Here is a 57671-nt window from a genome sequence, read left to right as displayed (position 1 = left end):
TAAAGCGAGTTTAGCTGAAGGACCATGTTGGAATGAAAAAAAGCAACTTTTATATTGGGTTGATATTATGGAGAAAAAATTATGCATATATAATCCTACTACCAATACGAACCGAGTAATCGCTCTCAATCAACAAATTGGCTGTGTTGTTCCATATTTAGAGGACATATTACTCTTAGCTATGGAAAACGGCTTTTATTCTATTAATGTAAATACAGAAAAACTGACACATATTTTTGACCCCGAACCTCATTTAATAGAAAATCGTTTTAATGATGGAAAATGTGATCCCGCTGGTCGTTTCTGGGCAGGTACTACAGATACATACGGTATGAATGCTGCAGGTTCCTTATATTGTTTACATAATAATTTGAGTGTAGAGAAAAAAGTTTCACATGTAAATACTTCAAACGGAATCGCTTGGTCACCTGATCATACATACCTTTACTTTATAGATACACCTACTAAAAAAGTGGTTCGATATCAATATAATATACGTACTGGAGAAATTCATAATCCAAGTGATGTAATCATTTTCTCTGAAAATGATGGTCTACCTGATGGTATGACAATTGACGAAGAAGGTTGTTTATGGATTGCACATTGGGGAGGTTCAAAAATAACTAGATGGAATCCCTCTACTAGAGAACAAATATTAAGTATTCCAATTCCTGCGTTATATGTAACATCATGTACATTTGGTGGTTCTAACTTAACTGATTTATATGTTACAACAGCCAGAACAAGAATGACGGATGACGAATTAAAAGAGTATCCACATGCTGGTGGTATTTTTCGAATTCAAACAAATGTTAAAGGCTGCCCCACCTATTCATTTTGCAATAAAAATATTGAAGCTGAAACAATATGAATCGTATCAATTACATAAGACAAGAAGAAAAGAACTATCACGATCTTTGCTATGAACAATATAAACTGTTTGAAGCTGGCTCTTGGCTTTTCAAACCAGTTAAAACGGTTATGGACTTGATGAACCACTTTGACGGACAAAACAACTTGCAAGTACTTGACCTTGGCTCTGGCGTTGGGAGAAATAGCATTCCAATTGCAAAAAAAATAAAAAATACTAGCGGCACGGTTACATGTGTTGATTTACTTGATTCCGCTTTAACAAAGCTACAAATTTATAGCAAAGAACATGATGTATTCGAGGTTATAAAAACAGAACAAGCAGCAATTGAAAACTATCATATTGACTCTAACGCTTATGATTATATCGTTGCAGTATCAAGTTTAGAACATGTCAAATCAGAAAAAGATTTTAAAAATGTGCTTCATTCTATGAAAAAAGGGACAAAAAACGGCGGTATTAATTGTTTGATTATTAACTCTAACATACAAGAAATTGATTTAAAAACGAATGAAGAATTAGAAGCTTTAATTGAAATTAATCTCCCAACCGAAGAACTGATACGTCTATTAAAAAACATTTATAAAGGATGGAAAGAAGTAAAAGTTGAAATAAAAGAATTAGCTTATAATATAGTTCGTAATGAAAGACACATTCAATTAAAAACAAATGCCATTACATTTGTCATTCAGAAATAATACTATAAAAAGTAAGGATATTTCCTCATATATTCATAGGAATACCCTTACCTGTTATTTTCATAAAATTATTTTGTTATTAGTTTTCGCATCATCTAAAATATAATTTTCATTCGACATACTACTCAGCTATTAATTGAATTCATTAACTGGAAGAAATATTCTGCTTCATGAGTCTCATTCAATTTATACCATGAATGAAGTGTATCCGGCGCAAATACATCTAATTTTTTCAGTACTTCCATTGCAAATTCTAGCGGGGCTACACCCGATGCAGTAATAAGATTTCCACTGGATGCTACAGGTCCCATTTCATAAAATTTTTCTCCATTATAATTAGGACAAACCATTTTCATATAATCTAAACTATTACTTGTATGCTTTCTAGAATTTAAGTAACCGTAATTTGCAAGACCTATAGTTGCACCGCAAATTGCCGCTACAATTGTACCAAGTTTTAAAGCTTCACCAACTGTTTTCAAAATAGGTTTATGTATTTCTTCACTCCAAGTATTCCCTCCAGGTAAAATTAATAGATCGTTACTCTCAAGGATACATTCATCTAGGGAAATATCCGGCTTTATATTCAAGCCCCCCATTGAAATAATCGTTTCTTTATTTATTCCAACTGTTACTACTTTAAAAGGCGCTACATCTTTTTTGAAATATCTCCCTGTATTAAGTTCAGCAATTAAATGTCCGTACTCCCAATCAGACATCGTGTCAAATACATATAGATAGGCTTTTCTTGTTTGCATTCAATAACACTCCATTCATATACTACACTCTTAATTAAAACAAGTGCTCTTTTCAGTTTAACATTTTATTCAATATTTATGGTTTAAAATTCCAAATAAAAGAGCACTTGTTTCCGCAAGTGCTCTTTTGGGGATTTTGAGATACCCTATTAACGAAAGTTAAGGTTACTTAAAGTTAAAAGGTATTTCTATTATATGCTTGTCCTTTTTATTTGTGCATAATCAATATATAAACATCTTTAATCATTCTTAATAACTTTTAGTTATCGTTCTTTCTTACATTTTATCATTAAGAAATTGATTGAAGGTTTATTTGCCATGTTCTTATTTGGTTCATCAATTTCCGAAACTTGTACTAATCCATATTGATTAAAATCTTTTTTTATAGATTCAGAATCATAGAAGAACATTTTTACACCTTCCATTATCTCATAATAATGTTTATCCAACTGTTTTCCTTTTCCGTACATGGGAGCTTTTTTAGAAACAGTTGTAAAAACCATATATCCGCCTGGTTTTAACTGATTATAACAATCTTCAATAAATTTCTCTCTTTCCTGTTCATTCAACAAATGAAGAAGTGCATGACTAAATATCCCATCATACAGTTTATTATCAAAAGGCATTTCGTTTACTGAACCGTGATACATACTAACATCTTCTAGTCCGTTTTCTCTTGCTAAATCGATCGCTGTTTTCGAAATTTCAATACCTGTTACATTTATACTATTTTCGATAAATACCTTTGCGTTTCTACCATATCCAATACCGGGAACTAATATGTCCTTAATGTTCTTTTCTAGAAAAAAATCTTTTGTCAAAATTGCATATTCTGTAGGCTCAAATCCCCACATTGTTTGTTTCTCAATAAAACTTGATTCCCAAAATTCCATTATGTTTCTATCTCCTTGTTTTCATCTCATTTTTAGTATCACATTAAAAACTTATCAACTTTTACACTGCGGCTACCTATGCCAAATTAATTTTTTACCACATTCACTTTAGGTCCATTGAATATAGCATAATTATAAGTCTACATCTATTATAATGATTGGTTTAAAATCCACCCTATTTTATTAATCCCTACGTTTGTAAAAAAATAAAAAAGCCAATACTTCCGTTTTGTAGTATTGGCTTTTCTCGAAAGAAATTATCTTTTTGTATTGTACTGATTTATTACTTTTTCTAACACTTCTAAAGTTATTGGTTGAGCTTTCTCTATTAGTTGATAACCAATACGCCCATTCGGTTCAGCTGTAACTTTTTGTAAAATCTTCAAATCATGAATTCCTTTTTCTCTTAATTGCATATATAGTTGTTGTTCCGACATTTTTGCCTGCATCAAATTCTCTTTTACAATCTCTCCGTTTTCAACAATTATAATGCTACTTCCATTTAGAAATTGTTCCACCTTCCTTGATTTCAATTCAAAGAAATGAATGATAAGTAGTATGCTCGCAAATATGATAGCTACAAATACAGATGGGACTACTTTTCTACTTAATACAGGTTCTACAATAATGCGGCCAATTGATACAACTATAATTATCTCAGCTCTTGTCATTTGGCTGACAGATGTACTACCTGTCATTTTTAAAACAATTATTCCAGTAAGAGTTAATATAATACTTTCCCAAATTATGTTCATAATAGTCCAATCCTTTAATGGTGAATATTACTATCATTCCCATTAAAGGTCTATTTTACTTACCTATTAAGTTGTTAAACCCTTCACACCATGATGGAAATAAAGGTGTCCATCCATACTCTTTACGTGCCTTATTATTTGAAGCTCCTCTTTCCCAACTATTTTTCCCATCTTGAACTTTAGGCTTAGGTGCTCCTATCGCTGCTGCATATATTGGTAGCCATTCTTTACTAGTTGCTGGATCATTATCTACAATATTTACGATTCCTGAAGGCCAATTAAGAGCTAGCATAGTAGCTCTTGCAGCATCCTTGACATGTATAAACGAACTTATCCCATCTGTTGCAGTAATTTCATTATTAAGAACTTGATTTGCAATGAAGCCGTTTTCCGCATACCATGTTCCTGGTCCGTATAGCGTACCGTAACGAAGTATAACCGATTCAGGCAACTCATTAACAGCTTCTTCTAATTTCAATATGCCATTAACAGTAACTTGCCGGGGCATAGAAGCAGTAATATGTAGTGAATCTTTTTCGGTCGCAAATGTATCCCCTGGTTCATACGCCCATGAAATACTTTGAGCGATTATTTTCTTTACTCCTACATTTTTAGCGGCATCGACAAGGTTACGAGTGCCTTTTGTTCTAATTTTTGCATTATCCTCAAAATTCCATGATGACAATGACGTTAATTGATGAATAACTACATCGGGATTTGTTTCTTCTAATACAGAAAATACAGCCTCTCTATTAAATACATCAGCTATTACTGGTATGGCACCCACCCTTTTCATTGCTTCTACTTGCGAAGTATTACGAATCATCGCAAAAACCGTATGCCCATTTTTTATTAACATTGGCAATAAAGAACGTCCTATTACACCAGTTGCACCTGCTACAAATATTTTCATATATGTTCCTCCTCATTTAGTAATCATAAATGTGACGAAACATTTGTAAGGTATGTGACAAATATTTTCTCATTTTTTTCGTTATTCATATGAAACATATACTTTTAATGGTTTAATTATCCCTAAACTCAATTCATCAAAGCATTGTATGAGTGAAGTATAATGTATTTCATGTTGAAAGATCCCTTCTATAAATGGTGTTTGTCCTATTTCTTAAAAAAAACAATCTGCATGTTTTTGATAATCGTATCCGTCACTTGATCCAATGATTTGCAATTCTTTCTGATAAAAGTTGGCGGTTAATGTTAGTTCTTCTATATTACCATCAGACAGTATACATATTTCACTATTAGTTTTAAGAGCTTTTTGCAAAGTATGGAACCCACTATTTGTAGCAGAACATTCGAAACCATAATTATATGTTTCTATTATTTTCTCTTCTAAATCATATATGTTTTTCGCACCAAAATTCTTTGCAAAATCTCTTCTATTTTTATTAGGCTCAACAACATCCACGTGCTCAACGCCTACATAGTATTTTAAGAAATAACAAGCGAGTAAACCAATAACTCCCATTCCAGTTACAAGTACTTTTTCATCCTGTCGCGGGTTTAGTTTCAATACTCCTTTAGCGGCATCACACGAAAGAATACATAATAAAGCAACTTTAGGTTGTATAGAACTAGGCACTCGAATTACTTTATAACCCTTAACTATCCCTATCGTTTCATGTCCATAAAAAGAAACTACTTTATCGCCTACGTTTACATGTGTTACTTTATTACCAACTTGAATCACTTCACCATAACTTTCATATCCAGTTTTTCTTGGATAAAAAGGATTCGTATCTGTAACATCGGATCCATTATACTGTGGTAACTCGGCCCCAATGCTTATCGCTCCTGCGATTGTTTTAACGATAACTTCATCATCCTGTATGGACATAATTTCATTTGTTTCCCACTCAAGTTGTTTAGGCCCTTTTAAAATTAACTTATATTGTTCCATTTATATCCTCTCTTTTTATAAAGATGTTATAAGTAATATTGTTATCCGTCTAGATTTCGACTAAATTTATTTACCTAATAGATGATAAATTACCCTTGCCCACGTTTATACCTTTAATGCTCCTGTACATTTCTGTTCAGCGTCTAATACTTTAAGATTACTATTCTGATAACATTTTAAGAAAAGTCGTTGCCGCCCAAATGAAATACGCAAGTTGCGTCACGATATACATCGTAATTTCAAAACCTGTAAGCTTTCTTTCCCTTTTTATTTTCTTTAAATATCTATAAAAACAAAATGAACATAAGATCAGTAAAACAATAGACATTTGATATAGATTATCCACTAAAAGAACTGCCATTTATTTCATCACCTTTCCAATAAAGTGAAACTTTAATCAGTGGGGGTTTTGTTCATCCTCCACTGATTATCAGCCCTCACCAGTCGGGATTTAACGGGATAAAAAATATATAGTTCAAGCATATCATTTTAACGGAACGAATTACCACAATTTTCAAATTGAATAAACTTCCTAAGTAAAAGAAGTCACTTCTTGGAAATGTTTCAATACAATATTATGTAATTCAATACGCACTATATAATATTAGATTTGGTTTTCTTTTACTGTACATGCTTAGGAGGAAGTTTTACATGCAATTGATTCATAACATACAAAAAACGTTTAATAACCTATGTAACTACGATACGGTCAATTTAATACACGCTATTCAATCATTAAATATTTCACTTCATAAAATATCTCCTTTTATTACTTCACCAGTTAATCTTGAATACGGAAGGAACGTTATCTATCAGTCTGAATTTTTAGAGATTTTAGTATTAAATTTCCCCAGCAAAGCAAAGACTTTTGTGCACGATCACGGAATATCTGTAGGATGTATACTAATAGTCAATGGTACGCTACAAAATATAACGTACGAAAATAATAGCGAGCGGATTGAAGAGTTTACAGAGGGAGATATTTTCACAGTAAAAAAAGATACTGTGCATAAAATGTATAATGCTACAGATTCAGCAGTAATAACTTTCCACGTATATTCCCCACCATTAAAAGATGTACAAATATATGAGTAGTCTTTAAAAGGAGGAAATATGCAAAATTTGAAGAATCACTATATAAAGAGCTTACAAGATGGTCGTAACGTTTGGCTCTATGGACAAAAAATAGATGTAACTACAGACAAACATTTTGCAGGAACATTAAGTACCATTTCTAATTTATTTACATTGTTTGATGACCCCATACGAAGAAATTCTATTGGATATGTGAGCCCAAAAACGAAAGAATTTGTTCATACAGCATTTTTAGTTCCGAATTCCTATAATGAATTATTAATGAGAAGAACTGCATTTGAAACGTGGAGTTATGCTACAGACGGTGTAATGAGTAGATTATCTGATTATGCAAGATCGAGACTTACTGGCTGGTACGTATCAAGATATTTTTATAAAAAATTCGATGCACAGTTTCCAGATAAAATTACATCTTATTATGAAAAAGCAAGAGATAATCACTTGTTCTTAAGTGTAGTTCAACGTGACCCACAAATAAATCGTTCTACAGAATTAATATTGAATGAAAAAAATTTAGGGTTACTAAGAGTTACGAAGGAAACTTCTGATGGAATTTATTTAAATGGTGCAAAAATGATAGGTACTGCTTCTCCTTATTCAAATGATTTATTAATCTATCCATTAGCAAAACTTACTGATACTCAAAAAGATTTAGCTCACTTTCTCATTGTGGCAGCCAATTCCCCTGGATTACATATGGTTTGTAGAGAACCATTTGCGAATGCAAACTCAAGTACAGTTGATTCCCCTCTTAGCTCACAGTACGATGAAATGGATGCACTATTAATCTTTGATAATGTATTTGTACCATGGGAACGTGTCTTACTGTATAACAACCCTGAAGCATTATGGACATTAAAGTCAGATATAGCTTCTAGTAGTTTAGCTTATCATCAAGCAATTGTACGATTAGTAGTAAAATTAGAATTTATAACTGCAATTGCTTGTGAAATTGCTGAAGCAATCGGTGCTACTACTTATTTGCATGTTCAAGAGAAGCTTGGGGAATTAATTATGCAAATCGAAACAATTCGCGCACTTTTAATTGCTGCTGAAGTTGAAGGTACTACAAATGAAACGAAAACTTATTTGCCGAATTTTAAATATATCGAAACTGCAAGGAATCTTGGTTCCAAATATTATCCCCGTGCAATAGAAATTTTACAATTAATTGGAGCAGGTGGGTTCATTCAACTTCCTTCGAGCTCGAATGACTTCCAGAGTCCTATAGCTGATTTATTGAAAAAGTACTTTAAAGGAACGAATATAGATGCCGAACAACGCACAAAATTATTTAAGTTAGCCTGGGATATCATCGGAAGCCCCTTAGGATCTAGACACGAATTGTACGAAAGATTTTACGCAGGAGACCCAATACGAAATACAGTTATGCAATATGTAAATTATGATAAAAATCACTTTAAAAAGATGATAAGTAAATATTTACATTGATGAAAAAGAGCACTCTTTGAAGAGTGCTCTTAAAAAATATATAATTATCCAATTACATATATAATTGCTCCGGCCACAACTGCTACTTTTCTCCGTAATGTTTTCACCTTATTCACTTTTATTTTTATAATTCAGCTTTATTACTTCTGGTATTTACTTCCTATCATATTTTCTCGTATAGATTTCTCCATCAGGAGTAACGTATTGTAAAACAATCTCACCACAAACCCCATCTAGTATTTCAAATTCACCTTGTGCATTTGAAATACTGCGTTCCTTACTTTCAATTGAATCTTCATATATTTTCACATTAAATATAGGTTCGTTATTTTGATCTACGATAATACCTTTTGAATACTTAGCAACTGCTATACATTGATCCTCTTTTTTATAATATGTAATCACAACAAACCTCCTAATTCAAATTATTCTTTTCTAAACTGAAAATTCAACTGTCTTGATTGCTTGATTTCCTCAATTATTTTACGAATACCTTCTTCAATCTTATCTTCTTTTACATTCGAAATATTTAACTTTAACAGTTTTTCTTTAGGAAAATTCCTCATATAATTCTTATCAATAGTATCGACACTTATTTGAATGTCACCTAATTTTTGTATAAGTGTGTCTGTAACTGTGTTTTTCTGCATTTCTAAACAAGTGTGTATTCCAAATGTGTTTTGTCTATTATATGTAAATAATGATGGATTTTCATTTTGCACTTTTTCTAATGTTTTTGCTAGTTTTATTGATCTATTGTAGTAGGAAGAATTAATTTTACTTTTATGACGTTCAAACATACCGCTCTTTATATAAATTTCTAAAGCAGCTTGAGAAATCATCGGACTATCAATATCTAGTATCTTTTTGTATGTATAGAAAGCATTTGCAATGGATGGTGGGATGACTGCAACTCCAACCCGTAAACCTGGAAAAATAATCTTCGAATAACTTTTCAAATATATGACATGACTACAATTATCCAAGCTATATAACGGATCTGCTTTTGAATCAGTTTCTAAATCTGCTAAATAATCATCTTCCACTATAAATACATTGTATTTCTTAGCCAATAGTGCGATTTTTTCTTTCTCCTCTTTAGAATAAGAAGTTCCAAGCGGATGATGATATCTCGGTATCGTATAAAAGAATTTTATTTTTCCAGTTTGAAATATTTGCTCCAATTCATTCAAATCGATACCTTCATTCGAACGTTTAATACCGATTACAGGAACTTTATTTATTTCTAGATAATCAATATATAGATGATATGTTGGCTGTTCAATTAATATGGTTTCATTTCCATTCGGAAATGGTATAGAAGTTAATATAGCAAGTGCCTGCTGAACACCTGATGTTATAAAAATATTTTCTTCTTTTGTAAAGACTTGATAATTTGCTAGTTGTTTTTGAATAACTGGTATTAAAGATGGTAACCCTTTCGGCGTTCCATATACAAATAAATCATTTTTATACGTATCAATAGCCTTATTAATACAATGTTGAAAATCTAAATACGGAAAAACATCTGGATCTGGTGCTGAGGAAGCAAAATCAATTATCTCGTTATTTTCTATAGTATTCTCTGATTTTTTAACAACGTAGTATCCACTTTGAGGGACAGAATATATAATGTGACGCTTTTCTAATTCATGAAGCGCACGTATAACTGTTGCCTTATTACATTCATATTGCGTAACGAGTGACCGTATAGACGGTAATTTCTTTCCTTCTCTTATTTCTCCATTTTGAATCATATTTTCTATGTCGTTTAAAATATTTAAATACTTATACATCTTACACCTCCTTCAGTAATTCTATATTTAATTATATCGATTTTTCATTCATATAGCATTCATTCCTCAATTAGTTAATTTTCCGATCATCTATATCGTAAATCCCAATAGCATATGAATCATTTTCAATCCATTTCTTTACTGCTTCTGTTTTAAGTACACCTTCAACTTCTTTTTCTATTTTCTGTCCAAGTTCTCTCGCCCCTACTTCATCATCGCTAATCTTAGTTTTTATATCAATGGTAACAGGTTGATTCTTTTTATAATTTATTTGCTGAATACCAAACCCTTCATATCCATTTTTTCTGAATACGTCATCAAATATATGTCCAAAAACTTGATTCCATCTACTCTCTGCCTTTACAACTTCTCTATTTCTTTGAGTTATATTGATTTTATAAGACGTTACACCTTGTATCACCAATCTTTTATTAATATCATTTTTTATTTCGTTACTATCTTCGCTATCAGCAATCTCTAAATCTAATATTCTTTCTTTTTCATCTCTTATAGCAGCACTAAAAAAAGATTCCTCCTTTACCGCGGCTGTAGCAATACCCATAACTATAGAATCTTCACTTTTAGATTCTTCCATTTCAGGCTCACAAGCACACAATAAAGCAAGTGGAAATAAAAACACAAGTAACTTCTTTCTCTTTCTCATGTAGCACCCCTCCATATATTTTCATTTACGATAAACTTTTTACTTTGACATATAAATACCTTCTTTAATTATTAAATTTAACATTATTTCACATTTCCCCAACTTAACAAGGAAATTACAATTAATAAATAGAATATCTCTATGAATAAATAAAAAGTGAGGGATATATAATGCAACGTGTAAATACGATTGATATTAGTAATGTACTACAATTGGAAAAAACTCTTTCGACTTTATTAAATAAAATGATTTTTTCAAAACTAGACCTTGAAAATTGGTTAAAAGAGCAGTCAAAAGTAATTTGGGACATCGAAGAACAATTAAGATCACATTACATCGCCTTTCAATGTAATACGGATGATGAAGAAATAAAGGATACTTTTGAACATGATCAACAATTTGTAAAGCCACTTTTAAAGCGGTACCAAAATTTATTGGATAATAAATATTTAGAGTCACCTTTTCGAATGGAATTAGATTCTAACGTATATGGTTTATTAGATACAAGAATAAAAAATGCTCAAAAGTTATTTTGTGAGGAAAATATCGAATTAGAAATACAGGAAGACAAATTAGTCACAGAGTACTTTGAAATCACTGGAGGATTAAGTGGAATTTGGGACGGAGAAGAAAAAACGATAACAGAATTACAATCCTATTTACAAGATTCGAATCGTGACATCCGTAAAAAGGCAAAAACCATTATTTCTGAACAATTTTTATCTGTTGAAAAAGAACTACAAAACATATTAAATCAATTAATTGAAATTCGCCATCAAAAAGCAAAAAATATTCAACTAGAGAATTATCGCGATTATATGTTCAAAAAATACGAGCGTTTTGATTATTCAGCGATAGATTGCTATGAACTAGCTGAATCGATACGTAAGTATGTTGTGCCTCTTAAAGATAAATTATTGCTAGAGAAAAAAGATAAACTGCAAGTTGATACGCTTCGCCCGTGGGATGTATCAGCTGTAACTCCAGATCAAAAAGTACTTAAACCTATTGCAAATGAAAATGATTTAATTGAAAAGAGCACTCATATCTTTAATAAACTAGATGTTGAATTTTCAGCACTTTTAAACCGAATGTATAAACACAATTGTCTTGATTTAACAAGCCGCAAAGGAAAAGCAGCTGGTGGCTTTTGTGAGTACTTACCAGCTTCACAATTATCTTATATTTTTATGAACTTAAATTATACACAAGATGATATTGTCACTTTTATACATGAAATGGGTCATAGTATTCATAACGAACTCATAAAACCATTAAAATTACGACAGTATATAGAAATTCCAGCTGAAACAGCTGAGCTAGCCAGTATGACAATGGAGTTATTCTCGCTTCATTATTGGGATACCTTCTATACAGACAAAAAAGATTTAAAACAAGCAAAAATTAACTTCTTTAAAGATGTTATTTCATATTTACCTATTATGCTTATTGTCGATCAATTTCAACACTGGCTGTATGAAAATCCAAGTCATACTTCTGAAGAAAGAAATGAACAATACTTACAACTTCAAAAACATTATCAGTCTAGCGTCATACATATTGATGGCTACGAAAACTGGATAGCAACGAGTTGGCTACCTGTACTCCATATTTTTGAAGTACCATTTTATTATATTGAATATGCGATCGCCCAACTTGGTGCATTACAAATGTATAAACAATATAAAGAGGATCCTAAGCAAGCGCTAGAAAATTATAAAAAGGCATTATCACTAGGAAGCTCGCAATCTATAAAAGAAGTGTATGATGCAGCCGGTATTCGTTTTGATTTTTCTGGTGAAACAATTAAAGAACTAATGCTATTTGTAGAAAAAGAATTAGAATTACTTGAGCAATTATAAGAAGAAAGCTGCACCTATATTTTGGGTGTAGCTTTCTTCTTTATTTTATTAATCAGCTCTATGTACTGAGTATCTCCATATCCGATTGTTGGAAAAAGATAAAACAACTTTATTAATAATTCACGAGTTGATAAATCTTTATTTTTAGAGATGAATTTCATTACTGCATTATCTTCTGTTAACATTTCTAAAAATAAGTCTATAGCCTGATACATTACAGGTGGTACCTTATGAGAGGTCTTTTTATGGTTTACTAATACTTCATTGTATATAGAAGAATAATTCCCCAATTCAAGTTCAATTTGATTTACTTTAAATTCATCCTCTCTAAAGCTATTTAAGTATACCTTCCCTTCATAAGCAGACTGTTCAAGGTGAGAAAGTATGGTAAGTAGGTTCATTTGGCAAAACATATCTTCACCAAACCATAGAACAATACATTTATACTTTTTCGTAAAAAGGTTTTCTAACGGATCTATAACCTTTTTTATATAACTTTCTACTGAACTGTTATGTCCTTTCGCTCTTGTTTTAATAAACTCTTCATTAAAAACTTGAGTAGTAGCCGAGTTCACACACATTGCCTCATTAAATGGGGCATAATCAGAATCACCCATTAGCTTTTCGTTTTTAAATTCTTCATACATAACTTGACCATTTAATATGTTAAGTACCTCTTTATCAAATAGCTCACTCTTCCTATCTCGTAACTGTTCAACCTCTATTTTTCTAGAAATATTCATATTAAACGCCCCTTCTTTATTTAAATTTAGTTTAACAAATGATTGAATAGGCATTTTGTTAAGTTGGTATTCTCTTGGATTCATTCCAAAAACATTTTTGAAAGCTCTACTATAAGCCTCTTGGGAAGAGTAATCGTAATCCAACGCTACCTCAATTATCTTCCTACCATTCTTCAAATCTTCCGTAGATACATACAACCTTCTAAGAAGAATATAACGTCTAATACTGAAACCCGTTACTTGATGAAATTTAAAAGAGCAATAATAAGGAGAATACCCCATGTAACGAGATAATTCATCTAATGAAAATCTCTTTTTTAAATTGCTCTCAATCCAATTAATCATCTGCTGTATATGTTCATTCATTTCCTTCACTCCTTATTTAAAAGTATAGGAGAAGTGCGTTTCTTTCTTTTGATATTTCTTGTGTTTTATAACATGAGCCTTTCTCTAAAGTCTTTATAATCTATATATAAGTATTAATTTTTATTTTTTCATCTATCTCATTTTGTCATACCTTCTATTCATTTTTCAATTTAGCGTTAATGAGTATGTTGGCAACACCTTACTAATTATTAAAGGTCAATTTACATCATATTTCATTTTAAAGGATTTCAAAAATTAAACACGAATTTTATAAAATAAGATTCTTTTAATTCCCAAGTTAAAAAATTAAGGTTTGGAAAGGACGTTTCAATGAACAAGCTAGAAAAAGAAATACTTCAATTCATAAATGAACAGTATCCGTTGAATTTTATTAACATTAAGCCAATAACAAATGAGATGTATGAATGTCTTACAGAACAAGGTACATACTTCAGTAGAATTACAAACTACAAAACATATGAAGAACAGATAGAAGAAGTTATATATACAAATTTTTTATATCAAAATGGTTTAGGTGTTCCACCAATAATCCCTTCATTACAAGGGAACTTTGTAGAAAAATTCCCATTAGACAAGGAGATTTTTGCTGTATTATATAAAGCTGCTCCTGGTATACATTTACCAAGGTCTGAATGGAATTCTAATATATTTAAAAAACTTGGTAAACAAATTGGAAAATTACATCGTATATCTAAAAGCTTTGAAAAGATTAAACCAGTAAAACATATAAACGATTGGTATGAAAATGAAGAATATAATTTTCTTAAATATATCCCTAAAGAAGAAAATACAATAAGAGAAATTGCGTCTGACGTTTTAACTTCCATAAAAGAGCTACAAAAATCTCCTTCAAATTACGGCTTAATTCACGGAGATTTATGGTTAGAAAACATTTTAGTCGAAAATAATTCAAACTTAACAATGATAGATTTTCAAGACTGCGAAAAACATTTTTACATATTCGATTTAGCCGTTCCTATTTATAGTGCGATAGAATATTCATTTGCTGGAAATGGGAATATCGTTGACTATGAGTATTCTATTACAAAAGCACTATTTGAAGGCTACCAAGAGGAAAATGAACTACCAAAAGAGATGATAGACAAGTTTCCATTATTTATTAAATTAAAGGAGATTTTTGAATATAGCTTAATGCATATGTATTGGGATAAAGAAGAATTAACGGAGGAACAAGTACGGATAATGAATCTTTATAGATTAAAACTTGAAAATAATTATTCCTTAATAAATATGTAAAGCGAATGTTGTTTAACTATGTAACTATAGTTGAACAACATCCGCTAAAAACTTAATTGATTAGGAATGTTTTACATATCATCTTTTATTAGTTGTGATTCTTTTGCGTGCTGTATCTTAATTAATATTGCTTTATACAAAAACACTATACCTAGTACAGCGAAAATGATACTTACTGGAATACGGGCAATATGAGGAAGGTAGCGCGGAAGAAAGAATAGACGGACTCTTTCATCCACATCAAATATTTCAAAGACAATCGGCACTATACTTTGGTGCACTAAGAAAAAGATTCCCATAAACACAAGAAGAACAACAACGGCAAGTTTTTTCTTCGGTAATTCTATTTCTGTATTGCGAATTTTCTTTTTGTGATTATTACTGTTAATTTTCACCCCACTTTTCATTTCAAATAGCAACTCAGGGCCATTTCTTTCAAGTTTTTTGTAAGCGATGCGCCCAAATAGCCATGCTAAAAACACTCCCGTACAAACCCCAGTCGGTACACCTAACCATTGTATGAATTGTATATGTAATGATGTCCCCAACCATACAACTAGTAACGAGGGTATCGTTGTTACTTGCACCATCAACAGCATGAGCCACGTGGTTATAAACATTTTACTCGCATTCATATCGTCACCAGATATTATCGTTCCTCTTCCACGGCGATGTGGATCAGTAATTGGAATTAAATTAACTACAGAAAATAAGACAATAAGGCCGACTGCCCCACCAAGTAAAGCTGGGACTACTGCAAATACCCATGGATAAACGAAAGTAAGTCCGCTAGTAAAAGTGAAAATTATTGTAGTTAAAATTGCTACAGGACCAATAGCTATCAACCAAGCTAATTGACGACCACGCACGTCAATCCTTTCTGCGCCAGGTGTCACCAACGTTAACCATAACGCGCTTCCATCGAAACCATATAAATTACAAGCAAACATACTTGTAAATACAATCATAATTACTCCCGCCCAAGGCATTAAGTATGGTATATCCGCAATTGTAACTATAATCCCATAAAATACACCTATCCATATTCCCATCCGCAAGAAACGCCCTCGTTGTGGATCCTTCCCCCAACATTTTAGCTCCTTAGTTATGATCGCTCCTATTTTAGTTTCAAAAAAGATTTTAAAAACTTTTCTATAATGCTTTTTAGTAATCTCACTTTGGATTTTTTTAGAATCTCTCACTGTACTTCTAGTCAATAATGTAGTCCATATAAATAAAAGAAGTCCACAAAATATCGTTATTGCACTCAAGAAAACACTGGTTAATAACCAATTAGATTGACTTGCGTACTCAACAGCAAGTATTGTCCAACTAGATGGCATCATGTAAAGTAGCACGGTATCAGTAAATATTATTCTATTGATTACAGGAAGTGCATACCAGCCCACATTTAGAAATGCAATAATGAAACCAATGAACATCGCTCCCATTTCCATACCGACTCTTGATTTCATCGCCTCACCCATAATACTAACTATTACTTTTGATAACAACACTACAAAAACTAACTGTAAAATAATTGCCGGGACCGCAACTACAATTGCATATATACTAATTCTAGCTGCATAGATTAATAATCCTATGAAAGCTAAAAAACTAACCAGTGGGCCTACTCCAATAAAAGTTACACCGAGAAGCATCCTAGCTAGTTTATAAGAATTGAGCGGAAGCAACACAAAATATTCAGGACGTAATATTCCGTCTCCTCCAGTAAGCATCGGACCTATAATCCACCCTAGTGTCCAAATAGCGAATGTTACATATAAAATGCTTTTTGATATAGTTTGTTCTGTTGGATAAAAAGAAAAAAGTAGAATAGTTCCAATCGCTAGCAACAAACCAACTAATCCTGTCATAATAAATAACACTGCCCTGCCACGATTCATTGAATGTTTAAGTATTGATAACTTCATTTGAATTAAAACATTAACCAAGACAATTCCCCTCCTTTAGTGGCGGGTTTACCTACTAATCGAATGAAAATATCCTCTAGTTTTTCTTCACCACAAACATCTTCCATCTTTCCAGATGAAATTACTCCCCCTTGCGAAATAATCGCAACGTGATCACAAAGTTGTTCAACTAATGCCATGACGTGACTAGAAAATACTACAGAACCACCTGAACTAACAAATTTCTGTAAAATCTTTTTAATAGTAGCTGCAGAAATGGGATCTACTGCCTCAAACGGTTCATCGAGAACGAGTAATTTTGGCGCATGAAGAAGTGCAAGTGCAAGGCCGAGTTTTTTACGCATACCAGTAGAATAATTAATAACTAAAGTCCCCTCAGTATTATTCAGCTCTAATACTGCAAGTAATTCTTCTGTCCGCTGAGCAACTTCCTTGGCATTCATTCCTCTTAACAATCCCATATATGTTAATAATTCACGACCAGTAAGTCTTTCCGGTAAAGCCAACCCATCTGGTAATACCCCAATCAGCGCTTTAGCTTGTTTTGGATTACCCCAAACATCAATCCCAAAAACTTTAGCGTTCCCTCCATCCGGTCGTAACAAACCAACAGCCATCGATAAAGATGTAGTTTTTCCTGCTCCATTAGGACCAACAACTCCGTAAAAAGATCCCCTTGGAATAGTTAAATCAATATGATTGACTGCAATAAATTCACCGAACCGCTTATGTAATTTCGAAAGTTGTAGCGCAGGAGCAGATTTCTCAAATTCGGTAGTCAATGAAATCGATTCATCAGTTTTCATAAAACGGACTCCTTTTTTTACTACTATATTTTTTGTAAGCAAAATCTAATAATTTTACTCATTTAATTACACTACTGAATCATTAATTTATTTAGTAATTCAATGTTATTAGCTGACACCTTTTCAGTTAACCTAGCTGCAATAATAATAGGAGCCCATTGAAAGATCTCATTTCTTGATAACCTCGTATTTCTGCAATATATATGTAAATACATTTCAGCTAATTCTACTGAAGCTTGAGCGTACAATAAATATGTACGAAATACATCTGCACGAATATCACCTGAAGTAGCATCTACCCAATCTATAATTTTCACATTACTATTACTGAGAATTAGATTAAATGGATGGAGATCCCCATGACATAATCTATGTTCAAATTTGATTGCTTCTAACTTATTTAATATATTTTCCTTTTGTTTTTCATCCAATTTATGTACAGATTTAATTTGACGCTCTAACCTTTCCCTCATTAACTCCATTTCATCTGTATTCACATGTATAGCATGGATCTTTTTTTGCTCATTAACACAAAGGCCGATATAACGCTCTGCCTCATTTAAATTATTAAGCAGCAGATCACCAATGTTGTCCCCTTTTACATATTCCATAATAATTGCCTGTCTATTTTGTATCTTTATCACTTCGAATACGTTTGGAACTGGCAGCCCGCATGAATAAGCATATTTTTGTTTTTTTGCTTCATTCATAGACTCTGTACCTGGAAGATATTCTTTAAATAACTTCACAATCTTATTATCATACAGATAAATTTCCGCTGTATTTCCTTTAGCCATTGGCTTACCTAAGTTCAAGTTTCACCCTCCTTAAACCATATAGTATTCTACACTCCTATTTTAAATTCACTGCAATGTTAGGAAATCCTTCTACTCACATAAATCCTATTATTACAAAAATCTCTGAAATGCTAAAAGAAAAGTACGTATCGAAAATAGCCCTATAATTTTTTAGCATAATTATAGGGCTACTTTAATGATGTTGATAATTTTTTGTTTCGTTTGACTTAAATAATTGTTATTTTTAGTAGAAATTAATATACCAATCGGGATTTTAGAATTAAAGTCCTTAATCTTAAAAGATAGTATTTCTTCATTCAAAATTGTACCTTTCGGGATAATTCCTATCGCATTTTCAAAAAGCATTTCTGGAATGAGGTTTAAAGCACTACAATTATAAACTCTTTTAAAAGATAAATTATTTTTCGCTAGGAGAGAACTTACAGATTGATACGAATAACAATTACTTTCTCCTACAATAACTGGATAATCTATAATATCAAATGCTTCAACGGATTCTTTTTGTAACAAAGGATGCTCGGGATTATTCACTATAAATTCAATCTGTTCATCACATATTGGGGTGAATTTTACCTTTGATTTATTTTCATTATTTCCGCACACCGCAAAATCAATCTTATTATGTTCTATCATTTCTGATAAAATTGCTGTATTTCCCACTACAAAATCACAATGTATATATGGTTTTTCAGCATTTAAAAACTTTAATATTATTGGTATTAACCTTTTAGCAACGGATTCTAATAGACCTATTCTCAAACTCCCTTCCTCTTCATTGCTAATACGTTGTGCTTGAGTTATAGAATATTCCCAATGTGTTACTAAGTTTTCTACTTCCTCTGCAAAAAGTTTTCCTTCTTCTGTTAATCTTGCATCCCATCCTCTTTCAAATAACAGAAAACCAATTTCATTTTCCAGCTTTTTTATATGTGTTGTTACTGTTGATTGTGCATAGTTTAATTGTTTAGCAGCTTGTGAAAACGTTCCTTCTTCAATAATTTTTTTAAATGTAAGTAACTCTTTCATTTCCATTTCATACACCATCTTCATCGATTTTATTGATAATTAGTTAATATATTTTCAATTATACAAATAGAAATATTGGAAGTAAAATGAAATCAAAAGGAAAGGAGTGCTCTATTATGCCATTTGTTACTGTTTATCATCCTGAAAAATTATCCGATAATAAGTTATTAAAAAATATAAGCAATCAAATTCACCATTCGTTAATTAAACATTTCAATATTCCCGAAAATGATTATTTTCAAATGTTTTTACCTTATCCTTCTCATCAACTTTTTTATAATTCATCTTATCTTTTAGAAGGTTCATTAAAACGATCCAATAATATGATTTATATTTCTATTACATGTGGACCTGGAAGAACAATTAATCAAAAAAAAGATTTATATAAAGCTATAGCCACTAATACAGCTAATATTCTACAAATCTCTACTGCTGATGTTTTCATTACACTACACGAGACACCTATGGAGAATTGGTCATTCGGTCAAGGAATAGCTCAAATGTTAAATTAACATAATAACTAGGCTTTAATTTTCCTTAAAACAAAATAAACTTACCGCTTTCTATAACTATATAGAAAGCGGTAAGTTTATTTTACTAGGAATATCCTCATGAAACTCTGGTGTATACACAATAGAAAATGAATATCCCTGCTCAATAAATGATACTTCATTATATTTACATTCAAAGGGAACATTATTTTTCTTAAAGTTATTTTGGATGCGCTGTAAAAATGCTGGATCCGGTGTTCCAAAAGAAACGTGTACTTTCGGTGGCAAAGCTTTCATCGCGATTGGGATCCACGGCCGCTGCCACCAAGTCGCGATGATATATGCAGTGCCACCTATAACAAAGCTGAAAATATCCCCTTCTTCCATCGTTTTCATATTTAAATTTAATTTCAGCCATTCTCTAAAAATAGGTACACTTTTAACAGGAAGACCAATTTCCCTTACGTATAAAATGTTTAAAGGTGAGTGTGGTACTAATACATCCTCTTTAACATAACTATGTGCGATAATTTCAAGAAGATTTCCATCCCCATCTCTAAAATATAAATTGAATCGGCCATCCTCTTCATCAATTGTATGACCATCTTTCCATTTCACAATGAGTAATCCAGACTCCTTTAACCATCTTGCTGTTTCATGGAATTTTGAATATGGGATTTCAAAAGCAAAATGTGCAGGTGCAATTGGTTCATACACTTCTTGAAAACTAATTGTTGTATAAGGTGTTACTTCAAATTGAATGAAGGATGTTGTTTCTTTTTTTATTGGAAAAGATAATATGTCCTTATAAACTTGTTTTACCCCTTCTATGGAAACCGTTTGTAGTTTTATATCTGATATATGTGTAATCACTTTACATTCCCCCTCATTTCTTATTATCTATTCGTATTGTATTACACTTATAAATAGATAAAATCAAACGGAAGGATGGATTTTTCATATAGAAACTACAACTTTAGTATGAATATGTTAGCTCCAATTATTTTTTATTTCCGCTATAACAATTTCTGGTTTATCCCAGTGCAACATGTGTGTAGTATCAGGAATTACTTTTACTATACTGTCCGTTTTCTCTTTAAAAACATTTACTGTCTTCTCTCTATAATCCGCCCAAACTTGTGGGACTGTAGCTCGAAGTAATACAATATTAGCCGGTAGCTTCTCATATATATCTATTGTTTCATCTTTATGCATACCTCTTATTATATTACTAGCTGTATTTCCCCTGGCATGCCACCATACTTTATTATCCATTTCGATCCCTAGATCCTTTACAGCAACTTCTAACAATGAAGACCACCTAGTATAAGCTGCTTTTTCACTTTTGAAAAATTCGTCCCAATTATTAAAAACGTATTTATCAAAGTCCTTTTCATAATAAGCAATTTCATCTTCCAACGTTTCTTCTTTAAGCCTTTTTGTTTGATATCCACCATCAATAAGAATACTTCCTTGTACTTTTTCTGGATGATTTAACAAATAAAATAACGCTACAAAACTTCCCCATGAATGTGATAGCAAATAGAAGTATTCGATTCTCAATTCATTTATTATTTCATTTAACCAATTTGCTAAATTGTGCATCTCATAATCTTCTGTTCTTTCAAATGGGGGTGTTTTACCATGTCCAGGTGCATCAACGGAGATAAATCTATACTCTTCTTTTAATCCTCAGCAATTTCTATAAAACTTAAACTCGTACTACCTAATCCATGTAAACAAAAGATAACGGGCTTGTCATTATTCCCCCATTCAGTAATATGTACGTTTATTTTTTCATTGCTAATATAGTAACGTTTCAAAACATTTATCCTCTATATTTTGATTTTTTAATTTACACTTTATTTATTTCTATTATTTTCAAGTTTCCCCTGCATTTTTTCACGTAAAAAAGCTGATTATCTTTTAAAAAAAATCAGCTTTTACACTAAAAAACATTATAATTTAACAGCAATAATCATAAATCTTTTCGAATTAGTACGAATCCCTTTTTCAGAACTATACGTATCAATGAACTTTTGTAAAATAGTAAAATCCTCTTCCTGTTCTCCAAATCTAGGAATAATAGGGGTATGTTTTAATAAGAAAATGAGATCTTCAGACCTACTGTAATAATCAGTAACATCATATTCACGTACTTGCACGAGATCAAATCCTGCACTAATAAGTGCATTCATATACTTTTCTTTTAAAGTACCATCCCGTTCACCTAAGCATTGTCCTCTACCAAATGCTTCTTTCAGGTTTAATTTATCATTCTCACTTACTTGTTGTGTTAAGAAAAAGGCACCCTTTTTCATTACTTTCGCTAACTCAGATGCCAGAAACGGGGCATGACAACTTGAAGCAATATCAAAATGTGCATGTGGAAATGTTAAAGATTCAGAACCCATTTGAAGAAACTCAACATTTTGTACACCTGATTTTTTCAAGTTAGAATGTGCCGTTGCAATCATGCCGTTAGAATTATCAATTCCAATTAACAATTTAGCTGATGGTGCTATGTTAAGTACATTTTCTCCTCCGCCTGTACCAACATCAAGTAAAATATGTGATGGTTTACACCTTTCTTTTACCTCACTATAAAAGTCCCATGTATCTCCTACAGTTTCACATTTTATTTTGCTAAAATCCCATCCATTTAATCTTCCTACTTTATCATAGAAGCTTTTATACTCTAATTCGTTCATCTTATTACTTCCCCTTTGTAAAAATAAATTAAATATGTATAATAACCTACGACACTCCTTAATTATATATTATAAAATACAAATTATTAAAGCAACATTTCCCTTCACACTACAATAAGTTTACATAACATTTTTATGGTTTATCTTTATCTATATATTCTAAATGCCCTCTTCCCCAACTACACATACTATCCAAAACAGTACTGACTGTTTTTCCATGTTCAGTTAAGCTATATTCTACTTTAGGTGGTATTTCTTGATAAATTTCGCGTTTTATTAGTTGATCTTGCTCTAATTCACGTAATTGCTTCGCTAACGTCCCTTGAGATATATCTGGTATCAATCGCTTTAATTCACCAAAACGTTTCATTCCATCTGTTAGCAAAATAAATAAAATGAGTGACTTCCATTTTCCACCGATTATTTGTAATGTTGCTATTACCCCTTTTAACTTTGGTTCTTGTAAATCCATTTTTCTCACCTCTCCTCAGATATCATAAAGTGAAACTTTAATCAGTGGGGGTTTTGTTCATCCCACACTGATTATTAGTTGAACCAATCGGGCTTTTACGGCCAGTTGATCTCTTACCTAACTTCCTTGCATTTTCCTAACTTTGAGGTGAGAGTTTTACTGCCCGTTAATGCGGGATAAACCATATTTAGCGATTTTTCCAATTACTTATCCGCATAAATAGCGATTAGTACGAAATTTACGACTATGTACATATAAAGTGCGTACTTTTCACTTGCTCCCTTTTAGCGAATAATAAAAGCATAGCACAGTTATATTCTAAATTTTTTACTAAAGGAGTGGCTAAAATATGTCTATTACTACATTAGAAAATAGTCGTATTGTTATCATTGGCGGGAGTTCTGGTATTGGATTGGCAACAGCAACACAAGCAATTAAACAAGGCGCACATGTTATTATTGCCGGACGCTCGGAAGAAAAATTAAAAGTTGCTTGAGAAGTAATAAATAACAATCATCTTCAAACTTATATATTGGATAATCAAAATAAAGAGCAATTACAAAATTTTTTCAAGATAGTTGGGAACTTTGATCATTTATTCACACCGGGAGCCTCTTACACACTTGGACCGATTACCTCTACAGAGGAAATTGCTGAAAGTAGCTTCATCGGAAAGTTTTGGCCTCAATATTATGCCGTAAAATATGCAATTCCTTTTCTTTCAAACTCTGGATCGATTGTGTTAATGTCTGGTGCCTTTAGTCAAAGACCACTTAAAGGCGCACCTGCTTATGGAGCTTGCAATGGTGCTATTGAAAGTTTAGGGAAAGCTTTAGCTGTGGAATTAGCTCCTATTAGAGTTAATGTTGTTTCTCCTGGAACAATACAAAGAGAGAATGTACAAAACGAAAATAGACTAGCTGCTTATGAATCTTATAAATCTCTTTCTCTTGTAAAAAGGCCTGGCCATAATAATGAAATTGCACATACTGTTCTATATTTAATGCAAAATAGTTTTACTACGGGTAATGTATTATTTCCAGATGGAGGGTACACATATCATTAATTATTAAAAATTTAATGCCTCCTTGTATTAACTAGTATTAAGGAGGCTATTATTAACTAAAAAAGGGATATATTAATGTAGGATCTTCTTTCAAAAGTTCTGCTAACAACAATAATTGTGGAAAAGGTCATAAGATTAACTCTTTATCCAGCAACCCCTTTTGTTCTCGAATCATTCCGCCTCCTCGCATAAAAACCGCCCTAATTTCTATTCCCTACAATTTTATATAAAATCAATATTATAAAGTAGGATTCAACAACTTCTTACAGAATTCTATATTTAATACGTATTGGAAGGCTTATTTTAAAATTCCTCTTTACTAAAGGTGGTTCATACAATTGTGAAATTTGTACAAGAACGAAGATTAACTGTCGAGACAATTTTTTCAAAAGAATACAAGATTTTTATTTTTGGTTTACTCATTTCACGCATCGGGGATTCACTATATACTTTTGCACTGCCTTGGATTGCCTATCAATTAACTGGTTCAGCTGTAATTATGAGTTCTTTATTTGCTGTTAACGTATTGCCAATCGTTTTATTTGGCCCTTTAGTTGGTGTACTAGTTGATCGATATGATCGAAAAAAGTTACTTTTGATATCAGATATTACCAATATTATTTTAGTAAGTCTCATACCAATTCTACATGCATTACATCTATTAGAAGTCTGGCATTTATATGTAATTACTTTTATCTTAGCAGTTATGTCCATACTTTTTGATGTAACAACTGTTACAGTCATTCCACACATCGCAGGTGCATCATTAACGAAGGCTAATTCTTTATATCAAATGGTTAATCAATTGGCTAGTTTGTTTGGTCCAATCATAGCTGGGCTTTTCATATCTTTTATTGGTGGCTTTCAAGTCCTTTGGATTAATGTTCTTTCATTTATTGCTACATTAATTGCTGTGATTATATTACCTTCTATGAAAAACTTAAATAAAAAGAATACTGATAAAAATACATTGCAAAATGTACTAAATGATTTGTTTGATGGATTTAAATGGCTCAAAAATGATCGGTTAAATATAGCTTTGTCACTTCAAGCAATGGTAGGTAACTTTGGAGCAAGTGCTGTTTTAGGTATACTTATGTATTATTTATTGTCGACATTAAATCTTACCTCCGCACAAAGTGGCTATAATTATACTTTAATAGGAATAGGTGGGCTTTTAGGAAGCTTAATTGCCGTTCCTTTAGAAAAGAAATTTCGACGTGGTGTACTTATTCCTTTACTCCTATTTTTGGGAGCGCTTGGGTTAACATTTGCTTTGTGGAGTACATATTGGCTTGCTCCCGGAATTGCTTTCGGAATCGCGATGACATGTAATATCACATGGAATACGATTGTTACATCAATTCGGCAGGAAACTGTTCCATCCAATTTGCAAGGACGTGTTTTAGGTTTTTCTCGTGTACTTACACGATTATCTATGCCATTGGGGGCATTAGTAGGTGGAATTATTTCAGCCTACTATCCTGTATTTATATTTGCTTTAGCTGCTTTTACTAAAATAATTGAAGTCTTTATTGCCTTATATAGTCCGATACGAAAACTGTAAAGAGGAAAAATTATATATTTTGAGATATTAATAAAATAAAAAAGGCATAAAACATGCCTTTTTTTATTACTTATTTGTTTATTGGATAACAAACTTCTGTAACCCACTTATTAGGATCGGATTCCATCGCTGGGCTCACATGATAAATATTAAACATCGGGCCTGCTAATTTGTACCCCTCTGTCTCAATCCATTTTGCCGCAGCCTCATTTACAGCTGTCATCTGTTCATAACTTCCATTAACTGTTATAGAAGCTACATTAGTCGATTCCATATTTTTAAATGTAACGTCTTTTGTATTTTCGTGCTTACCTAGAATACTTAGCTGTATTTCTATATCTACATCATTTTCTTTGTATTCACAATCATGGAAAACCGCAATACTATAACTCGGTTGGGGAATACTAATATTTTTCATTTGAATTTCTTGCATTAATACACTCCATAAATCACCTTCGCAATTATACGATGGAATAATCTTTCTAACACTAGCTACAGTTCTTTCTGGAATTTCTTTTATTGAAACATGATAATTCATCTCAACAACATCCTCTCTCATCGTTTTCATTGAGTCTTCGAGGAGACGTAATTGTTTTTGGAGGTTATTCATGTCTTCTTTAATTTGAGCACTACGATTAAAAAATTGCTCTTTTATGCTATCTATATTATCGCATTCTATTATTTTTTTAATAGTAGCAATATTAAATCCCATAGCTTTTAACGTTTGAATTTGATTTACTTTTTTTAATTGGTCTGCTGAATAAAATCGATATCCACTCTGCTCATCGACTTTTACTGGTTGTAGTAATTCCACTTTATCGTAGTGTCTCAACATTCGTATACTAATGGAAGATAGTTTTGAAAAATCCCCTATTTTAAACATGATTTCCTCCTATAAGTTACATCTACTTTGAAGCTCAACTTTATCTTAAACAATGACATTGTGTGAGGGTCAACTGTTTATAACGTTTGAATTATATTTCTTTAATTATTTACCCTTATACACTCTTCTGTCTTATACCTATAAAGATTGATAATAATCCGTTCACAGCTAATAAAATTACTATAATACTTGTAAGTAAACCTACATCTGCCGCAAATATTTTTATCGTACGCCATGGTGAGCTTGTACAATAAGTAAGAAGTGGGATGAAAATAATAGATAATAGTAGGAATAGAGTCCCTACGAATAACCAAGTTAATTTTTTTACAGTTTTCTTATGTTTATATTTTTTAATTAACATAATTGATGAAATGAAAAGCGCGAGTATAACTGTAGACATAACAATTTGTGTAAATGGTATGCTTTTATGGGGATCAACCGGTTCTTCTTCATTCAAAATATTAATAATCCCCTTTTTTAATAATGAAAGTGCTGGTTCTTCTAATACATGATTTTTATTTGTTAAAATCACACCACCCCAGCCACTTTTATTTAAAGTAAATATTTCTGTACGAGCATCGGGTGTTGATCCTGAATGCCAAATCATCGTTTCGCTTTCATTTATACTTGTTGTTCTTAATCCAAAACCATAGCTTTTTTCTGAATTTATGTTATAAAGTGGTGTAAGATAAAGGTCGATGTTTTCTTTCTTTAAAAATTGAGTATCTTCTTGTCGATTCAAAAACATAATAAATTGAATCATATCTTCCAAATTTGCGGTAATATAACCATACGGTGCCCCGGCATTATCATAGGACACTACACTTTTTCTTGGTATGCCAAACCATGACTGATAACCTGTTAAATAGCCTTTTTCATATGCAGTTTCTTTACTTGCTGCCGCACCATTCATATTTAATAGCTGAAAAACATGTTTTTCCATATATGAGGAATATGTATCATTTGTAATTTCCTCAATAAGTGCACCTAAAACAATATAATTCGCATTACTATATTGATATTTTTCTCCTGGTAGAGCAGTTAATTTTACATTTGAAAGTCTCATTACATTTTCTTTTAATGCTGTAGAACTTTTGGATTGCTTATCTGATATTAATAAGCCTTCATATGTGTTTATTCCGCTTGTATGAGTTAAAAGGTGTTGGATTGTTATAGATGAGGATATTTGAGAATCTTTTAGTTTAAACCAAGGAAGATGTTGTTGAACTGAATCCTCTAATTTTATCTTTTTGTCTCCTATTAATTTCACTATAGCTAAAGCTGTTAAAGATTTGCTTATTGAGCCGATTGCAAATGGTGTTTTACTAGTTATTTTTTTTTCAGATTCCCCAGTAATCCCCCACGTTTTAGTGAAGAATACATCTTTATTATGTACAATTGCAACAGCAGCCCCTGGAATATTCTGTTCCTTTATAAATTTTTCAATATACTTATCTAAAGTAGCTTTAATATCTTGCTGAGCATATGATTTTGGATGAATGATACATAATACTATTACATTACAAAGAATATAGATTTGAAATAGTTTATAGATAGTTTTTTTCATTATACTTTAGATAGCTTTCTTTTTTTATAACTTACTAAGCTAATAAACACTACTACAGAGAGCATAAAGCTAATCATTATTAATAAAACGTTCCACCATTGATTCTCTGATATGCGATATAAAATATTATAATTAAATGTATTTTTGCTATTAGTTGAATTAAATGATTCAGTTAAAAATATTGAAAATGTAGTTTGCGAGATGAGGTAAGTAATAAATGCGATGAATATGCCACGTAAGATAAATGTGTTGAATTTTCCTTTTTCATTTTGAAGTTGTTTCATTTTAACTTGTAAATCAATTTCATTTATTTCTATAAAATCTTTAACAAATAATTGAGGGGTACCTAAATCATCTATACTGTCTTCACCATGTTCACGACACTCTTGAATATGTTCTAATATTTGTCGCTTAATATTTTCCCTTTCTTCTAAACTAATATCGTATTGCTTTAATTCCTTAAGTACGTCTCTTAAAAATTGCTTTTCTTTACCTATCAATTTATTCCTCATTTCAGAAGGTCTCCTTTCAAACCGCTTTTTAATAATGTTTGAATGTCCAATTGCAATTCTAACCACTCATTAATTTTCTTCTCAAGACGTATTTTCCCATTTTCATTAATTTCATAATAAATCCTCACTTTACCACTGTCTGTTACCTCTTGATAAGTATTAACCCACTCTTGATTTTTCAACTTAGTTAAAATAGGATAAATACTTCCTACTCCTTTCAATTTTAAATTGTTTATTTCAAGTTCTTTCATAATCTCATAACCATAACTTTTCTTTTTCGACAAAATAGATAATACACACATTTCTAAATGACCTTTAATTAAACTTGTTCTATCCATAGGATAAATTTAACAGAAATATATACTTCATTCAAGTATATATTTCTGTTAAATTTAAAAAATCAGTCAATGCAAAATAGATTAATAAACAAAACATATCACTTACGAACCCTTTTCAACCTTAATTTTCGCTTTTATAATATAATAATTACATAATATATTAATCGTTTATCACTATTAGTTTTTTATCTCTCCTTCCATATTACTTCTTTTCTAATTAAAAAATATTGTATGGAGACATAAAAATACTAAAAGATCCAATTTCTTAATTTTGATATTAAGAAATTGGATCTTCTTTCATTACCTTGTATTAATCATACTGCGCTAATATATACATTATAAAGAATATATGTTTTATTAATTTATATTAATAAAACATAAACTAATAAAATCTACTGATTACTCTCAAGACATTCATAAACCGCCATCATATCTCGTTTATCCAACTCACGAATGCGATTGAAAATTAGTATTTGTCCAACAGCTTCTGTTAATAAGCTTTCATCCACAACATCACTTACTTTTCCAGTTAACCACGTTTGTACATCCACGCCCTCGACAACTTCTTTTAACCCTTCGTCATTAATACCACTTGCATTACAAGTTACACATGGAATTGTTAGTTTAAAGACACCATCATGTAGATTATCTTCGGTTATCACTTTCTTACCTTTACAAAATGGACATGGATTACTTTTTTTAATTTTATTAATTTGGGTAACTAATTTTTTGTATCCAAACGCTTCGTATACATACGTAAGTTTTTTATATTTACCATTTGTGAAATACTTATCTATAATGGTTTCTCTCGTTTCATAAACATTAGGGAAATCACAAACAGTTACCTGATTATTAACACTAATGGATTCGATATTTCCTTTTATTTCGCTCCAGAATGGTAAGACATTTTGTAACACCATTTCATAGTTTGAAAAGCTTGCTTGTTCTAATTCAAACATTTTCAATGCAACTTGTGCTTTTCTTGGCAATAAAGAAACATCTTCCGTCAATACCATATCGCCACCAACAATAGACTTCAATTTAACAAGTGCCGGTAAATCACCAACTGTTTTCAATACTTTATTAATAGGCTGATTGATTATTTCACGAATATCTACGTTACCAAATTTAAGTGGTTTATGATGATTTAAAACCGTCCCCTCACAAATTGGACATTTCATCATTTTTTTGAACTCTTAATTTCTTCTTTAATAGGTGCTTTTGAAATAACAATATATCCACCAATAATTGTATTAAATCCTACCCATGTTCTGCGTGTCTTTCCTTTTTTATCATAAAATGATTTTTCAAAATATCCGTACCAAAACGTATGCTTTTCTTCTTCTGACATATCATTATAGCTCTTTGACAAATCGTGACCAATCTCATTTTTTATTTCTTCGAATAGAAATTCTATTTTTTCATGCTGATAAAATTTTAATACCTTCATGATTTCTGGATCGAATAGCCCATCCCAAAATGGAACACTTTTATCTTGAATGGCAATATCTTTATCAAAAACTTCAATTTGAAGACGTCCAGAACAAGATGGACAATGATTGTCCTGTGAATAGAAATCAAAACTTCTCGTATCTTTATTAATTGGATGAGCAGCTACAATATGATTAATTAATCCACCAATCTCATATAAGAAACTATATTGACTATATAAATGTCTTTCAAGATCAATAGCAATAACAGGTGCGATTGTATTAGATTCATATTCACCATAAATTAACCTAGCCATTGATGATAAACTTTTTAAAATACCGCCCTTATAAATATTTTCGGCATTTTTAAAATAGTTAATATGATTTTCTTCTAAATAGTGAACCCCTTTTTTCTGCTTAAGCATTGAAGAGATGTGTATTTTCTCTGTTCTATTCACATTACTTTTTTGACGATAGTAATCCTCATGATTGACAACATCCAAATGCTCTATAGATTCATTCTGCCTTTTTCCAAAATCAACTATATAATCAGAGCTTTCTAACATGTAACGATTATGCTCAATCATAATGATCGAAACTGATTCATCTTGCAGAATACCTCTAATACTATCGATAAATTGATTTAAAATATTTTGTGATAAACCTTTTGAAGGCTCATCAAAAATAAATAATGTATGTGGATTTCTAGTGTTTGCAAATAATTCCGAAACTAAATGAACACATTGAAACTCACCTGTCGATAATGTTTTTGTTTTTCTCTCTAATGTTAAATAGCCAAGCCCTAATTTAATTAGTAGGCTCAAACGTTTATAAGCGATATCTTCATTTGGAAGTTCATCAATAATATCCTCAATCGAGCGCTCAAAAATATCATCAATGTCTTCACTATACTTTGTCAGTTTCTTTTTAATATCTAGGAAAGTTGCTACAGTTGATCGACTTGTAATTGATTGATTTCGGTCTTGTCCTACCATAACTAATTTATCTTTTGGATATCGTTTCAAAAAATCTGTAGCTAGACATTCGTTGACAAGTGTAGATTTCCCACATCCTGATTCTCCTGTAACTGTTACAAGCCTGTTTTTAGGAATTTGAAACTCAGCCATTTGGATATTACGGCAATATAAATCATAGAATGTATAATATTCTGTTGGTATTTCTTTATTTCGATCCCACAGTATTGACTTTGGTCTTGGTGATTCTTCCACAATTTTCCCGCCATATTTTCCGCTACCAGGTCCAAAGAACAATTGCTCATCAGTTGTATCTAGTACTGTATCTGAATGATCAATACGCCAAATTTGATTTTCACACCCTAATCGTTTAATCTCTTCTAAAATTTGTAATAAAGTTTCATGATCAAGTCCAACTGAAATCTCATCAATAATAATTACAGCATTTTCACTTACTGCCATGAATTCGGCCAAATAAAGTCGTGTTAACTCTCCACCTGATAACGTACCCATAATTCGATTTAATGTTAAATAACCAATGTTCATATTAATAATATTTTGCAGTATATGCTGTTTTTCTTCACTAATATTTAACTCTTTTGCTAGTGAAAGAATAGATTCAATACTTAAATCATTAATATTTGAGATTGAATGTGGCTTGTCCAACAAATCAATTTCATGTTGTTCAATTTCTTCACTATAACGTTTTCCCTTACATTTTTTACACTCAACATTTTTTGTAGTACCACGGCCTTTACAACCAGTACACCAGCCTAATTGATTATTAAATGAAAAGACCTCTGGAGAAAGATTAAATACCTCAGCAAGTTTTTCCCGAACCTCTGTAAAAACACCAGTATGAGTACCAATCGTTGAACGCGGATTAGACGAAATCGATGATTTTCCTAGAAAAAGTACTAAAGGTATTTCTTCCATCTTAATGGCACTAAAATTTGTTTCCATAATATTAGGAAATAAATATTGATATTCAGCCTTTGGCAATAAAGAAACTAATCGTTTTTTTGATTCTTCACCAATTGTTTGGCAAAAAGTTGTTTTACCCGATCCAGATAAACCAGCAATTCCAAACGATTTATTAAACGGTATAGTTGCATCTAATTTATTTATGTTATTAGCAATTAATTGATTTACTTTCATATTAACCTCTATTCTTATTTATTCACAAAATCATTTTTACAATATAATAATTACATAATGAATATTACCTATTATGCAATTATCCTCTCACTTCATGAATCTTATCCTTGTATATTTCAAACCATTGTTGCCATTCATCTTTAGAAAATTCTTTCTCTTCTCCTTCTAAAACGCAAGAAAAAAGATTTAAACAAATATGCCAACCAGCTACATCTCTCGGTGTATGATCTGTTAATTTATGAATGTACTCTTTAAGAAGTAAAAGAGTACCATTTTCCTCTTTATGTATTTCAAATCGGACACGGTCTTTATCCCAAGTAAATTCAAGTACTAAGTTTAGTTGACACTCTAAAATATCAATATTTATGAATGAACCGTCCATCATGTCGAACTTTATTATTCCACCAGTTTTAAGGCTTTCAATCTGTAAATTGGACATCCATTTTTTCAGCTTACTGTTTTCTGTTAATACAGACCAAACTTCCTCTACCGTATATGGAAATTCACGTTCAAATTTTACAATATATCCATCAGTTAGTTTCCCAATTTCAGCTATCATTTTGATTGTCTCCTTATATAGAATATATGTTCTTATTTCATTTTACACGAATATAAATATAAAATAAATATTTATGTCAACGAACTGTTAATTTAAAGTGAATGACGCTGAGAAAAACTTAAATGTTTTCTAAATCGAGTTATATAGTATTGAAAATTAAATATAGATTTACGTACAAATAAAAAAGCCGCATTTGCGACTTATGAAATCATAGGATTAACTCCTTTTTTTGTTGAATGATTAGCGCTTAATCGCATCGACAATTAGCGATGGAAAACCAAGTTTATCGCCTTTATTTCTAGAATCATACCTTTTCGAACGGAAAATAACACCGTCGTTTGCATCCCATTCGTTGTAATAAAACCGACCATTTTCATCACAATATTCAAGTAAAACTACCTCGAATCCAGCAGTTTCAAACATTTTCGTTAATGTTTTATAATTATGAACGATTTTATGACTTGCTGCTGGATGATCTTTCGGACCGGGGCCCCCTATTTGAACTATATTTTGATATGCCTCATCCTGAAAGAATGCATCAGGGACTCCGCACCGAATATGACCAGATGGTTTTAAAAATTCATAACAAATTTCAGCTGCTCTTACACCTTCTTCAAAAGTAAGGTGTTCCCATACATGCTCAGCTAAAATAGCTGAAATAGAGTTGTATTCAAATCTTTCTTCCCACGTAGCTTTATCTAGTAAGTTAAGTTCATCTTCTTGTGTTTGAATCCAGCCTGGATTATTATTAAACACTCCAGCTCCGACAACTACTTTAATTTCGTCTTGTTTTATTACCACCATTTTCACCTCTTAAATATTTTAATTCATTAATATATTCTATGTTTACTATTATGCTTCCTCCTTCAACAAATTTAGTAACATGAGTCCAGTACAATACCGAACTCATGCCCTAAAAACTCTCTAACGCAACAATCTGTCTAACTCTATAAAATTAGTTCATAATATACGATTTTTCTTACAGAAATATAGCACACCAAACATTAGCATAATACCAATCACGTAAAAAATTGTTGTTCCCCTCCCACCAGTATTAGGAATTACCCAATTATTCTTCGCATTTTTCACTGTTATTTTTTGTGTCTTGACTGCTTCTGTAATTTCTATTTCTATTGGATCTCTAAGTAACATGTATCCGTTCGGTGCTTTTATTTCTTTAATCGTATACTTTCCAAGTACTAATTGACTGGAAAACACCTTTCCTTTTTCATCAGTTGTTAATCTAGCCACTTCTTTACCCTCTTTATCTAAGACTTGAAATATAGCACCTTTTAATTTTAAATTGATATCCTTATCATCAACTTTCTCAATTTCAAATTGTCCAGTCGGATCAGGCAATTTCTTATTCCCTATTTTAATTTCTACTACTGCATCTTTTTCTACTTTTACAGTTATTTTTTCTTTTAATAATTCGTAACCTCTAGGTGCTTCTACTTCCACTAAGGTATAGTTTCCTATTGGTAAGTCCTTTGATATCATTTCTCCTTTTTCATCTGTTATTAACTCTCCAACTACTTTTCCTTTTGAATCTTCTATATGAAACTTTGCCCCTGCTAACTTTTTATTTTTATCACTTATGTCTACTTTCACTAACTTCATTTTTCCCATTGGATCTGGCAATTTCTTATTTTCTATTTTAATTTCTACTACTGTATCTTTTTCTATTTTTACAGCTATTTTATCTTTTAATAATTCATAACCTTTAGGTGCCTCTATTTCCACTAGGGTATAGTTTCCTATTGGTAAGTCCTTTGATATTACTTCTCCTTCTTCATTTGTTACTAGTTCTCCAACTATTTTTCCTTTTGGATCTTCTATATGAAACTTTGCCCCTGCTAGCTTTTTATTTTTATCACTTATGTCTACTTTCACTAACTTCATTTTTCCCATTGGATCTGGCAATTTCTTATTTCCTATTTTAATTTCTACTACTGCATCTTTTTCTATTTTTACAGTTATTTTTTCTTTTAATAATTCGTAACCTTTAGGTGCTTCTACTTCCACTAAGGTATAGTTTCCTATTGGTAAGTCCTTTGATATCATTTCTCCTTTTTCATCTGTTATTAACTCTCCAACTACTTTTCCTTTTGAATCTTCTATATGAAACTTTGCTCCCACCAATTTTTTATTATCATTATTACTATCAACTTTTTTTATTTTTACTTTTCCAGTACTAGGCTTGTTCCAATGTTGCCAGTTAAATTTGAAATTGTGAAATTCAAATCCACCAGTTTGTTGTACCGCGCCGACAAATGCTTGTCCATTAATCGAGCCGCCTTTTGTTTCTAATACAGCATTTGGGGCAAACACACTCCCAACGACACCATATCCCTCTGTTGTAATTTTTTTCGCATTTGGAAAAACCCAAATCACTTTCCCATATAGCTCAGTAAACGGGGAATTAGGAGAATATGGTTGTGATGTAGGAACTATATCTGTAGCCCTTCCAATATTGTTCGTGTCATATAGAATAGACCCATTTTTAAATGTAACCTCTGTTACATCCGAATACATAACAATAAAATCTTTGTCCTTAGCACTTGGTAAAAATACATCTCTTATATCTAAATTAATTTTCCCTGTCAATTCTGATGAAACATAAATATTAGGATTGTTTATATCTTTTCCGATTCCATGACTCATATTTGGAATTGGGGTATTCGTTTTATATTGACCTGCATTTTTACTGACTTGATTCACTATATTGCGAAATTCATTAAATTTCGCGTCAATTTCTAGTTTTTCTTTATAAACGATACGATCATAAGAGGATTGTATGATGCGATCTGGATCACTCTCTTTTGTCATTACGACTATTCCGTTTTGAATGATAAAAGATTCTTCTCTTGATTTCTTAAATTTTCCAGACAATAACAAGGACGGATATCCCTCATCAACCCATTTTTCACCTACTATATTAGATGTTCCCGCTGCAGCACCTACAATCGTATACCCCGATGCATCCATATCACCTTGAACTGCAATTGCTCCTTCAATGTCGCCACCTATTGCTTTATGGTTACCAAAGACAACAGCATTATAACGCGATATATCACCTAGACCTTCTAAGTTTGTCGTGGATCCATATGCTTCTTTTGGTACATATACGACAAAACTTACACTTAACATTAACAAAACAATAAAATGAATACTTACCAGCTTTAATCGTAGCCTCAATTCCTTTGTTCCCACCTTTATCGTATTTTTTCTATAGTCGAATAAAATGACATATTCATCAATGAGGATTTACTTCATCCCTTATATACTTTCTTTACTTATCTCTGAATTTCCGGTCCCACTGCCCATTAATGCCGGATAAATAAATACATTCTATCGAGTTAACCTTTTCTTATAAATTACGACTAGAAACACACATAACAATAGGATTGGAACTATTACAGTCCACTTATTAAATATAAATATCTCTGTACTCACTTTTTGTTTTTCTTTCTCGTTTAACTCCACACGCACACCTCGAACTAGCAATCTATTGGTGTTTACTCCATAAGGCGTACACGTAATTAAAGTTGTATAATCTTTTTTTTGTACAATTTGTAGATCGTCCGTTTCGTGTGGTAACACTACTTTAATTTGATCTACTTTATAAGCAAGAACTTTGTCTAAAGAATGAATATAAAAAAGATCTCCTTCGCTCAACTTATCTAAATCTGTAAATAATTTTGCTGATGGTAAACCACGATGCCCTGTTAAAATAGTGTGCGTATTTTCTCCACCTACCGGGAGCGAAGAAAAATCTAAATGACCTATCCCACGACTCAATACTTCCTCAGAGGTCCCTTGATAGATTGGCAGTTTTATATTAATTTTCGATATTTCAATATACCCCATTACATCTCCTAAATTTAACGCATCAGCATACGCTTGATGATTACTTTTTTTTTCAGAAAATGGATCTGTAAATGTTTTCGCAGAAGTTTGAACTTGTTTATTATATTCGGCTGCTTCTTTTTCCCTACGTTCGACTTCTTTCTTTTGTAATGCTTTAATCTTCTTATCGTAAGAGCTAATCTCAGAATAATGTGCACGGGTCGCCAACCAATTACTAATAGTAGGATATAAAAAAATACCTAATCCAAATAAAAAAATACCTCCCAAAACAAGATTTCGTTTCATATTTCCACCTCTGTATACGCTTAAATATCGAAAAGAGGAAAGCATTTTGCTTCTCCCCTTTTCATATGGTTACATGTTCCTAAAATCTTAATTTCTAGCAAACTTTTTTCTAAAGAAAACAAATGCCGCTGTAAGCATTAAAGTAAGACCTATTACAGTAAAAAGAGTCGTTCCTATACCACCTGTTACCGGAAGAATCCATCCACTTTTATTATTTTCAATCGTCAATTTAACCGTTTGATTATTTTCACTAATCTTTACATCGATGGGGTCTTTTAATAATTGATAAGATGCTTTTGTACCATCTTCTTTTGTATATGTTGGTGCTTTCGTTTCAAAAATTTGATAGTCTCCATATGGAATGTTAGACCATTTAATAACACCATTTTCATCTGATACACCTGTTACTTCTTTTCCTGCTACAACAACTATTTTTCCATTTTTATCTTTAAGTACAAACTCTGCACCTTTTAATTTATTCTTATTAGCACTATCAATTTTTGTTAACTCAATTATTCCAGTTGTCGGAATAACAACTACGGGTTTAGATTCCTTTTCTCCAATTACATCATTTTTATTTGTAAAATGTATTTTTGCTGTATTTAAAATTTCCGAACCAGATGATACTCCTTCTTTTACTTGGGATTTAATTTGCAAATGAAATTCTTTTTTACCATCTAATTTTGTGAAATCTTTTACTGTAGCTGTTACTTTTTGACCTTCTATAGCTACCTCAACAACGTTTGCATTTACTTCTGCTCCATCAATTTTCACGATTGGCTTTCCTTGAATCACTAAACGATTATCCAAAGTATCTGTTACCACATATTTTTTGTATTCCTTAATGTCTTCTGGAATTAATGTTTTAATATCATAATTATAATTAGTTAACGGATTTATTGGTAACGCTTCCATTTTTGCGTTAATCTTTTTATCAATTGTTGGTTCTTCATAGTTTTTCACTTCTATTTTAACTACTGTACCAGAAGTAATAGTTCCATCTTCATTAATTGTTCCGGAGTTCTTAACAAAAAACTCACGTTTAGTTGGATCTATTACATAGCCTTTCGGAGCTTTTGTTTCTTGGAAATAGTATTCTCCATACTCCAATCCTTGCACGCGAATATGGCCATTAGCATCTGTTGCTAACTCTTTTTTCACTTCTGTACCGTCTTTTTTAAATAAAGAGAATACTGCACCTGCTAATGCTTTTTCATTTACACCAGTTTTTATTAAATCCACTGCACCACGTTTAATCTCATTTTTGGGATACATGTGAACATCATAGTTTAGCACCTTACCCTCTTTATTCGTTAATGGGATATCCACTGTATACGTATTGGGATTTAGATTAACATGTGGAGGTCCTGCCACTTCTTTCACCTCATAACGTCCTAGCGGAAGATCTTTTAATACAGCTTGTCCGTTATCATCTGTTACTACTTGATTTGGAGTGGCTCCCATTACAGGTTTCACGTCTTCTTTTACGATTTTCCCATCGTTTGAAATTTTTTCAAAAGAAGCAACCCTTTTCACTTCAAATGTTACACCTTTTAATGGTTTCACATCTTTTGGCACCTCTTGATTTGCAGAACCGTCACCTTCTAGTCCTTGCGCTCCATCTTTTTCTTGTTCATACTTATGAATCGTTAAAGTACCTTTAGATGGTGAATCTGCCTTTACTAATACACTAGACCATGTAGAAAATGTTAAGAATAACACTAAAAGCACACTAAATATTTTTTTCATTTCTCTTATCCCCTTTACTACTTCTATCATTTTAAAAATTTCTTTATTACTATTACCTTCTTAAAAGCAATAGTCTGCCAAGTATCAGATTTAAACAAATAACATAAAACATAGTCGTCCAACAATCCATTATTTACAATCACTTATTCACTTTTCTTATCTTCTATTATTACGTTGTCTCTCCACATGATATATGTAATTTCCCCCCCTAAATTACACGTATATCCCTATTTCAAGAATCATTACATTTGTTACATAATAGCTTTCACTGCTAATTTCGACTAGTCACTTACTGTCAATCTATTCATTTCTCACTTCCTATCCCTATTTAAAATCCAATCTTAATCATTTTTTAATACATATAAGTAATAACCAACAAATAAGTGTGACGATTCATATTTTACGTTACTGCCCAAAACTATTACCTGTATATTCAAATAATATGTGCTTTCCATGTTAAATTATGGTATTATTCTTAGAAGTTTATAACTTTTATTTATATTTTTTATTGATAAAGGTTTTCCGTATCTACTTATGAAAAAGGAATATATGTTTATTTAACTATTACGCATAACTGCAAGGAGGAAGAATATGACTAAAAAACTCAGTCTAGTTGAGATAGAGTACATTTGCAATATGTTTTTTCAATCTTTCGAAATTCCAGTTTGTTTTTTAGATTGTAACAAAAATATTCTTTTAGAATTTAAATCAAAAAATGATTCACATTCGTTATATACATCAAAAATAGAACAGTTACATATGCTTTTTCAGAGAAATGATACATATAATTCCCCCATCTTCAGAACTCACGAATATCTAGGGCACTTTATTTTAATTCACATAAAGAGCGATTATATGGTGAACGGTACTGTTATTATTGGGCCCTTGACACATGTGAATTTTTCTACAAGTAAAGCGGATAGTAACCTCAATTTTATTCCAAATTATAAAAGAACAAGAGACCATTATTTTTCATTGTCAGTCAAAGATCAAAATTTCTTTGTAAATATAGCGATTTTGTTCTATAACATTCTCTATAAAAAAAATTCAGATGTAAGCACCTTTTCAAATAACAGTGACTCACTTCATATAAGTCATAGCAGCATCTTAAACGAAGATGTATATATCTCAATGCAAAAAGACGAATCCATTTATCATAATTTATATATAGAGCAGCAACTACTTAGTTCTATAGAACACGGGGATAAAGAAACCGTACTCAAATATTATTACGAATTCCAACAAGAGACTCTTTCATCTTTATCTTCATTCCATCAATTAAGACGTCATAAAAACATTTGTATTTCATCCATCACGCTCGCTACTAGATATGCGATAAAAGGGGGACTTCCATCTGGGATTGCTTACAAAATTTACGATTTACATATTCAAAGAACAGAAGATTTAAAAGACAAAGAATCTGTTTGGGATTTATTAAAAAATGCTTTTTGTACCTTTGCAGACCGTGTAAAGGCACAAAAAACACAGCAACATTCACAGACTATTGCTATTTGCAAAAACTACATTTTTAAAAATATTTACAATCCAATATCTGTTAAACAACTTGCTAAATTTACAAATGTGAATTCAGATTATTTATCTATATTATTTAAAAAAGAAGTCGGTATTTCATTAATTGAGTACATTCAACGTGAACGAATCGAAGAAGCAAAGAAATTATTAACTTTCACCACCCATCCTTTATCAGACATATGCGCTTCGCTTAATTTTAGCGATCAAAGTTATTTCACTAAAATTTTTAAAAAATTCACCAATGAAACACCTGGTAAATATCGAAAATCTCATGTTGTCATTTAGAGTGAAACTTCCATTAAAACAAAATGTTTTCAGTAACTCATCAATGGCAAATTAGAAGTACTCCTATATTCATGAACTATAGGATTTATGCTATTTTCAAATCAAAAAACACGTTACTATTCTTTTATTTTAATGAGAATAGTAACGTGTTTTATATGTAATATAGTTCTGTAGACAGAATAGTATCCAACTGCAAATTTTTATAAAAGCCAAATGTACCGCTTAACTATTAAAATCTTAATAAGTAAAAAATCCATATTTCGTTTTATTTACTTTCTACTTTATTTCTTTTGAATACTGAACTCTTTTCTTCAAACGAATAATCCCTACTATTATTTTTGTATCTTTCTAAATTTGCGAATCAAAGTGAGTACTGTACCTGCAATAATCATTAATATGCCGATTGCTGCACTGTTAGTTGTACTTACACCCGTCTTTGGCAGCTCCTTATATGTATATTCTTTTTTATCGGTATTACTGTTATTTGAGATATTATTGTTATTTGTCTTATTAGCAAGACCATTAGGTTTGCTAGTTTCTTTATCTTTCACTAATACTTTTTGTATTGTATTTACCTCATTACCCACGGAATCTCTTACACTATATATTATTTCATAAGTACCAGCTTTAGTTGTATCTATAGTTCCTTCATACGCTACTTTAGAAGTAAGGTCACCGTCTTCTTTGTCAGTAGCTGATACTCCTACCAACGGATCAAATTGATCATCCTCAGTAATTGAAGTTGTAGCAGGTACTTTTAGTATTGGTTTATCATTTTTAACTTCTTCTCTAACTTTGACCGTTACAGTTTGCTTCGCCGTTACTTCATGGCCTTTTGAATCTGTAACTGTGTATTTTAATACGTAAGTACCGGCTTTATTTGTATCTACTTCACCATCAACTTTGATTTTAGAAGTAAGATCACCGTCTTCTTTATCGATAGCTAATACTTCTGCCATTGGAACAAATGAATCTCCTACATGAATTGTCGCTCCAACAGGCACTGTTAATTTAGGTTCTAAATCTGATGTTTCTCCATTTCCCTCTACAATTACAGTCTGTGTAGCCGTTGCATTCCCCCCTTGAGAATCAACAATCAGGTATTCCACAATGTATGTACCTGGTTTTGAAGTATCTACATCGCCTTTATGCTTTACTTTATTTGTTAAATCACCATCTTCCTTATCAACAGCTTTTACATTTCTCATTGGATCAAACGTATCTCCTACACGTAGTGTAATGGTAATTGGTACAGTTAACTCTGGAGCTTGGTTTTCTACTGTTTTTTCGTTTTCTTTCACTGTTCCTGTAATTTTTGCTGCATCAAAAGCGTTTTGGACTGCTTGAACTTCAATTGAGTTCGTTCCATATTTATTAGTTGCAACTGTAAGGCATGCCAATCTCAATTCAGAGAAATTAGAAGTCATGTTTAATTCATCAGTATTTGCATAATAGAAAATATCAAACATTTTATCTTCACCAATACCATTTACATTTACACCGTTATGAGTACCACCTTGTGCAATTAAATACGCAACTTTATTAATAATACTTGAATTAAAATGTACGCCTCCATAATCCTCGCCATTTAAATCATTATATTTACTATAATCATCAGGATACGGTAGTCCTTCTGAAAAATTAATTGCAGTTGGATTTTTCATATTACGAAAAGTCGATCCAGTTTGCTCTCCTATTGTCCAGTTAAATTCCCCATTATTTATGTATTTCTCTATAGCCGTTCCCATAATATCCGATAATGCCTCGTTAATTGCCCCAGATTCTCCTGAGAATTCAAGGTTAGATTCACTTGATGTAACTGCGTGTGTAAATTCATGACCCGCTATATCGAACGCTTTTACCATAGGATCTCCATATAAAAGCATACTAATGTTATTAATATTAGTACTAAATGCATTCTCCCAATTTTCAGGATCATTTGTTCCTCCAGAATCCCATGCATGTACCACTGAAACTACTTTTTTTCCTTTATTATCAAAACTATTACGCTTATATTTTTCTTTATAAAAATCATATACCTTTGTTGCTAAGAAATGAGCGCTTACCGCCTTTGGATCATTAAATGTCGTTGAAACGCTAGTTGCTAGTATACCAGGATAATAACTTTCTTCATTTGTAATATCTCTATAATTTACATCATATGTCTCAATTCCTTGCCCTCTTGTGTAATCAGCAAGCGCATAATTCCCACTGGTCTGTTTAGAAATACCAAATGTACGAGTTACGCCTAAATCATCTTTTCCTGTTCCAGTTAATGATGTGAAATTGCTAGCTTTATTTTCCTTAACGGATTCAACATACTCTTCACTTATTTTCAAACTTGATTCTTGTACCATATCTTTTAACATATCGCCATTATGAGCATTCACTAAATAAGTTCCAGATACATAATTTGGTGTTGTAGCAGCAAATGTAACTTGATATGCATTGCTAGCCTGCCCATGATTTTCATCAACAAAAATAACCGCCTTAACTTCTGGTTCAGAAATAAATTTAGTGTCGTTTCCGTACTTTTTATAAATATATTGTTTCGCTTCTTCTTTTGATAAATTAATAGGTTTCTTTAAATCTTCTTGTGTTAAATTTTGTGCGCTAGCTCCTGAAATGCTTTTAATAATACCTTTTTTATCTACGTGAGCAGTCAACTGGTGGCCATACACTTCTTTTCCTTCATATATTTGTTGCATGCGCACAAGTGTAGTTCCATCATAAGAACCACGTTTTTGAAGAACCTTGTAATCTACTCCTGTTTCTGCACTAACTTGTTTTGGAGACAAAGCATGCTCCGTATTTTCCTTAAGTGCATCTTTCACTACATTCTCTGGCGTTTTTTTTGATGGCTGTGTAAGATTACCTGTACGGAACGAATCCTCTTGAATTTCAACTTGCATTTGACCAGGTTCCTCTGCATGACCTACTCCATATGGTATTACACTTGTTAAAACGAATCCTGTTGTTAATGCAACTATAGCTATTTCTTTTTTATTTCCCATGATATTTACCTCGTATAAATTTCTATTATTTATATGAAACTGCTAAAATGTATACAATCTATTCCTAACATAAAAAGATGACTTTTGTAATCTACAAAAGCCACCTCTTCAATATGTAATATCCCTAAAATGTTTTTAATACATAATTTCTATACAAAAAAGAAAAAAGCATTCATTAACGAGCATTTTGCAATACTTTTATTAGGTCATTTATATTTTCAACTTTCTGCTGAAACTGATCAAGTCTGCTATGTAGCGATGAAGGATTTTTATCTTCAGTTGAAATAACTTGTTTTAATTCGTTTTCTAATTTATCATACACATCAAAGAAATTATCAAATTCTACACTTACAAGCTCTTCATTTTCGCGATAGAATCTTTTTGCTTCTATATAAGTCATATATGATTTATTTAAAAATCCTAATGAAATTAAATATTTAGAAGTGTTTTCTTGATAAATAGCAATATCACATGCCATTTTAATATCAGAATAAGTCTTTTGAACGAGACAATGCAATTCAAAAATCTTAAACTTTAATCCATTATTCATTTCATTCCCTCCCATCGTATCTATTCTACATAAAATTAGAATATTATACAAAGAAAATTATTAGCATAAAATTGACAATTAAAAAAATAACTTAAGGATAAACAAAATCCCTCTCATTATAAATTATAGTTGCGGAGCATTTACCAACATAACAGCAAAATAAAAAACGAAAAGAATAAATCTTTCCGCTATTAGAGTAATAAATACATTTCATATTGCGCTAAAGAATTCTTTTCAAATCCACATTTCTTTAAAAAACCCTCCAATAAATTATTGTTAGAAAACCCAATTGATAAACTTGATAAATGTAATTCTTCTCTTGCTACTTGTAATAATTTCATCCCAACACCAATATTTCTATAATCTTTGTCTACGAAAATAAAACTAATTTTACCTTGTTCATTTACACATAGAGAGCCTTTTAAGTCATTATCGACATATGCACCATAAAATACATTATTTGTTTGTTCGATATAATCAATATCATTTTGCCAATTTATATGGAAGTTTAACCATTTCTGAATTTCATCTTTAAAAGTTGGAAATTCTAATTGTTTTACTTCAATATCCTTACAATCTTTATTCATTATTTTAGTCAAATCATTTAAATTATAATAAGAAAGATCGTACACTTTTTCATAGCCCAACTTATTATAAAAATGAATCGCTCGGTGGTTTCCTACAATGACTTCGAGAAAAAGTTGCTTACATCCATGTTGAATCGCCTCTTCTTTATGCAGTTCAAATAATTTTTGACTCACACCAATACCGCGGTAATTAGGATGAACCGCTAATGTTCCACAGCGCATAGTCTTTATACTTTCATAATCTTTTATACCACCTAATATTACGCCAACTGATTTGTCATCGTCTAAAGCAAGAAAAGAATGTTCTAGCAAATTACCTTCTGGTCCCAAAAAACGGTGTATAAAATCCCCTTTTGAAACTTCCATCTTAATAATATAATCGGAAAATCCATCTTTAAAAGCTTCATATACTAAATCAATATTCACTTCACTACACCTTTTATATTGAATCATATAAAATTGCCCTCCAATTGCTTGTATTAACCTCAACATGTACCCATATAATATATTCCATCTATTATAAATTTCAGCTCTTAATTTGAAATGAACGGACATTTCCCTACATATAACTCACTTTTAATTTGTTTTATAACAAACTATCTATTATTTACTACATTAATCTCATAAACACGCAAAAAAGCAATTAAATGCTCACATGCTCTTTCGCATGCTAGCATTTTAAAGATTTTTTGTTCTTCTTTCGTTTTATCATTAGCCTGATCTGAAGCAGCTTTTAAACATAGAAATGGTTTTTTATTTATTTGACACACATAGGCGAAAGCTGCTACTTCTTGATCAACTGCCAATGCTCCATATACGGTATGGAGTAAATATCTCATTTCTGAACTACGAATACGTTGATCTCCGGATAAAAATGTACCGAAATGTATTGGATCATATGATCGTATTTTTTTTATTCTTCTTACAAGTGATTTTGTTGTTTCAATAGGTGCTGTTCTACCGTTATATAAATTAAAAACATCTTCCCCTGAGCCAGCTGCAGTAACATCGTGTTGTATTGCGTTTAGTGCCACTACAATATGACCGTTTTTCACCTTGTTTGATAAACTTCCGCATATTCCTGCCATAAACAACTCATCCGGCTGAAACTCACTAATTAACAATTGTACACAACTAGCGCAGCTTACTTTACCGACACCAGTAACAACTGATATAATTTCCAGCTCATTAATAGTATGAAAATGAAATTCCCAAGCTGCTCTTTTTTCAACACGTTCACTCGGATAATGTTGATGCAAATACGTCAGTTCTGGTTCCCATGCAGATACTATTGCAATACGTTTCATTACACGCTTCACTTCCCCTATTGTCATTTAAATAAGTTATCTATACTTTCTCGCTCATAATCTGGAATCCATTCTTTGTATTTCTTATATAAATCTCGTATTATTTCTTTATTCTTCGCAATTACTTCACATCCTCTATCATCATACATAAACATGACAATATCTTTCGTTTCATTTATGAGAAATACATCTGGATAAGAAATTTCTTTTTTTCGTCCAAATCGAGGATACAGAGCAGAGAAATCCTCATGATTAGCAGCTTGTATAAGCGATTCATACTTAATATCTTCTACGAGACATTTTAAAGAAAATTGATATGTACAATATAAATCTGCTTCTTTATCTTCAAATAGAAACGGTAACGTTTCTTGTCTTATATGAAATCTTAAATCTCTTTTCTTAATATATTTATTGTATACATTTATTTTCTGTGGAGTTTTTATGTTTTCCTTTTTAAATCTATAAACATTTGTCACTACAAACACTACATCTTCTTTTGAAAATATGTCTTCAAATAAGAATTTATTATATGTATATAGTTGAGAAAAGTATTCCATATTTAAATCGTTGGTTCCTTCTACAATTTGATATTTATCTTTTCCGAAATCAAAATGTAAATGATTTCCCCACTGAGAATATAAGTAGGGTCCTAATGTAACTCCTGGAAATGTTTGATTCATATATTCTTTTAATTGCATTTCCTTGTCCTTTCTACTGTACAATTCCTTTTAAATCCCGATATGCTTCTTCTAGCCACGGATGTATAACTTTCAATGTATCTTTCCTTTCCCACAAATATGAAATATATACAAAAGCTGCTTTTTCCAAAGATTTTTCCAATCCTTTTTTTATTTCTATTAAATATGGTGGCTTCCCTTTTTGATCCCATTCTATTTTATCTGCAACAAATAATACTAAATCCATCTTCGTTGCATGTTTACGCAACGTTGTATGGCAACAAATTGCATTTAAAATTTCTTCATCTTCTACTTTAAATATTTCTTTTGCGATTACTCTCGATAATTTTTGATGAATAATCATAGGAAATTTTCTTTCTGCTTCCACTATTTCTACCCCAAATTCTTCAGCAACTGCAATCCGCTCCTCGTTCGGAAAAATTCCACTAATATCATGTAAATATCCTGCAATTGCTGCTTTTTCTTTATCTACGTGAAACTTTTCTGCAATCTTTTTTGCCTCATTTGCCACACGAATTGAATGTTTATATGTAAACTCTTTATTATATTTTAGTAGAAAAGCTTTAATATCATTGTCTATTTTTCCAGTTGGAGTAAATGAATATATATCGTCATACAGCATAGCAAATCCCCCTTACAACTAACTTTCAGTATAATATAGAATCCAAATATCCTTTTTACTTTATATTCGATATTAATCTTTTTACTCCTTTTTAATACGTTACATGAAATTTTATACAGAATCATCGCTACAAGTACATAAATGTTTGATATTATAGTAATGTTGATGATTTGTAAGGAAAGGAACTACACAATGAATAAAAATATATTAATTATTGATGATGATAAAGAAATTGTTGAATTACTTGCTGTTTATTTGCGAAATGAAGGCTATAACATTTATAAAGCTTATGATGGCGATGAAGCATTGCAAAAGGTTTCTACATATGAAGTTGACCTTATGATTTTGGATATTATGATGCCAAAACGAAACGGATTAGAAGTTTGTCAGGAAGTGCGTGAAAATAATACTGTACCAATTCTAATGCTTAGTGCAAAAGCAGAAGATATGGATAAAATATTAGGCCTTATGACAGGTGCTGATGATTATATGATCAAACCATTCAATCCATTAGAATTAGTAGCTAGAGTGAAAGCTTTATTACGAAGATCCTCTTTCCAAAATGCTACTTCGCAAAAGAATGAAGATGGTATTATTCGTATTCGCTCTGTTGAAATACACAAACATAATCATACAGTTAAAGTAAATGGAGAGTACATTAAACTAACCTCTATTGAATTCGATATTTTATATTTACTTGCGAGTAATACAGGAAGAGTATTTAGTTCAGAAGAAATTTTCGAACGCGTTTGGAATGAAGATGGTTATGGTTCAAATAAGACGGTAATGGTCCATATTAGCAACTTACGAGATAAACTTGAAACAGTAATAAATGGAGAAAAATTTATTCATACTGTTTGGGGAGTTGGCTATAAAATTGAGAAATGAAGCATTTGATATATTAAAAGATATTCCTAAATGGAAACTTATTTTTTGGCTTTTATTAGCTATCACACTCACTCCTATTACTGAACTAATTATTTATCGCCTCGTTACGAGTGTAATTGAGAGTTCACTTACTCTAACTGAACTCGGTAAAGAATTCATTCGAATTTTTGGTTATGAAAAGTATAAAGGGATTAAAGAGTCTTTATGGATGATGATTGTATCTTATTTGTTTTTATTTTCTATTTTTTCATCCTATCTTTACATTTTTTATCGTCACGAGAAAAAACTTTATTATGAAACTTGTATAAAAAAAATGATAGAAGAAATTCGTTATATTGCAAATGGAAACTTCAATCATAAAGTTTCTATTGTAAATCATAATTATCTAGAAGAATTAGCAATCGGGGTCAATGAAATTGTTGAACAATTAAAAGTCTCCATTGATGAAGAAAGACAAGCTGAACAAGCAAAAAGTGAACTTATTACAAATGTATCACATGACTTACGCACTCCCCTTACTTCTATAGTTGGATACGTAAATTTAATCCATCATGATAATTATAGAGATGAAGTGGAATTGCGATACTATATTCAAGTCATTTACGATAAAGTAACTCGTCTTAATGCATTAATGAATGACTTGTTCGAATATACACGTGTTCAAAATAAAGAATTAAGCTTGTATTCTGTTCCTATTGATATTGTAGAATTACTTGGACAATTAACTGTTCAATTCCGCATACAGGTTCAAGAAGCTAATATAGAATGTCGGCCTTCTTTCCCGTCTCAAAAGCTCATGGTATTAGCTGATGGTGACAAATTAGTGCGTGTGTTTGAAAATCTTATTATAAACGCTATCGCTTATGGAAGCGAAGGTCGCTATATTGACCTTACTGCTTATGAAAGCAATAATATGATTACAATTGATATAACAAATTACGGACAACCTATTCCTAGTACGGATTTACCTCATATTTTTGAACGTTTTTATCGCGTTGAGAAATCTCGCTCTACAAACACTGGTGGATCTGGACTTGGATTAGCAATTGCAAAAAGTATAGTCGAGTTGCATAAAGGAACAATTGAAGTATATAGTGATGACGAAAAAACAACATTCACTGTAAAACTACTCCCATACAAATGTTAATATTACAAATAAAAAGTTCAATTTCTTACCATATAAGAAATTGAACTTTTTCCATAATTACCCTAAATTTAATAATCCTTTATAATTCTTTAGAAATTCTTTACCTTTTCTTTCTTCCTAATTAAGCATTCCTTTTTACAATACTATTATTGATGTCATAATAGGAGGATCGCTTATGCAATTCTTAAAAAAATTCGCTATTTTATTATTATCTTTTTTCATTACTGCACTTATCGTTTTATATTTTTACCTTTATGTAAATGGTCCGATTATTCAAGCTAAATCAGCTATTTTAATAAATGCTAATTCAGGTGAAATTGTTTATAAAAAAAATGAAGAAACTCCAGTACAATCAGCTGCTTTATCTAAATTAATGACAGAATATATCGTATTGGAGCAACTAAATGATAGAAAGATACAGTTAGATGACTTCGTACAAATAAGTAACGAAGTTTTCCGAGTAGAAACAAGCCCTATACAAGTAACATCGAATGATAAAACAACGGTTCGTGATTTACTTCATGCATTGCTACTAGCAGGGAATAATCGTTCTGCACTCGCTCTAGCAGAACACATTGCTGGAAATGAAGATAACTTTACAATATTAATGAATAAAAAAGCAAAAGAACTACAGTTATTACAACCATCTCCATTTCTAAACTCTACTGGAATTAATCATGATACAAATAAACAATCAACTACAACAGCAATAGACGCAGCTAAACTAGCTGCACGATTAGTAAAAGATTTTCCAGATGTATTGAATATTACGAAACTAACCTCTTACCAATTTACCTTCAAAGATTCCCAGGTTTTCAATACGAATAAAATGATATATTCCCTTAATGAAAACATTAAACTTCAAGGTGTTGATGGCTTACAAACTAGTTTTTCAACTAACGGTAATTATAGTTTTGTCAGTACAGCAAAACTTGGAGATACTAGACTAATTTCAGTAATATTAGATGCAGATGAAGAAAACATTTCATTTATTGAAACAAAAAAGTTGCTACAGTATGGTTTTGATCCTTCCTCGTACTCTGCACTCCAAGCTTTTAAAGACGCCCTTACATCTTGGACAATATTGCTTCAGTTTAAAAATTTAATTATACAAACTATAATGATTTTTTTAATCATTACCACCTTAATGTTTTTACATATACGTCAGAAAAAATCCGAGGATTTCAATTAAGAAATCTTCTTATATATATAAAACCGACTTGCGCTTAAGATGCAAGTCGGTTTTTAATTCTATCATCCTCTTCCAATCAAATTTGCTGAAACTGGTTGCAAGTTTAACTTCCTCGCCCATACAGACAGCTGACCAATATGATGAATTTCATATCCCATTACATGTCTTAAAACCTATGTTTTTTGAGGCATACATCCATCTCTGTTTCCTTTCGTTGTGTTCGTTTGTTTAGTTTAAATGGGTTAATCTATTAATTCTATTAAATCCAACAATTTAACTATTACATTTTAAAGTTCTACTCATATACTATAGTAGATTACTAGAAAGGAGGTTTAACTATGGATAGTTGCGTTGTATTTGTAAACGGACAACCTTTTTTAGTTCTTTCAGTAGCTGGTATTGAAATTGCTAGATTAGAGATTTCCCTTCAAGTAGCATTAGCTCTAAGAGTGCTTGGGATACCAATCTGTGATTAATTACCAAATTAAAAGAAAAAGAGGGCATTAGCCCTCTTTTTTTATTTTCCTCATATATTTTCTTAACAACAAATAAAATTTTAATTTTTATATTGTAAGGAAATTCCGAAAAATCAACTCATTTTATTCAATAAAAAGAGCACCACCCATACCTCATTATCCGTTTCTAAAAAATTAGAATTCGATTAATTACAAAAAAATTTAAATATACGAACGTTACATAAAATACTTGTTAGAATAGCTGTCCTTCACACTATTTATTTCGCCGACGTTATATAATCAAAGCACCAATGATTAACTTTTTATACGGCTTATTTTAAGTGCGCTAGCATTCTAGGCTAGATAATTATGACTGCAAAAAAACTTCAAGTTCTCGTTTATATAAATCAAATAACGCTTTCACTTTTTGAATCGATTGATAATCTTTAAATTGCTGTTCTCTATCTTCTTATCCTTGAAGAGCACTAATCCAACTATACTCTACATCTACAATATGAAATAATGTTTCTAACATACCCCCAGTTTGCAAAGTAAATCTTCCTCTGAAAGTTGTTCACACCACTTAAACCAATCATCTCTTACTTGCCAATTATATTGAAATAAAGTGTACACATTTATCTCTCCCTTACTTCAATTATCCACCTAACAGCATCTGTTATATAATGTGGTTCATCTTTTTGAATATAATGACCACTTTGTTCTGCAATTATTAGTTTATTTTTGTTTGATAATCGTAATAATTCTTCTTGCAATTGTAACCATTTTATTTGTGCATCTTGCGAATAAAAAGCTTTTTTACCAGCAGCTAACACGACGAGTGGAATATCTCTCGTCAACTGACAATATTTATCTGCTTCACCCAGACTAAACATAAACTCTTCATAAGAACTTTCATGTACAAATTGTTTATAGTAAGCTTCTTGAAATTCTGGAGACATGATTGGCAAAAATGCTTCTTTATAATTTTCTGGTGTCGAATCAACCAAAACTATTCCCAACATATCTTCAGGATAAAAATCAGTAAATAAACGTGCATTTATACCACCAAAAGAATGTCCTACAAAAATATAAGGTGGCTTCAGTTGTAAAAGATTTAAGCATGTTCTCAAATCTTTTACCATTTCAGAACTAATACGTTTCTTGGAACTCTTCCCGCTTTTGCCTAATCCAGCCCGATCGTATGTAAGTATCGTAGCATATTCCGTCAGTTCTTCAGCAGTTTGATTCCATGCCTTCGAATAATCACCATAGCCTGATTCCAATATAATAACAGGCTGCTGCTTCTTTCCTTGGAATATTTTCGTATACATTTTAAAATCAGCAACTTGTATATATTCCTCTATACATTTAACCATTGACAATCACTTCTCTTCGGCCAAGTTCCTCTACAGCGTGATTAATTATTTCACTTACAGATAAAGAACCATCCAATATGATATCTGAATTCGGCTTAACAGTATGAATTGCCTCTAAATAAGCTTTTCTCGCATATGTCATGTAGTGTTCCAAATCATTATGTATTTCATCTATTGTACCTTCCTTAAAATCTCGCAAAATCCTTCTAGCCATCGCAATATCTAAAGGCGTGTCAATAAATATAGTTACATCAATGAATTTTCGCATCTCACTATTTAAGTATGCAAAAGGATAATCTACAATAATATAGTCTAAGGTATTATTTTGTATAAGTTGCTCAATATCATGAATTAATGGTGTTAATACCCACTCGTCGTAATTCGCCCCATCATCAATCCATTTACAAATATCAGCAGGAGATTTATCAAATGTGTAACTATCAAAATATAGAGCTTTTGAGTTTTTAAACTTATGCTTTAATCTTTCTGTAATTGTAGTTTTACCTCCCCCCGAAACAGCTGCAATTGAAATTATTTTTGTTTTATTATCCACTATACCCACCAAGCCCCTTTTGTTAACATAATATAATTATAAATTACTATCGTTGCTACTTCTTCCATTCATATTCTAACATACTCATTTCCCATAAATTCCAATACGTTTCTCCTACTCTTTTTGACTCTCTTAATAAGCCTTCTTTTACAAACCCTATTTTTTCGTAACATGAAATGGCCGATGTATTAAAATCATACACACCAAGAGTTACTCTATGTAGTTTTAATTCTTCAAAAGCAATATGAAGTACTGCTTTCATCATATGTTTTCCTATAGAACGTCCTCTCATTTTCGTATTACCAACTAATACTTTTCCAATTCTAGCCGACTTATTAATATTATCTATTTGCCCAAGCGAAATATGACCAATAACGTCTGAAGTCTCTTCATCTACCACTTTGAAAGCGAGTGTATTTGCACTTTCTATATACTTCTCTAATTGCTGTTCGTCTAAAGGGAATGTGAATGCATTTCCTGACCATTGTATTAGAAATTCTTCAGAATTAATCCAATTTATTAATTGTTTAAAATCAGATTTTTTAAAGGTTTTTAGTTTAATCACTTCCATGCCCCTTTCGTACATCATACTTTATAACCTCGAACTTATTTCTATATAAAGAATATATTCTCCTTTTATATGAAATTAAAATAAAGCCATTCATGTGAATGGCTTTACAAAAAAGCAGCATAATTATGCTTTGTTTGCTACATCAATACCATTAAAATCAAAGTCAGCAGTAACCGTTGTAACAGGTGGGAAAATTGCTTCAATTTTACAAATGGAAATAATTACTCCAACCGATCCAGGAATAGCCGCAAGCCTAACTACATCACAACTTACAGACGAAACAGTACCTACATAAGTACGTCCCTCTGTATTAATTTGAACTGTTCGATTAATTAATTTCTTAAGTTCATCTCTAATTCCTTGTACACAAGAATTATCACATTTCTCATGCTGTTCTTTTTTACACTCTTCGAATACTTCCCAACAATCATCTTGTTTACATGTACACTTCTTTTTACAATTATTAAATCGAGAACCCAATACCTCACCCCCTAATCCTTTCTATTAGTAAAGTATGTCCACTAGCTTAAAAGGGTACGAGGCAAACACATAAAAAGAAAAAAACAAACAATTGTACCAAACTTTCTTTTCATTATTCATTATAAAAACAGACTTCTCCTAATTAAAAGCTTTTTAATGAGCGGCCGTGAATTTAGTCCTACTCCATTTAATGTTTAGACACCACTTTCTAAAACAAACCTTTTTTCTTTTAAATAAGACACCCCTTAAAAACACACTAGATTTCCCCATTAACTCACATATACATAGACTTTATTTGTGGATTTCCCATTTTTCATTGTGAAATATACATTTAAAAAGCGTACTCGAAAATAAGATATTATTTGTAATCAGAACATTTTCTTCAACAAGTGTTTATTGAAAAATACCATAACTAGTAGTAGTTCTCTCCACTTTCTCTTAAAAATTAGCATAGTTTGTATGAATTCTATATCGAGTAGAAGACACTCTATCATATAAAGATAAAATAGTAGGTTAATAAACAAGCCATTTTTTTATTAAAACATAGAATAATATGAACACTATTGAAAGGAGGTAGAAATAAATGTCCTGGAAAAATGATTGCTGGAGTTCTCAGAAAAAGCATTGTTGTGATGATTGGTGGAAATCTAAAGAAAAGCATCATTGTGATGATGATTGGAGTTCTCAGGAAAAACATTGTAATGATGATTGGTGGAAATCTAAAGAAAAGTGTCATCGTGATGATGATTGGTGGAAATCTAAAGAAAAGTGTCATCGTGATGATGATTGGAGTTCTAAACGAAATAAGTGTCATTGTAAATGTTTCTTTATTTGTTGCCATTGTAAAAGAAAAAATTGGTAATATTTTTGATGTCAACGTAAAGGAAAGAATATGTCTTTTGGAACCGATAAATACTAGAATGTATTATACAAAAAGCTGACTGAATATAGTCAGCTTTTTGTCAATGAACACGTAAAGATTTCAACAGACATATATATTTACTGATTAAGTGGGGTATTAAGAAAAAACAAGCTAACTCTTATAAATCGATTTTTAATTACTTCACGTACGTATAAAGCTTTAGATGCTCTCATTAATTCAGACGAATTTACCGGCATTTTCACCAAAAAATTCATGGAACCTTTAATTAGTCGAGTATTTTCATTATCTTCAGGAGCCCCACAGACAATCGGGGTTTCTTTTATTTAAATAAAAATTTTTTTAAATTTTACAAACTCGCCTATATTAAAATATCTTCTAAAATCCCTATTGAACATTTATAATACTTTTAAACGGTTTAAATTCTACGATTAGTAATGGAGGCATTTTAATGGGAAACATCCCAAAAGTATCATCACACCAATCAAATCCTAATATACCCTCACAGCAAGTGAATCCTAATACCCAACAAGGTAGTATAAAAAAAACAAGACGCCGTATTATAACTACTTTGGCTTTTATATTACCTATAATTTTTGTCCTTCAATATTCTCTGAATAATCAACAAGAAATGATTAAAGAAAAACAAATCACACTTAATACGGAGCAACAAAAATTATCTTCTATAAAGAAGGATAGTCATTCCCTTAAAAATGATGTTAAGGCTTTAACAAGTAGTGAAGAAGAAATTTTAAAATTCGCAAGGAAACTGTATGGATTTTCTAAACAAAATGAAACTATATTTCAAATAACTGAATAAAATTACACGGCATTACCTAAAAGGCGATTTGAAGATAATCGCCTTTTTATATTTAATTTCTAAAGGAATCATACTAATCTCTCTTTCTATCATGTAACTACTTTGTTTAATTTGTTAAAATACAACCGCTTGTCCGTTTCACTTTGCTCTATCACTACATTTACTATTAGTAATACGATTTTTAGAGGTGATAAATAATGGACAAGTTTTTATCTTTTGCTGCACTTAATCCGGGTTCTATTGGACCTACACTTCCACCTGTTCAACCTTTTCAATTCCCTACCGGTCCCACCGGTTCTACAGGAGCTACTGGATTAACCGGATCAACTGGACCGACTGGGCCAACCGGATCAACCGGACCAACTGGACCGACTGGGCCAACCGGATCAACCGGACTAACTGGATTAACCGGACTAACTGGATTAACCGGACCAACCGGATCAACTGGACCAACCGGATCAACTGGGCCAACTGGACCAACTGGACCAACTGGATTTAATCTTCCTGCTGGACCTGCATCTATTACCTTGACTTCTAACGAAACCACAGCATGTGTATCCACTCAAGGAAATAATACTTTATTTTTTTCGGGTCAAGTATTAGTAAACGGTAGTCCTACTCCAGGAGTAGTGGTCAGTTTTTCATTTAGTAACCCATCTCTTGCTTTCATGGTTCCTCTTGCTGTCATTACCAATGCCTCAGGTAACTTTACCGCTGTATTTCTAGCCGCTAATGGGCCTGGAACAGTAACCGTTACTGCTTCACTTCTTGATTCTCCTGGAACAATGGCTAGCGTCATTATTACCATTGTGAATTGTCCGTAATAATTTTATTTTTAAGAACTAAGCAATTTCTAATAAAAAGAGCACTGATTTATGAACTGCACCCCAATTGTTAGACACAGTCTAACAATTGGAGGTGCAGTTTTTCTATGGCTAAATTTACAGCTGATGAAAAAATACAAATCGTTCTACGTTATTTGAACGGAAATGAAAGTTATCGAGAAATGGGTAGATCGCTCGGTATAAGTGACACAATCATTTTGAATTGGGTAAACCAATATAAACAGAATGGTCTGGAAGCTTTTCTAAAACGATGTACAAATTACACACAACAATTTAAACTAGACATACTAAACTTTATGATTGAAAACGGTATGTCCTTATTTGAGACAGCAGCTATCTTTAATATTCCTGCCCCTTCAACGATTTCTGTTTGGAAAAAACAGCTCGAAACACAAGGAATTGATGCCCTTCAATCTAAGAAAAAGGGGCGTCCATCCATGAAAAAAGATTCAAATAAACAATTAAAACAACCTTTAGCTGAAGGGTCAGTCGAAGCACTT

The 57671-nt window shown here is 31.5% G+C and carries 53 protein-coding genes and 7 pseudogenes (1 of these 60 running past the window's edge); 18 read left to right on the top strand and 42 right to left on the bottom strand.

The features are described 5' to 3' along the window. A protein-coding gene (locus ACTJJY_RS22355; RefSeq protein WP_440606572.1) for an SMP-30/gluconolactonase/LRE family protein crosses the window boundary here: on the top strand, positions 1-871 show its 3' portion. It extends 32 nt beyond the left edge of the window; 871 of the gene's 903 nt are visible here — the last part of the coding sequence; its start codon lies beyond the left edge, outside the window; the stop codon is at positions 869-871. Continuing rightward, on the top strand, positions 868-1569 hold the full coding sequence (locus tag ACTJJY_RS22350) for a class I SAM-dependent methyltransferase (RefSeq protein WP_440606571.1): 702 nt from the start codon (positions 868-870) through the stop codon (positions 1567-1569). The genes ACTJJY_RS22355 and ACTJJY_RS22350 overlap by 4 nt, the downstream gene beginning before the upstream one ends. Before the next feature lie 125 nt (positions 1570-1694). On the opposite strand, the gene ACTJJY_RS22345 is transcribed toward ACTJJY_RS22350, so the two are convergent. The 6 genes and pseudogenes from ACTJJY_RS22345 to ACTJJY_RS22320 form a co-directional block, all read right to left on the bottom strand. After that, on the bottom strand, positions 1695-2327 hold the full coding sequence (locus ACTJJY_RS22345) for a type 1 glutamine amidotransferase family protein (protein WP_440606570.1): 633 nt from the start codon (positions 2325-2327) through the stop codon (positions 1695-1697). A gap of 263 nt (positions 2328-2590) precedes the next feature. Then, on the bottom strand, positions 2591-3220 hold the full coding sequence (locus ACTJJY_RS22340; RefSeq protein ID WP_440606569.1) for a class I SAM-dependent methyltransferase: 630 nt from the start codon (positions 3218-3220) through the stop codon (positions 2591-2593). Positions 3221-3477: 257 nt separating this feature from the next. Continuing rightward, positions 3478-3975, bottom strand: coding sequence for a DUF421 domain-containing protein (locus ACTJJY_RS22335; protein ID WP_440606568.1), 498 nt, complete (start codon positions 3973-3975; stop codon positions 3478-3480). A gap of 55 nt (positions 3976-4030) precedes the next feature. Further along, entirely contained in the window at positions 4031-4888 is an 858-nt protein-coding gene (locus ACTJJY_RS22330; RefSeq protein ID WP_440606567.1) for an NAD-dependent epimerase/dehydratase family protein, read from the bottom strand. An 81-nt stretch (positions 4889-4969) separates the two neighbouring features. Continuing rightward, positions 4970-5896: pseudogene (locus ACTJJY_RS22325) on the bottom strand (zinc-dependent alcohol dehydrogenase). Positions 5897-6056: 160 nt separating this feature from the next. Beyond that, positions 6057-6257, bottom strand: a complete 201-nt coding sequence (locus tag ACTJJY_RS22320) for a hypothetical protein (RefSeq protein WP_000279689.1) — start codon at positions 6255-6257, stop codon at positions 6057-6059. A gap of 290 nt (positions 6258-6547) precedes the next feature. Between ACTJJY_RS22320 and ACTJJY_RS22315 the strand changes: the two genes are divergently transcribed. Next, positions 6548-6991, top strand: a complete 444-nt coding sequence (locus ACTJJY_RS22315) for a cysteine dioxygenase (RefSeq protein ID WP_440606566.1) — start codon at positions 6548-6550, stop codon at positions 6989-6991. 18 nt (positions 6992-7009) lie between these two features. Beyond that, positions 7010-8443 (top strand): 4-hydroxyphenylacetate 3-hydroxylase family protein, encoded by a 1434-nt coding sequence (locus ACTJJY_RS22310; RefSeq protein ID WP_440606565.1) that lies wholly within the window; start codon positions 7010-7012, stop codon positions 8441-8443. Positions 8444-8596: 153 nt separating this feature from the next. Here ACTJJY_RS22310 and ACTJJY_RS22305 read toward each other — a convergent pair whose 3' ends face one another. From ACTJJY_RS22305 to ACTJJY_RS22295, 3 genes are all read right to left on the bottom strand, one after another. Then, positions 8597-8863 (bottom strand): carboxypeptidase regulatory-like domain-containing protein, encoded by a 267-nt coding sequence (locus ACTJJY_RS22305; protein ID WP_440606598.1) that lies wholly within the window; start codon positions 8861-8863, stop codon positions 8597-8599. 5 nt (positions 8864-8868) lie between these two features. Beyond that, positions 8869-10239 carry a PLP-dependent aminotransferase family protein gene (locus tag ACTJJY_RS22300; RefSeq protein WP_440606564.1) on the bottom strand — a complete coding sequence of 457 codons (1371 nt, stop codon included), beginning with the start codon at positions 10237-10239 and terminating at the stop codon, positions 8869-8871. Between the two features lie 70 nt (positions 10240-10309). Beyond that, positions 10310-10903 (bottom strand): DUF4030 domain-containing protein, encoded by a 594-nt coding sequence (locus tag ACTJJY_RS22295; protein ID WP_440606563.1) that lies wholly within the window; start codon positions 10901-10903, stop codon positions 10310-10312. A 170-nt stretch (positions 10904-11073) separates the two neighbouring features. Between ACTJJY_RS22295 and ACTJJY_RS22290 the strand changes: the two genes are divergently transcribed. Beyond that, positions 11074-12765: a M3 family oligoendopeptidase gene (locus ACTJJY_RS22290; RefSeq protein ID WP_440606562.1), complete on the top strand. Its 1692-nt coding sequence runs from the start codon at positions 11074-11076 to the stop codon at positions 12763-12765. A 14-nt stretch (positions 12766-12779) separates the two neighbouring features. On the opposite strand, the gene ACTJJY_RS22285 is transcribed toward ACTJJY_RS22290, so the two are convergent. Next, positions 12780-13874 carry a helix-turn-helix domain-containing protein gene (locus tag ACTJJY_RS22285; RefSeq protein ID WP_440606561.1) on the bottom strand — a complete coding sequence of 365 codons (1095 nt, stop codon included), beginning with the start codon at positions 13872-13874 and terminating at the stop codon, positions 12780-12782. 330 nt (positions 13875-14204) lie between these two features. Here ACTJJY_RS22285 and ACTJJY_RS22280 point away from each other — a divergent pair, with 330 nt between their 5' ends. Then, on the top strand, positions 14205-15152 hold the full coding sequence (locus ACTJJY_RS22280) for a phosphotransferase enzyme family protein (protein WP_440606560.1): 948 nt from the start codon (positions 14205-14207) through the stop codon (positions 15150-15152). Positions 15153-15223: 71 nt separating this feature from the next. Here the strand turns inward: ACTJJY_RS22280 and ACTJJY_RS22275 are convergent, their stop codons facing one another. The 4 genes from ACTJJY_RS22275 to ACTJJY_RS22260 form a co-directional block, all read right to left on the bottom strand. Beyond that, entirely contained in the window at positions 15224-17107 is a 1884-nt protein-coding gene (locus ACTJJY_RS22275; protein WP_440606559.1) for a hypothetical protein, read from the bottom strand. Further along, the gene (locus ACTJJY_RS22270; protein ID WP_440606558.1) at positions 17092-17892 is read right to left on the bottom strand and encodes an ABC transporter ATP-binding protein; all 801 of its coding nucleotides are present in this window, start codon (positions 17890-17892) and stop codon (positions 17092-17094) included. The genes ACTJJY_RS22275 and ACTJJY_RS22270 overlap by 16 nt, the downstream gene beginning before the upstream one ends. A gap of 71 nt (positions 17893-17963) precedes the next feature. Continuing rightward, a complete protein-coding gene (locus tag ACTJJY_RS22265) occupies positions 17964-18707 on the bottom strand; it encodes an aminoglycoside phosphotransferase family protein (RefSeq protein WP_440606557.1) in 744 nt (247 codons plus the stop codon). 162 nt (positions 18708-18869) lie between these two features. Beyond that, positions 18870-19742, bottom strand: a complete 873-nt coding sequence (locus ACTJJY_RS22260) for a LysR family transcriptional regulator (RefSeq protein WP_440606556.1) — start codon at positions 19740-19742, stop codon at positions 18870-18872. A gap of 110 nt (positions 19743-19852) precedes the next feature. On the opposite strand from ACTJJY_RS22260, the gene ACTJJY_RS22255 reads away from it, so the two are divergent. Then, on the top strand, positions 19853-20248 hold the full coding sequence (locus ACTJJY_RS22255) for a tautomerase family protein (protein WP_086406189.1): 396 nt from the start codon (positions 19853-19855) through the stop codon (positions 20246-20248). Between the two features lie 57 nt (positions 20249-20305). Here the strand turns inward: ACTJJY_RS22255 and ACTJJY_RS22250 are convergent, their stop codons facing one another. The 4 genes and pseudogenes from ACTJJY_RS22250 to ACTJJY_RS22235 form a co-directional block, all read right to left on the bottom strand. After that, positions 20306-21100 carry a VOC family protein gene (locus tag ACTJJY_RS22250; RefSeq protein WP_440606555.1) on the bottom strand — a complete coding sequence of 265 codons (795 nt, stop codon included), beginning with the start codon at positions 21098-21100 and terminating at the stop codon, positions 20306-20308. A 117-nt stretch (positions 21101-21217) separates the two neighbouring features. Then, a pseudogene (locus tag ACTJJY_RS22245) lies at positions 21218-22050 on the bottom strand (alpha/beta fold hydrolase). Positions 22051-22185: 135 nt separating this feature from the next. Next, on the bottom strand, positions 22186-22938 hold the full coding sequence (locus tag ACTJJY_RS22240) for a class I SAM-dependent methyltransferase (protein WP_440606554.1): 753 nt from the start codon (positions 22936-22938) through the stop codon (positions 22186-22188). A gap of 133 nt (positions 22939-23071) precedes the next feature. Continuing rightward, positions 23072-23410, bottom strand: a complete 339-nt coding sequence (locus tag ACTJJY_RS22235; protein ID WP_000365537.1) for a winged helix-turn-helix transcriptional regulator — start codon at positions 23408-23410, stop codon at positions 23072-23074. A 349-nt stretch (positions 23411-23759) separates the two neighbouring features. Between ACTJJY_RS22235 and ACTJJY_RS22230 the strand changes: the two are divergent. Beyond that, a pseudogene (locus tag ACTJJY_RS22230) lies at positions 23760-24476 on the top strand (SDR family oxidoreductase). A gap of 340 nt (positions 24477-24816) precedes the next feature. After that, the gene (locus ACTJJY_RS22225) at positions 24817-26043 is read left to right on the top strand and encodes an MFS transporter (RefSeq protein WP_440606553.1); all 1227 of its coding nucleotides are present in this window, start codon (positions 24817-24819) and stop codon (positions 26041-26043) included. A gap of 70 nt (positions 26044-26113) precedes the next feature. Here ACTJJY_RS22225 and ACTJJY_RS22220 read toward each other — a convergent pair whose 3' ends face one another. The 10 genes and pseudogenes from ACTJJY_RS22220 to ACTJJY_RS22175 form a co-directional block, all read right to left on the bottom strand. Next, the gene (locus ACTJJY_RS22220; RefSeq protein ID WP_440606552.1) at positions 26114-26926 is read right to left on the bottom strand and encodes a MerR family transcriptional regulator; all 813 of its coding nucleotides are present in this window, start codon (positions 26924-26926) and stop codon (positions 26114-26116) included. A gap of 115 nt (positions 26927-27041) precedes the next feature. Beyond that, positions 27042-28493, bottom strand: a complete 1452-nt coding sequence (locus ACTJJY_RS22215; RefSeq protein WP_440606551.1) for a serine hydrolase domain-containing protein — start codon at positions 28491-28493, stop codon at positions 27042-27044. Further along, the gene (locus ACTJJY_RS22210; protein WP_001244707.1) at positions 28493-29005 is read right to left on the bottom strand and encodes a hypothetical protein; all 513 of its coding nucleotides are present in this window, start codon (positions 29003-29005) and stop codon (positions 28493-28495) included. The genes ACTJJY_RS22215 and ACTJJY_RS22210 overlap by 1 nt, the downstream gene beginning before the upstream one ends. Beyond that, entirely contained in the window at positions 29002-29343 is a 342-nt protein-coding gene (locus ACTJJY_RS22205) for a PadR family transcriptional regulator (RefSeq protein ID WP_000376286.1), read from the bottom strand. The genes ACTJJY_RS22210 and ACTJJY_RS22205 overlap by 4 nt, the downstream gene beginning before the upstream one ends. Positions 29344-29735: 392 nt before the next feature. Next, positions 29736-32905: pseudogene (locus tag ACTJJY_RS22200) on the bottom strand (ATP-binding cassette domain-containing protein). Between the two features lie 79 nt (positions 32906-32984). Further along, the gene (locus ACTJJY_RS22195) at positions 32985-33464 is read right to left on the bottom strand and encodes an SRPBCC family protein (protein ID WP_440606550.1); all 480 of its coding nucleotides are present in this window, start codon (positions 33462-33464) and stop codon (positions 32985-32987) included. 240 nt (positions 33465-33704) lie between these two features. Continuing rightward, positions 33705-34265 carry a class I SAM-dependent methyltransferase gene (locus ACTJJY_RS22190; protein WP_006929239.1) on the bottom strand — a complete coding sequence of 187 codons (561 nt, stop codon included), beginning with the start codon at positions 34263-34265 and terminating at the stop codon, positions 33705-33707. Between the two features lie 159 nt (positions 34266-34424). Beyond that, complete coding sequence (locus ACTJJY_RS22185) at positions 34425-36662, bottom strand: SpaA isopeptide-forming pilin-related protein (protein WP_440606549.1); 2238 nt, start codon at positions 36660-36662, stop codon at positions 34425-34427. 153 nt (positions 36663-36815) lie between these two features. After that, positions 36816-37619, bottom strand: coding sequence for a class C sortase (locus ACTJJY_RS22180; protein ID WP_440606548.1), 804 nt, complete (start codon positions 37617-37619; stop codon positions 36816-36818). Positions 37620-37706: 87 nt separating this feature from the next. Continuing rightward, positions 37707-39368, bottom strand: a complete 1662-nt coding sequence (locus tag ACTJJY_RS22175) for a SpaA isopeptide-forming pilin-related protein (protein ID WP_440606547.1) — start codon at positions 39366-39368, stop codon at positions 37707-37709. Between the two features lie 591 nt (positions 39369-39959). Between ACTJJY_RS22175 and ACTJJY_RS22170 the strand changes: the two genes are divergently transcribed. Further along, positions 39960-41186, top strand: a complete 1227-nt coding sequence (locus ACTJJY_RS22170; protein ID WP_440606546.1) for a helix-turn-helix transcriptional regulator — start codon at positions 39960-39962, stop codon at positions 41184-41186. A 332-nt stretch (positions 41187-41518) separates the two neighbouring features. On the opposite strand, the gene ACTJJY_RS22165 is transcribed toward ACTJJY_RS22170, so the two are convergent. The 6 genes from ACTJJY_RS22165 to yqeK form a co-directional block, all read right to left on the bottom strand. Then, positions 41519-44200: a M4 family metallopeptidase gene (locus ACTJJY_RS22165; protein ID WP_440606545.1), complete on the bottom strand. Its 2682-nt coding sequence runs from the start codon at positions 44198-44200 to the stop codon at positions 41519-41521. A gap of 175 nt (positions 44201-44375) precedes the next feature. Further along, positions 44376-44750, bottom strand: a complete 375-nt coding sequence (locus tag ACTJJY_RS22160) for a hypothetical protein (protein ID WP_029442358.1) — start codon at positions 44748-44750, stop codon at positions 44376-44378. 191 nt (positions 44751-44941) lie between these two features. Next, positions 44942-45790 (bottom strand): GNAT family N-acetyltransferase, encoded by an 849-nt coding sequence (locus ACTJJY_RS22155; RefSeq protein ID WP_440606544.1) that lies wholly within the window; start codon positions 45788-45790, stop codon positions 44942-44944. 143 nt (positions 45791-45933) lie between these two features. After that, complete coding sequence (locus ACTJJY_RS22150; RefSeq protein ID WP_440606543.1) at positions 45934-46671, bottom strand: phosphorylase family protein; 738 nt, start codon at positions 46669-46671, stop codon at positions 45934-45936. After that, positions 46668-47342 (bottom strand): DUF3885 domain-containing protein, encoded by a 675-nt coding sequence (locus ACTJJY_RS22145; RefSeq protein WP_440606542.1) that lies wholly within the window; start codon positions 47340-47342, stop codon positions 46668-46670. The genes ACTJJY_RS22150 and ACTJJY_RS22145 overlap by 4 nt, the downstream gene beginning before the upstream one ends. A gap of 13 nt (positions 47343-47355) precedes the next feature. Further along, positions 47356-47964 carry a bis(5'-nucleosyl)-tetraphosphatase (symmetrical) YqeK gene (gene yqeK, locus ACTJJY_RS22140; protein WP_440606541.1) on the bottom strand — a complete coding sequence of 203 codons (609 nt, stop codon included), beginning with the start codon at positions 47962-47964 and terminating at the stop codon, positions 47356-47358. A gap of 192 nt (positions 47965-48156) precedes the next feature. Here yqeK and ACTJJY_RS22135 point away from each other — a divergent pair, with 192 nt between their 5' ends. The 3 genes from ACTJJY_RS22135 (at position 48157) to ACTJJY_RS22125 (ending at position 51191) form a co-directional block, all read left to right on the top strand. After that, entirely contained in the window at positions 48157-48852 is a 696-nt protein-coding gene (locus tag ACTJJY_RS22135; protein WP_001038807.1) for a response regulator transcription factor, read from the top strand. Next, positions 48842-49999: a sensor histidine kinase gene (locus ACTJJY_RS22130; RefSeq protein ID WP_001243312.1), complete on the top strand. Its 1158-nt coding sequence runs from the start codon at positions 48842-48844 to the stop codon at positions 49997-49999. Before ACTJJY_RS22135 ends, ACTJJY_RS22130 begins: the two co-directional genes overlap by 11 nt. Before the next feature lie 175 nt (positions 50000-50174). Continuing rightward, a complete protein-coding gene (locus ACTJJY_RS22125; RefSeq protein ID WP_440606540.1) occupies positions 50175-51191 on the top strand; it encodes a D-alanyl-D-alanine carboxypeptidase family protein in 1017 nt (338 codons plus the stop codon). 62 nt (positions 51192-51253) lie between these two features. On the opposite strand, the pseudogene ACTJJY_RS22120 reads toward ACTJJY_RS22125, so the two are convergent. Next, positions 51254-51364: pseudogene (locus ACTJJY_RS22120) on the bottom strand (DinB family protein); the annotation flags it as partial. A 165-nt stretch (positions 51365-51529) separates the two neighbouring features. Here ACTJJY_RS22120 and ACTJJY_RS22115 point away from each other — a divergent pair. Continuing rightward, on the top strand, positions 51530-51667 hold the full coding sequence (locus tag ACTJJY_RS22115) for a DUF3956 domain-containing protein (RefSeq protein ID WP_000376554.1): 138 nt from the start codon (positions 51530-51532) through the stop codon (positions 51665-51667). A 352-nt stretch (positions 51668-52019) separates the two neighbouring features. On the opposite strand, the pseudogene ACTJJY_RS22110 reads toward ACTJJY_RS22115, so the two are convergent. The 5 genes and pseudogenes from ACTJJY_RS22110 to ACTJJY_RS22090 all read right to left on the bottom strand — a co-directional run. Then, positions 52020-52279, bottom strand: a pseudogene (locus ACTJJY_RS22110) (DinB family protein); the annotation flags it as partial. Positions 52280-52281: 2 nt separating this feature from the next. Beyond that, positions 52282-53022: an alpha/beta fold hydrolase gene (locus ACTJJY_RS22105; protein WP_440606539.1), complete on the bottom strand. Its 741-nt coding sequence runs from the start codon at positions 53020-53022 to the stop codon at positions 52282-52284. Beyond that, positions 53015-53584, bottom strand: a complete 570-nt coding sequence (locus ACTJJY_RS22100) for an AAA family ATPase (RefSeq protein WP_000513265.1) — start codon at positions 53582-53584, stop codon at positions 53015-53017. The genes ACTJJY_RS22105 and ACTJJY_RS22100 overlap by 8 nt, the downstream gene beginning before the upstream one ends. Positions 53585-53630: 46 nt before the next feature. Then, positions 53631-54164, bottom strand: a complete 534-nt coding sequence (locus ACTJJY_RS22095) for a GNAT family N-acetyltransferase (RefSeq protein WP_440606538.1) — start codon at positions 54162-54164, stop codon at positions 53631-53633. A 105-nt stretch (positions 54165-54269) separates the two neighbouring features. Further along, a complete protein-coding gene (locus tag ACTJJY_RS22090; RefSeq protein WP_000535577.1) occupies positions 54270-54626 on the bottom strand; it encodes a hypothetical protein in 357 nt (118 codons plus the stop codon). Between the two features lie 596 nt (positions 54627-55222). Between ACTJJY_RS22090 and ACTJJY_RS22085 the strand changes: the two genes are divergently transcribed. The 3 genes and pseudogenes from ACTJJY_RS22085 to ACTJJY_RS22075 form a co-directional block, all read left to right on the top strand. Further along, entirely contained in the window at positions 55223-55567 is a 345-nt protein-coding gene (locus ACTJJY_RS22085; protein ID WP_440606537.1) for a hypothetical protein, read from the top strand. A gap of 390 nt (positions 55568-55957) precedes the next feature. Continuing rightward, positions 55958-56326 (top strand): FtsB family cell division protein, encoded by a 369-nt coding sequence (locus ACTJJY_RS22080; protein WP_086406179.1) that lies wholly within the window; start codon positions 55958-55960, stop codon positions 56324-56326. A gap of 197 nt (positions 56327-56523) precedes the next feature. Continuing rightward, positions 56524-56580: pseudogene (locus ACTJJY_RS22075) on the top strand (exosporium leader peptide-containing protein); the annotation flags it as partial. Positions 56581-56597: 17 nt separating this feature from the next. On the opposite strand, the gene ACTJJY_RS22070 reads toward ACTJJY_RS22075, so the two are convergent. Both ACTJJY_RS22070 and ACTJJY_RS22065 read right to left on the bottom strand, forming a co-directional pair. After that, entirely contained in the window at positions 56598-56873 is a 276-nt protein-coding gene (locus tag ACTJJY_RS22070) for a hypothetical protein (protein ID WP_440606597.1), read from the bottom strand. A gap of 45 nt (positions 56874-56918) precedes the next feature. Then, entirely contained in the window at positions 56919-57134 is a 216-nt protein-coding gene (locus ACTJJY_RS22065; protein ID WP_000236251.1) for a hypothetical protein, read from the bottom strand. 123 nt (positions 57135-57257) lie between these two features. Here ACTJJY_RS22065 and ACTJJY_RS22060 point away from each other — a divergent pair. Next, positions 57258-57671 (top strand): transposase (locus ACTJJY_RS22060; protein WP_440605686.1); only part of this gene is annotated, 414 nt, incomplete at its 3' end.

Source organism: Bacillus sp. 22475 (assembly GCF_052044835.1).
Lineage (GTDB): Bacteria > Bacillota > Bacilli > Bacillales > Bacillaceae_G > Bacillus_A > Bacillus_A cereus.
This window is presented reverse-complemented; position numbering and strand designations above follow the sequence as displayed.

Coding starts and splice junctions, on each gene's coding strand:
- ACTJJY_RS22105 (WP_440606539.1), bottom strand. CDS start 53,022: ATGGTTAAATGTATAGAGGAATATATACAAGTTGCTGATTTTAAAATG.
- ACTJJY_RS22240 (WP_440606554.1), bottom strand. CDS start 22,938: ATGAACGAATTAGAGTATAAAAGCTTCTATGATAAAGTAGGAAGATTA.
- ACTJJY_RS22215 (WP_440606551.1), bottom strand. CDS start 28,493: ATGAAAAAAACTATCTATAAACTATTTCAAATCTATATTCTTTGTAAT.
- ACTJJY_RS22210 (WP_001244707.1), bottom strand. CDS start 29,005: ATGAGGAATAAATTGATAGGTAAAGAAAAGCAATTTTTAAGAGACGTA.
- ACTJJY_RS22345 (WP_440606570.1), bottom strand. CDS start 2,327: ATGCAAACAAGAAAAGCCTATCTATATGTATTTGACACGATGTCTGAT.
- ACTJJY_RS22300 (WP_440606564.1), bottom strand. CDS start 10,239: ATGTATAAGTATTTAAATATTTTAAACGACATAGAAAATATGATTCAA.
- ACTJJY_RS22340 (WP_440606569.1), bottom strand. CDS start 3,220: ATGGAATTTTGGGAATCAAGTTTTATTGAGAAACAAACAATGTGGGGA.
- ACTJJY_RS22095 (WP_440606538.1), bottom strand. CDS start 54,164: ATGATGTACGAAAGGGGCATGGAAGTGATTAAACTAAAAACCTTTAAA.
- ACTJJY_RS22160 (WP_029442358.1), bottom strand. CDS start 44,750: ATGAATAATGGATTAAAGTTTAAGATTTTTGAATTGCATTGTCTCGTT.
- ACTJJY_RS22285 (WP_440606561.1), bottom strand. CDS start 13,874: ATGAATGAACATATACAGCAGATGATTAATTGGATTGAGAGCAATTTA.
- ACTJJY_RS22310 (WP_440606565.1), top strand. CDS start 7,010: ATGCAAAATTTGAAGAATCACTATATAAAGAGCTTACAAGATGGTCGT.
- ACTJJY_RS22195 (WP_440606550.1), bottom strand. CDS start 33,464: ATGATAGCTGAAATTGGGAAACTAACTGATGGATATATTGTAAAATTT.
- yqeK (WP_440606541.1), bottom strand. CDS start 47,964: ATGCTGTATGACGATATATATTCATTTACTCCAACTGGAAAAATAGAC.
- ACTJJY_RS22065 (WP_000236251.1), bottom strand. CDS start 57,134: ATGGTAATAATGACGCTAGCCATTGTTCCAGGAGAATCAAGAAGTGAA.
- ACTJJY_RS22165 (WP_440606545.1), bottom strand. CDS start 44,200: ATGGGAAATAAAAAAGAAATAGCTATAGTTGCATTAACAACAGGATTC.
- ACTJJY_RS22175 (WP_440606547.1), bottom strand. CDS start 39,368: ATGAAAAAAATATTTAGTGTGCTTTTAGTGTTATTCTTAACATTTTCT.
- ACTJJY_RS22170 (WP_440606546.1), top strand. CDS start 39,960: ATGACTAAAAAACTCAGTCTAGTTGAGATAGAGTACATTTGCAATATG.
- ACTJJY_RS22290 (WP_440606562.1), top strand. CDS start 11,074: ATGCAACGTGTAAATACGATTGATATTAGTAATGTACTACAATTGGAA.
- ACTJJY_RS22155 (WP_440606544.1), bottom strand. CDS start 45,790: ATGATTCAATATAAAAGGTGTAGTGAAGTGAATATTGATTTAGTATAT.
- ACTJJY_RS22220 (WP_440606552.1), bottom strand. CDS start 26,926: ATGTTTAAAATAGGGGATTTTTCAAAACTATCTTCCATTAGTATACGA.
- ACTJJY_RS22145 (WP_440606542.1), bottom strand. CDS start 47,342: ATGCAATTAAAAGAATATATGAATCAAACATTTCCAGGAGTTACATTA.
- ACTJJY_RS22335 (WP_440606568.1), bottom strand. CDS start 3,975: ATGAACATAATTTGGGAAAGTATTATATTAACTCTTACTGGAATAATT.
- ACTJJY_RS22320 (WP_000279689.1), bottom strand. CDS start 6,257: ATGGCAGTTCTTTTAGTGGATAATCTATATCAAATGTCTATTGTTTTA.
- ACTJJY_RS22350 (WP_440606571.1), top strand. CDS start 868: ATGAATCGTATCAATTACATAAGACAAGAAGAAAAGAACTATCACGAT.
- ACTJJY_RS22330 (WP_440606567.1), bottom strand. CDS start 4,888: ATGAAAATATTTGTAGCAGGTGCAACTGGTGTAATAGGACGTTCTTTA.
- ACTJJY_RS22125 (WP_440606540.1), top strand. CDS start 50,175: ATGCAATTCTTAAAAAAATTCGCTATTTTATTATTATCTTTTTTCATT.
- ACTJJY_RS22270 (WP_440606558.1), bottom strand. CDS start 17,892: ATGAAAACTGATGAATCGATTTCATTGACTACCGAATTTGAGAAATCT.
- ACTJJY_RS22115 (WP_000376554.1), top strand. CDS start 51,530: ATGGATAGTTGCGTTGTATTTGTAAACGGACAACCTTTTTTAGTTCTT.
- ACTJJY_RS22135 (WP_001038807.1), top strand. CDS start 48,157: ATGAATAAAAATATATTAATTATTGATGATGATAAAGAAATTGTTGAA.
- ACTJJY_RS22315 (WP_440606566.1), top strand. CDS start 6,548: ATGCAATTGATTCATAACATACAAAAAACGTTTAATAACCTATGTAAC.
- ACTJJY_RS22080 (WP_086406179.1), top strand. CDS start 55,958: ATGGGAAACATCCCAAAAGTATCATCACACCAATCAAATCCTAATATA.
- ACTJJY_RS22205 (WP_000376286.1), bottom strand. CDS start 29,343: ATGGATAGAACAAGTTTAATTAAAGGTCATTTAGAAATGTGTGTATTA.
- ACTJJY_RS22295 (WP_440606563.1), bottom strand. CDS start 10,903: ATGAGAAAGAGAAAGAAGTTACTTGTGTTTTTATTTCCACTTGCTTTA.
- ACTJJY_RS22280 (WP_440606560.1), top strand. CDS start 14,205: ATGAACAAGCTAGAAAAAGAAATACTTCAATTCATAAATGAACAGTAT.
- ACTJJY_RS22085 (WP_440606537.1), top strand. CDS start 55,223: ATGATTGCTGGAGTTCTCAGAAAAAGCATTGTTGTGATGATTGGTGGA.
- ACTJJY_RS22260 (WP_440606556.1), bottom strand. CDS start 19,742: ATGGAAATGAAAGAGTTACTTACATTTAAAAAAATTATTGAAGAAGGA.
- ACTJJY_RS22255 (WP_086406189.1), top strand. CDS start 19,853: ATGCCATTTGTTACTGTTTATCATCCTGAAAAATTATCCGATAATAAG.
- ACTJJY_RS22180 (WP_440606548.1), bottom strand. CDS start 37,619: ATGAAACGAAATCTTGTTTTGGGAGGTATTTTTTTATTTGGATTAGGT.
- ACTJJY_RS22235 (WP_000365537.1), bottom strand. CDS start 23,410: ATGGATTTACAAGAACCAAAGTTAAAAGGGGTAATAGCAACATTACAA.
- ACTJJY_RS22150 (WP_440606543.1), bottom strand. CDS start 46,671: ATGACAATAGGGGAAGTGAAGCGTGTAATGAAACGTATTGCAATAGTA.